The organism is Segniliparus rotundus DSM 44985 (assembly GCF_000092825.1).
In the GTDB taxonomy this organism is placed as follows: Bacteria; Actinomycetota; Actinomycetes; order Mycobacteriales; family Mycobacteriaceae; genus Segniliparus; species Segniliparus rotundus.
Genome location: NC_014168.1, coordinates 2,531,827 through 2,589,497 on the forward strand (window position 1 = coordinate 2,531,827; position 57,671 = coordinate 2,589,497).

Annotated in this window: 51 protein-coding genes, 1 tRNA gene and 2 pseudogenes (2 of these 54 only partly in view); 26 read left to right on the plus strand and 28 right to left on the minus strand. The window is 64.2% G+C overall.

Annotated features, from left to right (window positions below; genetic code table 11):
- The 3 genes and pseudogenes from SROT_RS12390 to SROT_RS17490 all read left to right on the plus strand — a co-directional run.
- A protein-coding gene (locus SROT_RS12390) for an APC family permease (protein ID WP_013139367.1) crosses the window boundary here: on the plus strand, positions 1–729 show its end. It extends 822 nt beyond the left edge of the window; only the last 729 of its 1,551 coding nucleotides appear in the window; its start codon lies beyond the left edge, outside the window; it ends in the stop codon at positions 727–729.
- Complete coding sequence (locus SROT_RS12395) at positions 726–2,276, plus strand: GMC family oxidoreductase (RefSeq protein WP_013139368.1); 1,551 nt, start codon at positions 726–728, stop codon at positions 2,274–2,276. Before SROT_RS12390 ends, SROT_RS12395 begins: the two co-directional genes overlap by 4 nt.
- A gap of 82 nt (positions 2,277–2,358) precedes the next feature.
- Positions 2,359–2,574, plus strand: a pseudogene (locus SROT_RS17490) (transposase); the annotation flags it as partial.
- Positions 2,575–2,650: 76 nt separating this feature from the next.
- On the opposite strand, the gene hutH reads toward SROT_RS17490, so the two are convergent.
- The gene (hutH, locus tag SROT_RS12405; RefSeq protein ID WP_013139370.1) at positions 2,651–4,219 is read right to left on the minus strand and encodes a histidine ammonia-lyase; all 1,569 of its coding nucleotides are present in this window, start codon (positions 4,217–4,219) and stop codon (positions 2,651–2,653) included.
- Between the two features lie 78 nt (positions 4,220–4,297).
- On the minus strand, positions 4,298–5,122 hold the full coding sequence (locus tag SROT_RS12410) for an IclR family transcriptional regulator (RefSeq protein ID WP_013139371.1): 825 nt from the start codon (positions 5,120–5,122) through the stop codon (positions 4,298–4,300).
- Positions 5,123–5,270: 148 nt separating this feature from the next.
- Here SROT_RS12410 and hutU point away from each other — a divergent pair, with 148 nt between their 5' ends.
- The 6 genes from hutU (at position 5,271) to SROT_RS12440 (ending at position 11,707) form a co-directional block, all read left to right on the plus strand.
- Positions 5,271–6,938, plus strand: a complete 1,668-nt coding sequence (gene hutU / locus SROT_RS12415) for a urocanate hydratase (protein WP_013139372.1) — start codon at positions 5,271–5,273, stop codon at positions 6,936–6,938.
- Entirely contained in the window at positions 6,935–8,161 is a 1,227-nt protein-coding gene (locus SROT_RS12420) for an allantoate amidohydrolase (protein WP_013139373.1), read from the plus strand. The genes hutU and SROT_RS12420 overlap by 4 nt, the downstream gene beginning before the upstream one ends.
- Positions 8,158–9,528 (plus strand): formimidoylglutamate deiminase, encoded by a 1,371-nt coding sequence (locus SROT_RS16590; protein WP_013139374.1) that lies wholly within the window; start codon positions 8,158–8,160, stop codon positions 9,526–9,528. Before SROT_RS12420 ends, SROT_RS16590 begins: the two co-directional genes overlap by 4 nt.
- Positions 9,525–10,718 (plus strand): imidazolonepropionase, encoded by a 1,194-nt coding sequence (gene hutI, locus SROT_RS12430; protein ID WP_013139375.1) that lies wholly within the window; start codon positions 9,525–9,527, stop codon positions 10,716–10,718. Before SROT_RS16590 ends, hutI begins: the two co-directional genes overlap by 4 nt.
- A gap of 217 nt (positions 10,719–10,935) precedes the next feature.
- Complete coding sequence (locus SROT_RS12435) at positions 10,936–11,241, plus strand: hypothetical protein (protein WP_013139376.1); 306 nt, start codon at positions 10,936–10,938, stop codon at positions 11,239–11,241.
- 393 nt (positions 11,242–11,634) lie between these two features.
- Positions 11,635–11,707, plus strand: a tRNA-Arg gene (locus tag SROT_RS12440).
- A gap of 15 nt (positions 11,708–11,722) precedes the next feature.
- Here SROT_RS12440 and SROT_RS12445 read toward each other — a convergent pair.
- The 12 genes and pseudogenes from SROT_RS12445 to SROT_RS12500 all read right to left on the minus strand — a co-directional run.
- A pseudogene (locus SROT_RS12445) lies at positions 11,723–12,019 on the minus strand (tyrosine-type recombinase/integrase); the annotation flags it as partial.
- Between the two features lie 170 nt (positions 12,020–12,189).
- Positions 12,190–12,810, minus strand: a complete 621-nt coding sequence (locus SROT_RS12450; protein WP_013139377.1) for a hypothetical protein — start codon at positions 12,808–12,810, stop codon at positions 12,190–12,192.
- On the minus strand, positions 12,807–13,139 hold the full coding sequence (locus SROT_RS12455) for a TNT domain-containing protein (protein WP_041407311.1): 333 nt from the start codon (positions 13,137–13,139) through the stop codon (positions 12,807–12,809). Before SROT_RS12455 ends, SROT_RS12450 begins: the two co-directional genes overlap by 4 nt.
- Positions 13,140–13,235: 96 nt before the next feature.
- Positions 13,236–13,550 carry a CD225/dispanin family protein gene (locus SROT_RS12460; RefSeq protein ID WP_013139378.1) on the minus strand — a complete coding sequence of 105 codons (315 nt, stop codon included), beginning with the start codon at positions 13,548–13,550 and terminating at the stop codon, positions 13,236–13,238.
- A gap of 94 nt (positions 13,551–13,644) precedes the next feature.
- Positions 13,645–17,697: a type VII secretion protein EccC gene (locus tag SROT_RS12465; protein WP_013139379.1), complete on the minus strand. Its 4,053-nt coding sequence runs from the start codon at positions 17,695–17,697 to the stop codon at positions 13,645–13,647.
- Positions 17,698–17,749: 52 nt separating this feature from the next.
- Entirely contained in the window at positions 17,750–19,423 is a 1,674-nt protein-coding gene (gene eccB, locus SROT_RS12470; RefSeq protein WP_013139380.1) for a type VII secretion protein EccB, read from the minus strand.
- Between the two features lie 244 nt (positions 19,424–19,667).
- Positions 19,668–19,958: a WXG100 family type VII secretion target gene (locus SROT_RS12475; protein ID WP_013139381.1), complete on the minus strand. Its 291-nt coding sequence runs from the start codon at positions 19,956–19,958 to the stop codon at positions 19,668–19,670.
- A 96-nt stretch (positions 19,959–20,054) separates the two neighbouring features.
- Complete coding sequence (locus SROT_RS12480) at positions 20,055–20,354, minus strand: WXG100 family type VII secretion target (RefSeq protein WP_013139382.1); 300 nt, start codon at positions 20,352–20,354, stop codon at positions 20,055–20,057.
- 271 nt (positions 20,355–20,625) lie between these two features.
- Positions 20,626–22,089 carry a PPE domain-containing protein gene (locus SROT_RS12485; RefSeq protein WP_013139383.1) on the minus strand — a complete coding sequence of 488 codons (1,464 nt, stop codon included), beginning with the start codon at positions 22,087–22,089 and terminating at the stop codon, positions 20,626–20,628.
- A 45-nt stretch (positions 22,090–22,134) separates the two neighbouring features.
- Positions 22,135–22,491 (minus strand): PE family protein, encoded by a 357-nt coding sequence (locus SROT_RS12490; protein WP_342626117.1) that lies wholly within the window; start codon positions 22,489–22,491, stop codon positions 22,135–22,137.
- 392 nt (positions 22,492–22,883) lie between these two features.
- Positions 22,884–24,428 carry a hypothetical protein gene (locus SROT_RS12495; protein ID WP_013139385.1) on the minus strand — a complete coding sequence of 515 codons (1,545 nt, stop codon included), beginning with the start codon at positions 24,426–24,428 and terminating at the stop codon, positions 22,884–22,886.
- Positions 24,429–24,440: 12 nt separating this feature from the next.
- On the minus strand, positions 24,441–24,740 hold the full coding sequence (locus tag SROT_RS12500) for a type VII secretion target (RefSeq protein WP_245535298.1): 300 nt from the start codon (positions 24,738–24,740) through the stop codon (positions 24,441–24,443).
- A 349-nt stretch (positions 24,741–25,089) separates the two neighbouring features.
- On the opposite strand from SROT_RS12500, the gene SROT_RS12505 reads away from it, so the two are divergent.
- Positions 25,090–26,991, plus strand: a complete 1,902-nt coding sequence (locus SROT_RS12505) for a hypothetical protein (RefSeq protein ID WP_013139387.1) — start codon at positions 25,090–25,092, stop codon at positions 26,989–26,991.
- A 42-nt stretch (positions 26,992–27,033) separates the two neighbouring features.
- On the opposite strand, the gene SROT_RS17175 is transcribed toward SROT_RS12505, so the two are convergent.
- On the minus strand, positions 27,034–28,689 hold the full coding sequence (locus SROT_RS17175; RefSeq protein WP_013139388.1) for a MinD/ParA family ATP-binding protein: 1,656 nt from the start codon (positions 28,687–28,689) through the stop codon (positions 27,034–27,036).
- A gap of 532 nt (positions 28,690–29,221) precedes the next feature.
- Here SROT_RS17175 and SROT_RS12515 point away from each other — a divergent pair.
- Complete coding sequence (locus SROT_RS12515) at positions 29,222–29,479, plus strand: hypothetical protein (protein WP_425358199.1); 258 nt, start codon at positions 29,222–29,224, stop codon at positions 29,477–29,479.
- Positions 29,476–29,883: a YbaB/EbfC family nucleoid-associated protein gene (locus SROT_RS12520; protein WP_013139390.1), complete on the plus strand. Its 408-nt coding sequence runs from the start codon at positions 29,476–29,478 to the stop codon at positions 29,881–29,883. The genes SROT_RS12515 and SROT_RS12520 overlap by 4 nt, the downstream gene beginning before the upstream one ends.
- Here SROT_RS12520 and truA read toward each other — a convergent pair.
- From truA to infA, 8 genes are all read right to left on the minus strand, one after another.
- Positions 29,880–30,716, minus strand: a complete 837-nt coding sequence (gene truA, locus SROT_RS12525; protein ID WP_013139391.1) for a tRNA pseudouridine(38-40) synthase TruA — start codon at positions 30,714–30,716, stop codon at positions 29,880–29,882. The two genes, SROT_RS12520 and truA, sit on opposite strands and share 4 nt — an antisense overlap.
- A 64-nt stretch (positions 30,717–30,780) precedes the next feature.
- Positions 30,781–31,272: a 50S ribosomal protein L17 gene (gene rplQ / locus SROT_RS12530; protein WP_013139392.1), complete on the minus strand. Its 492-nt coding sequence runs from the start codon at positions 31,270–31,272 to the stop codon at positions 30,781–30,783.
- A 14-nt stretch (positions 31,273–31,286) separates the two neighbouring features.
- Positions 31,287–32,339: a DNA-directed RNA polymerase subunit alpha gene (locus SROT_RS12535; RefSeq protein WP_013139393.1), complete on the minus strand. Its 1,053-nt coding sequence runs from the start codon at positions 32,337–32,339 to the stop codon at positions 31,287–31,289.
- Between the two features lie 74 nt (positions 32,340–32,413).
- Complete coding sequence (rpsD, locus tag SROT_RS12540; RefSeq protein ID WP_013139394.1) at positions 32,414–33,019, minus strand: 30S ribosomal protein S4; 606 nt, start codon at positions 33,017–33,019, stop codon at positions 32,414–32,416.
- 17 nt (positions 33,020–33,036) lie between these two features.
- Positions 33,037–33,441 (minus strand): 30S ribosomal protein S11, encoded by a 405-nt coding sequence (gene rpsK, locus SROT_RS12545; protein ID WP_013139395.1) that lies wholly within the window; start codon positions 33,439–33,441, stop codon positions 33,037–33,039.
- A 3-nt stretch (positions 33,442–33,444) separates the two neighbouring features.
- A complete protein-coding gene (gene rpsM / locus SROT_RS12550) occupies positions 33,445–33,819 on the minus strand; it encodes a 30S ribosomal protein S13 (RefSeq protein WP_013139396.1) in 375 nt (124 codons plus the stop codon).
- Between the two features lie 210 nt (positions 33,820–34,029).
- A complete protein-coding gene (gene rpmJ, locus SROT_RS16600) occupies positions 34,030–34,143 on the minus strand; it encodes a 50S ribosomal protein L36 (protein WP_007466645.1) in 114 nt (37 codons plus the stop codon).
- Positions 34,144–34,167: 24 nt separating this feature from the next.
- Positions 34,168–34,389, minus strand: coding sequence for a translation initiation factor IF-1 (gene infA / locus SROT_RS16605; RefSeq protein WP_013139397.1), 222 nt, complete (start codon positions 34,387–34,389; stop codon positions 34,168–34,170).
- 324 nt (positions 34,390–34,713) lie between these two features.
- Between infA and SROT_RS12565 the strand changes: the two genes are divergently transcribed.
- The 4 genes from SROT_RS12565 (at position 34,714) to SROT_RS12580 (ending at position 39,814) form a co-directional block, all read left to right on the plus strand.
- Positions 34,714–35,454 carry an MgtC/SapB family protein gene (locus SROT_RS12565; RefSeq protein ID WP_041407314.1) on the plus strand — a complete coding sequence of 247 codons (741 nt, stop codon included), beginning with the start codon at positions 34,714–34,716 and terminating at the stop codon, positions 35,452–35,454.
- Positions 35,455–35,675: 221 nt separating this feature from the next.
- The gene (locus SROT_RS12570) at positions 35,676–36,086 is read left to right on the plus strand and encodes an MmpS family transport accessory protein (RefSeq protein ID WP_049773446.1); all 411 of its coding nucleotides are present in this window, start codon (positions 35,676–35,678) and stop codon (positions 36,084–36,086) included.
- 57 nt (positions 36,087–36,143) lie between these two features.
- Positions 36,144–39,026, plus strand: a complete 2,883-nt coding sequence (locus SROT_RS12575; RefSeq protein WP_013139400.1) for an MMPL/RND family transporter — start codon at positions 36,144–36,146, stop codon at positions 39,024–39,026.
- A 71-nt stretch (positions 39,027–39,097) separates the two neighbouring features.
- Positions 39,098–39,814 carry a hypothetical protein gene (locus tag SROT_RS12580; protein ID WP_013139401.1) on the plus strand — a complete coding sequence of 239 codons (717 nt, stop codon included), beginning with the start codon at positions 39,098–39,100 and terminating at the stop codon, positions 39,812–39,814.
- A 33-nt stretch (positions 39,815–39,847) separates the two neighbouring features.
- On the opposite strand, the gene SROT_RS12585 is transcribed toward SROT_RS12580, so the two are convergent.
- Complete coding sequence (locus SROT_RS12585; protein WP_013139402.1) at positions 39,848–40,783, minus strand: alpha/beta hydrolase; 936 nt, start codon at positions 40,781–40,783, stop codon at positions 39,848–39,850.
- Positions 40,784–40,906: 123 nt separating this feature from the next.
- On the opposite strand from SROT_RS12585, the gene SROT_RS12590 reads away from it, so the two are divergent.
- From SROT_RS12590 to SROT_RS12620, 7 genes are all read left to right on the plus strand, one after another.
- Positions 40,907–43,015 (plus strand): SDR family oxidoreductase, encoded by a 2,109-nt coding sequence (locus SROT_RS12590; RefSeq protein ID WP_013139403.1) that lies wholly within the window; start codon positions 40,907–40,909, stop codon positions 43,013–43,015.
- Between the two features lie 13 nt (positions 43,016–43,028).
- Positions 43,029–43,784: a pirin family protein gene (locus tag SROT_RS12595; protein ID WP_013139404.1), complete on the plus strand. Its 756-nt coding sequence runs from the start codon at positions 43,029–43,031 to the stop codon at positions 43,782–43,784.
- 188 nt (positions 43,785–43,972) lie between these two features.
- Positions 43,973–45,004, plus strand: a complete 1,032-nt coding sequence (locus SROT_RS12600) for a VWA domain-containing protein (protein ID WP_013139405.1) — start codon at positions 43,973–43,975, stop codon at positions 45,002–45,004.
- A gap of 146 nt (positions 45,005–45,150) precedes the next feature.
- Positions 45,151–45,876, plus strand: a complete 726-nt coding sequence (fabG1, locus tag SROT_RS12605; RefSeq protein WP_013139406.1) for a 3-oxoacyl-ACP reductase FabG1 — start codon at positions 45,151–45,153, stop codon at positions 45,874–45,876.
- A gap of 30 nt (positions 45,877–45,906) precedes the next feature.
- The gene (gene inhA / locus SROT_RS12610; RefSeq protein WP_013139407.1) at positions 45,907–46,698 is read left to right on the plus strand and encodes an NADH-dependent enoyl-ACP reductase InhA; all 792 of its coding nucleotides are present in this window, start codon (positions 45,907–45,909) and stop codon (positions 46,696–46,698) included.
- A 4-nt stretch (positions 46,699–46,702) separates the two neighbouring features.
- Entirely contained in the window at positions 46,703–47,725 is a 1,023-nt protein-coding gene (locus tag SROT_RS12615) for a ferrochelatase (RefSeq protein WP_013139408.1), read from the plus strand.
- 53 nt (positions 47,726–47,778) lie between these two features.
- Entirely contained in the window at positions 47,779–48,639 is an 861-nt protein-coding gene (locus SROT_RS12620; RefSeq protein ID WP_013139409.1) for a 3-hydroxyacyl-CoA dehydrogenase family protein, read from the plus strand.
- A gap of 97 nt (positions 48,640–48,736) precedes the next feature.
- Here the strand turns inward: SROT_RS12620 and SROT_RS15795 are convergent, their stop codons facing one another.
- Positions 48,737–50,122 carry a glycosyltransferase gene (locus SROT_RS15795; protein WP_148223441.1) on the minus strand — a complete coding sequence of 462 codons (1,386 nt, stop codon included), beginning with the start codon at positions 50,120–50,122 and terminating at the stop codon, positions 48,737–48,739.
- A 181-nt stretch (positions 50,123–50,303) separates the two neighbouring features.
- Between SROT_RS15795 and SROT_RS12630 the strand changes: the two genes are divergently transcribed.
- Positions 50,304–50,615, plus strand: coding sequence for an RNA polymerase subunit sigma-70 (locus tag SROT_RS12630; RefSeq protein WP_148223618.1), 312 nt, complete (start codon positions 50,304–50,306; stop codon positions 50,613–50,615).
- 73 nt (positions 50,616–50,688) lie between these two features.
- Positions 50,689–51,186: a DUF5078 domain-containing protein gene (locus SROT_RS12635; protein ID WP_013139412.1), complete on the plus strand. Its 498-nt coding sequence runs from the start codon at positions 50,689–50,691 to the stop codon at positions 51,184–51,186.
- 203 nt (positions 51,187–51,389) lie between these two features.
- Here SROT_RS12635 and SROT_RS12640 read toward each other — a convergent pair whose 3' ends face one another.
- The 3 genes from SROT_RS12640 to SROT_RS12650 form a co-directional block, all read right to left on the minus strand.
- Complete coding sequence (locus tag SROT_RS12640; protein ID WP_013139413.1) at positions 51,390–54,227, minus strand: MMPL/RND family transporter; 2,838 nt, start codon at positions 54,225–54,227, stop codon at positions 51,390–51,392.
- Positions 54,224–54,673, minus strand: a complete 450-nt coding sequence (locus SROT_RS12645) for an MmpS family transport accessory protein (protein WP_013139414.1) — start codon at positions 54,671–54,673, stop codon at positions 54,224–54,226. Before SROT_RS12645 ends, SROT_RS12640 begins: the two co-directional genes overlap by 4 nt.
- Before the next feature lie 308 nt (positions 54,674–54,981).
- Positions 54,982–56,070 carry an alpha/beta hydrolase gene (locus SROT_RS12650; protein ID WP_049773366.1) on the minus strand — a complete coding sequence of 363 codons (1,089 nt, stop codon included), beginning with the start codon at positions 56,068–56,070 and terminating at the stop codon, positions 54,982–54,984.
- Positions 56,071–56,502: 432 nt separating this feature from the next.
- Here SROT_RS12650 and SROT_RS12655 point away from each other — a divergent pair, with 432 nt between their 5' ends.
- Positions 56,503–57,671 carry the 5' portion of a phthiocerol/phthiodiolone dimycocerosyl transferase family protein gene (locus SROT_RS12655; protein WP_083777882.1) on the plus strand. The gene runs 142 nt beyond the window's last position, so the window shows 1,169 of its 1,311 coding nt (coding positions 1–1,169); its start codon is at positions 56,503–56,505; its stop codon lies beyond the right edge, outside the window.

The following is a 57,671-nucleotide window of genomic DNA, read 5'->3' on the forward strand; positions in this document are numbered from 1 at the left end:
CTGGCCTCCTTTGTGATCGGCGGCGGGATACTGGTGTTCGCGATCATGGCCGCGCCCCGGTTGGACGACCCGCTCCTCGGGAGCCCCGACGGGGGCCTGCACTACCTCGTCGGGCAGGTGTTGCAGGGCCCCTTGGGCAAAGCGTTCCTGTGCAGCGTCGTGCTCGCCGTGTTCGTCTGCGCATTGGCCGTGCACACGGCGGGCATCCGGACGGCCTTCGCGATGGCCCGGGACAACGCGCTCCCGTTCGGGGAAAAGCTCGCCGTGGTCCATCCACGCTGGGGCACCCCCGTGGTCCCCGCCCTCGTCATCGGCGTCGTCGCCGCCTTGATCCTGCTCGTCAATATCGGGCAGCCGCAGATCTTCACAGTGGTGACCTCGATCGCGGTGCTCATGATCTATCTCGCCTATCTGCTGGTCACCGCGCCGATGCTGGTCCAACGCCTGCGCGGGCAATGGCCCAAGCAGCAGAACCGGAAAAAATACTTCCATATGGGCCGATGGGGGCTCGTGGTGAACATCCTCGCAGTGCTCTGGGGCGTGGGCATGGCCGTGAACCTGGCCTGGCCCAGGGAAGAGGTCTACGGCGCCAGTTGGTACAACACGTGGGGCGCGTTCCTCTACATCGGCGTGATCCTCGGTTCCGGCCTCGTCTGGCTCTACGGATGGGGCCGTCGCCACATCGGCGTCATCGCCGCGCACTCGGAGCCGAAACGGGTGCCTGCATGAGCTTCGACTATGTGATCGTCGGCGGCGGCAGCGCGGGCTGCGTGCTGGCCGCGAGGCTCAGCGAAGACCCCGCCGTGACGGTGTGCCTGCTCGAAGCCGGGCCGTCCGACGTCGGCAACTGCGAGATCCTGGAGCTCTCGCAGTGGATGCGCCTGTTGGACTCCGGGTACGACTGGGACTATCCGGTGGAGCCGCAGGAGAAGGGCAACAGTTTCCTGCGGCACGCGAGAGCCAAAGTGCTCGGCGGCTGTTCCTCGCACAACTCCTGCATCGCGTTCTGGCCTCCTGGGGAGGGCTTGGACGAATGGGCGGCGATGGGGGCCGAGGGCTGGGGAGCGGACACGCTGCTTGCGTACGTGGCCCGTCTGGAGAACAACACGGCGCCCGGCGAGCACCACGGGCGCAGCGGACCGGTTCGGATCAGAGACATCCCCCCTGCCGACCCGTGCGGTGTCGACCTGCTCACAGCGGCTGCCGCAGTCGGCCTCCCCACAGTGGCCTTCAACAGAGGAACCACTGTGCGCAACGGCGCAGGCTGGTTCCAGATCAACGCCACCGAAGACGGCGCCCGGATGTCCTCCTCGCGCGCCTACCTCCACAACATTCTTGGGTCACGCCCGAACCTGCAGGTGCGCACGGGATGCCGGGTCAGCGAGCTGCTCATGGACGAGACGCTGAGCGCGACCGGCGCGCGGTGCCTGCGCCCAGATCTGAGCGGGTACGACGAGGTCCTCGCGAGCCGCGAGGTGATCCTCGCAGCAGGCGCGATCGACACCCCGAAGCTGCTCATGCTTTCCGGGGTCGGTCCGGCCGATCACCTGCGGGAGACGGGCATTCCCGTGCGCGTGGACGCCCCAGGCGTGGGCGCGAACCTCGACGACCACGTCGAGGGCCTCGTCTTCTGGGAGGCCGCGCGCCCCATGACCCGCACCTCCACCCAGTGGTGGGAGATCGGCCTGTTCGCCACCACCGACGACTCGCTCCCCCTGCCCGACCTCATGATGCATTACGGCAGCGTGCCGTTCGACATGAACACGGTGCGCTGGGGATATCCGACGACGGAGAACGGCTTCTGTCTCACCCCGAACGTCACCCAAGGCCGCTCCCGTGGCACTGTTCGGCTGCGCTCGAAAGATTTCCGGGACCGGCCGAAAGTCGACCCACGATACTTCACCGACCCCGAAGGGCACGATGAGCGGGTGATGCTCGCCGGGATCCGGCTGGCCCGCACAATCGCAGCCACCGAGCCGCTCCGGGGCTGGGTCGAACGCGAGCTCGCCCCTGGCCTCGACGCGTCCACCGACGACGAGCTCTTGGACTACATCCACAAGACGCACAACACCGTCTACCATCCGGCGGGAACCGCCCGCATGGGGGCAGCAGACGACCCCATGGCGGTGCTCGACCCGCAACTTCGCGTCAAAGGGACACAACGGTTGCGCGTGGTCGACGCCTCTGCAATGCCGAAACTGCCAGCGGTCAACCCGAATATCACCGTCATGATGATGGCCGAACGATGCGCAGACCTCATCAGAAAACACCAGTGAACTGGCCTGTTCCCGTCACCTTGGACGGGGTGGCATTCGGATCATGCCGCACTCGCCGCGATGGCGGGCAGGGTCTCATAGCCACGAGTCGGAGTGGGCTGCGATCCGCGAGGTCGCGGCGAAGCTGGGGGTGAACTCGGAGACGCTGCGCAAATGGGTCTGATCCGGGTCTCGGCCTGGGGCGGCCCGTGCGGCGCAGGAGGAGATCCGCCGGTTGCGCAAAGAGAACGCGGAGTTGCGGCGGGCGAACGAGATCCTGCAGTCCGCCTCGGCGTTTTTCGCCGCTCGGCTCGACCGGACCGCGACGAGATGATCCGCTCTCTCGACGAGCAGGACGAAGGGCGGGGACTGGTCAGAGCGCGACGCCCATCGGGTCACGCCAACGGGCCGATGACGCTCTCGGCGCGACGCACGAGCGCGCCAGAACGGGCGAGTTCGACCGCCGCCTCCAGCTCGGGCGAGAGGTATCGGTCTGAGCCGGGGCCGTCGACCCGCTCGCGGATGGCGGCGATGACCGCCATGGTGGCAGGCGACGGCTCGAGAGGCTTGCGCAGGTCGACGCCGCGCGCGGCGGTGAGCGCCTCGATCGCCAGCACGCGGGTCAGCCCGTCGATCGCGCGGCGGAGCTTGCGCGCCGCGGACCATCCCATGGACACGTGGTCCTCCTGCATCGCGGACGACGGGATCGAGTCCACGCTCGCCGGGTTGGCGAGCCGTTTGAGCTCGGAGACGATCGAGGCTTGCGTGTATTGCGCGATCATATGGCCGCTGTCGACGCCGGGATCGTCGGCGAGGAACGGGTTGAGCCCGTGGTTGCGGGCGATGTCGAGGAAGCGGTCTGTCCGGCGCTCGCTGATGCTGGCGAGGTCGGCCACGACGATGGCGAGGAAGTCGAGCGCATAGGCGACGGGCGCCCCGTGGAAGTTGCCGTTCGACTCGATCCGGCCGTCGAGCGTGACGACGGGATTGTCGACAGCGCTGTTCAGCTCGCGCTCGGCCACCGCCTGGGCATGGGCCATGGTGTCGCGGACAGCGCCTGCGACTTGGGGGGCGCACCGCAATGAGTAGGCGTCTTGCACACGGGCGCAGTCGCCGGTGCGATGGCTGGCCACGATCCCGGAGCCTGCAAGGAGACGGGTCATGTTGGCGGCTGCGGCGGCTTGGCCGGGGTGGGGGCGCAGCCGCTGCAAGTCGGCGGCGAAGACTCGGTCTGTGGCGAGCAGCCCCTCGACGCTCAGCGCTGCGGCGATGTCGGCGAGTCGGACGAGTCCGCCGAGATCGCGCAGCGCGAGCACGAGCTGTCCGAGCATGCCGTCTGTGCCGTTGATGAGCGCGAGCCCTTCTTTCTCGGCTAAGACGACCGGGCGGAGCCCGTGTTCTTGCATCGCCTCGGAGGCGGGTTTGAGCACGCCGTCCTTGTCGCGCACAGAGCCTTCCCCGATCAAGGCGAGCGCCACATGCGCTAGCGGGGAAAGATCGCCGGAACAGCCGAGGCTGCCGTATTCGTGGACCACCGGCGTCAGTCCGGCCGAGATGAGGCCTGCGTACGCCAAAGCGGTCTGGGGCCTGATCCCGGTGCGGCCGGTGGCGAGGGTGGACAGACGCAGCAGCATCATCGCGCGGACGACCTCCTGCTCGACCTCGGGTCCGGACCCTGCCGCGTGCGAACGGATCAAGCGGTGCTGGAGTTGGACGCGTTGCTCGACGGGAATATGTTTCGTGGCGAGCGCGCCGAAGCCGGTCGACACGCCGTAGACGGGGGCCGGCTGCTCGGCGAGCTCTTCGACGAGGGCGCGGCTCGCGGCCATGGCCGCGAGCGCGTCCGGGGAGACGTCCGCCCTGGCGCCGTCGCGTGCGACAGCCACCACGTCGTCGAAGCTGACGGGGCCTATTCCAACGGTGACTGTCGAGAGCGTCGCGGACGCGCCGTGTGTGGCATTCATGGGTTCAGTACACCCGACCCGGCGCGGAGCCGCGTGCCCGATCAAGGGATATTGTCTAGGATCCGAGATGTGGCCCGTTCACGAGCCGTGTGCCGAGGCCCGCCGTCCTTGCGGGCTGGCGAACCATCCCTCGGGCGCCCGCCCGGACACGGCCTTCGTGAGCTGTTGCGCGCCCCTGCGCGCCGCGCTGACAAGGGTCTCGAGGGGGACGTTCGAGCGGTCCTTGCGGCGGGTGATGCTGATCGCGGCGTACGGCCTGCCCGAGTGGTCGAACGCGCATGCGGCCACCGACTGCAGGCCTTCGGCGATCATGCCGTCCTCTTCTGCCCAACCCTGCCGCTTCTCGGCCGCGATCAGGGACTGCAATTGCGATAACGTCGCGGGCCCCCGGCCCGTGCGGTCGATGAACGAGCCCGTGGCGGGGAACAGCGCGCGGACCTGCGAGAAGGGGAGGTGCGCGAGCATCGAGCGCCCGTTGGCCGTGAGATGCGCGGGAAGCCGCACGCCGACGTCGGTCACCGAGGTCACCGGAACCCGCATGAGCGGCGGCTGCTCTTTGATGAGGTACAGCGATTCCGCGCCGTGCAGCACGCCCAGATGCGTCGTCTCGCGCACGTTGGCGGCCAGTCGTTTCACGATGGGCCGCGCCAACAGTTCGAGCGGCTCGTGCCGCAGGTACGCCGACCCCACCTCGAACGCGGCCACTCCGAGGCCGTACGCGCGTTGCTCGGGCAAATGGACCACGAAGCCCCGTTCGACCATGACTTCAAGCAAGTGGTACGCCGACGAGCGGGGGATTCCCAGGTCTCGGGCCAGCACGGCTCCGGCGACCGGGCCTGGCGCGCTGGCGAAATAGAGCAGAACGTCCAACGCTCGTCCGACCGCGGGCGATGTGCTCGACACTCCGACCACCTCCGATCAGTCGACTCCTGGCCTCATTGTCTCGGATGCCAGACTATAACATGAAAATAGTCACGCGGCGACCGTGGACGACTGCTCTACTTGAGGCATTCCGACACAATCCATCGCAACGAGCAAGGATCCGACCGACATGGTTTCCGACCCCAGCCCCCGTGCTGTCCGCGCCGCCCGAGGAACCGAGCTGTCGTGCAAAGGCTGGCAGCAAGAAGCCGCCTTGCGCATGCTGATGAACAACCTCGACCCCGAGGTCGCCGAGCATCCCGAAGACCTCGTGGTCTACGGCGGGACCGGGCGCGCGGCGCGCAACTGGCCCGCGTTCGACGCGATCGTGCGCACGTTGCGAGAGCTCGAGGACGACGAGACCCTGCTCGTGCAGTCGGGCAAGCCGGTCGGAGTCTTCCGCACCAACGTCTGGGCCCCCCGAGTGCTGATCGCGAACTCCAACCTGGTCGGCGACTGGGCGAGCTGGGAGAAGTTCCGAGAGCTCGAGGCGGCGGGTTTGATGATGTACGGCCAGATGACGGCGGGATCGTGGATCTACATCGGAACCCAGGGCATCCTGCAGGGCACGTTCGAGACCTTCGGAGCCATCGCCAAGAAGAAGTTCGGCGGCTCGCTCGCGGGCACGATCACCCTGACCGGCGGCGTCGGCGGCATGGGCGGCGCGCAGCCGTTGGCGGTGACGATGAACGAGGGCGTCGCTCTCTGCGTCGACTGCGACGAGAGCCGCATCGACCGGCGTATCGAGCACCGCTACCTCGATGTCAAGGCGAAGGACGTCGACGAGGCGCTGCGCCTGGCCGTCGAGGCGCGAGACAGCAAACGGCCGTTGTCCGTCGGCCTGGTCGGCAATGCGGCGGACGTCTTCCCCGAGCTGCTCGAGCGCGACGCTCCGATTGACATCGTGACGGACCAGACCTCCGCGCACGACCCGCTCTCCTACCTGCCCAGCGGCGTCGCGTTCGAAGACATGAAGAAGCTGGCCGAGAAGGACGCCGCCTCTTTCACGGAACAAGCGCAAGGGTCGATGGCCAAACAGGTCGAGGCCATGGTCGGTTTCATGGACAAGGGCGCCGAGGTCTTCGACTACGGCAATTCCATCCGCGACGAGGCGCGCAAAGCCGGGTACGGGCGGGCTTTCGACTTCCCCGGGTTCGTGCCCGCCTACATCCGGCCGCAGTTCGAGGAGGGCCTGGGCCCGTTCCGCTGGGCGGCGCTCTCGGGCGACCCGAAGGACATCGAGGCCACCGACCGCGCCATCCTCGAGCTTTTCCCGGAGAACGAGCACCTGCGCCGCTGGATCACCATGGCAGAGGAGAAGGTCGCCTACCAGGGCCTGCCCGCGCGGATCTGCTGGCTCGGCTACGGCGAGCGGCACAAGGCTGGGCTGAAGTTCAACGAGATGGTCGCCTCCGGCGAGCTCTCCGCGCCGATCGTCATCGGACGCGACCACCTCGACTCCGGGTCGGTGGCCTCCCCGTACCGGGAGACCGAGGCCATGGCGGACGGCTCGGACGCCATCGCCGACTGGCCGTTGCTCAACGCGCTCGTCAACACGTCCTCGGGGGCTTCCTGGGTCTCCATCCATCACGGCGGCGGCGTCGGGATCGGCCGCTCGATCCACGCGGGCCAGGTGTGCGTCGCCGACGGCACCGAGCTCGCCGCGCAGAAGCTCGAACGGGTGTTGACCAACGACCCCGGCATGGGCGTCATCCGCCACGTGGACGCCGGATACCCGTACGCGGCGCAGGTCGCCGCCGAGCGCGGCGTGCGGATTCCGATGCGCGAGGGCGCATGAGCACGTTCGACTCGCTGTGGGAATCGACCCTGGACGTGGGCAAGGACCCGGCGTGCGGCGGGTACAACCGCTTCGCGTGGACCACGGAGGACCTCGTCTTGCGCGAATGGTTCGCCGGCTGCGCCGCCGACCGGGGCATGGACGTCGAGGAGGACCGCAACGGCAACGTGTGGGCGTGGTGGCGCCCCCGGCTTTGGTCGGGAGATCCCAAAGGCGCGTTCGTCACCGGATCCCACCTCGACTCGGTGCCGGGCGGAGGAGCGTTCGACGGGCCGTTGGGGATCGTGTCGGCATTCGCCGCGATCGACATCCTCAAAGCGCGCGGGGTCGAGCCGAAGGTCGCCGTCGCCGTCGTCGCGTTCGCCGACGAGGAGGGCGCGAGGTTCGGGGTCGCCTGCGTCGGCTCGAAACTCTCGACCGGGGCGCTGCCCCCGGAAAAAGCGCTGAATCTGCGCGACGGCGACGGTGTCACCTTGGCCGAGGCGATCAAGAAGGCAGGCCGCGATCCGAACCACGTCGGCCGCGACGAGGATCTGGCCGACAAGGTCGGCGTGTACGTGGAGTTGCATGTCGAGCAGGGGCGCGCTTTGGACCTGCTGGGCAGGCCGATCGGCCTCGCGTCGGCCATCTGGCCCCACGGGCGCTGGCGGTTCGATTTCTGCGGAGAGGCGAACCACGCGGGCACGACGCGGCTGGCCGACCGCCGCGATCCGATGCTGGCGTTCGCCACCGCGGTGCACGCCGCTCGTGCGCGAGCGGCCGCCCACGACGCGGTGGCGACGTTCGGCAAGGTGTTGGTGACCCCGAATGGCGCGAATGCCATCCCGTCGCAGGTCCGGGCTTGGCTCGACGCACGCGCGGCTGACGAGGCGACGCTGTTGTCGCTGGTCGAATCGATCACCGCGCATGCCGACCGTGACTGCGGGGAGAGCGGGCTCAGCGTGTCGGTGCACGCCGAGTCGGTCACCCCTGTCGTCGACTTCTCCGCGGAAGTGCGCGCGAAGGTCCAGCAGTCGCTGGCGTATTTGGGCGATGTCCCGGTGTTGTCCACCGCCGCCGGGCACGACGCGGGCGTCTTGTCGGGCACGGTGCCGACCGCGATGCTTTTCGTCCGCAACCCGAGCGGAGTGTCGCATTCTCCGTTGGAGCACGCCGAACTCAGCGACTGCCGGGTCGGCGCGGAAGCTCTGGCGGCAGTGATGGCTGATTGGACGAGCTGGTGAGCGCGACGGGCGAAGCGGTCTGGTGGTGCGAGCACGCGTTGCTCGACAGCGGCGTTGCCGACGGGGTGCTCGTCTCCACAACGGACGGGCGCATCGCTTCGGTCGAGGCCGGCGTCGCTCCGACCAGCGCCAGCGGCGTGCTGCGAGGTTTGGTCGTGCCGGGTTTGGCGAACACCCACTCGCATGCGTTCCACCGGGCGCTTCGCTCGCGCACGCAACGAGACCGAGGATCGTTCTGGACCTGGCGCGAGCTCATGTACGAAGTTGCGGCCCGCCTGACTCCGGATCTGTACCGGGATCTGGCGCGCGCGGTGTACGCCGAGATGGCCTTGGCCGGGATCACGTCCGTGGGCGAGTTCCACTATCTGCACCACGACATGGGCGGCGCCCCGTACGCCGAACCGAACGAGATGGGCCTGGCGCTGATCGCCGCAGCGTCTGAGGCGGGCGTCCGGATCACGTTGCTCGACGCCTGCTATCTCAGCTCCGCCGTCGACGGCTCGCCGCTGGCCGAAGGCACGCAGCAGCGGTTCGGCGACGGGAGCGGGGACGCATGGGCAGAACGCGTCGAAGCGCTCCACAAACAGGTCGGCGACCAACCGGGGGCGCTGGTCGGGGCGGCGTTGCACTCGGTGCGCGGCGTGCCCGTGTCGCAGATGCCAGCAGTGGTGGAGTGGGCCGCCGCGCGCCGCGCGCCGCTCCACGTCCATTGTTGCGAGCAGGTCGGCGAGGTCGAGCAATGCCTCGCCGTCCACGGGCGCACGCCGATCGCGCTCTTGCGCGATGCGGGGGCGCTCGGGCCGAGGACCACTTTGGTCCACGCCACCCATCTCGCAGCCGACGATCTGGCGGCCATCGACCAGAGCGCCACCGGGGTGTGCTTCTGCCCCACGACCGAACGCGATCTCGGCGACGGCATCGGGCCCGCTTCTGCGTTGCTCGCGGGATCCGGATCGTTCAGCCTCGGCTCGGACAGTCACGCCGTCATCGATATGTTCGAGGAGGCCCGCGCTGTCGAGCTCGACGAACGGCTCGCCCGCCAGGAGCGGGGGTTGATCACGGCGAGCCGCCTGCTCAGAGCCGCGACGATCGAGGGGCAACAGTCCCTGGGGTGGAGCGACGCGGGGCAGATCCGAGCAGGCGCCCGGGCGGATCTGGTCGCGGTGGACATGGGCTCGGCACGCACGGCGGGCGGCGGAGCCACGGTGGAGAACGTCGTCTTCGCCGCGACTGCCGGGGACGTCACCGATGTCGTCGTCGACGGGCGGTTCGTCGTGCAGGACCGGCGGCACACCGCTGTGCCAGACGTGCCACGAGCGCTCGCCGACGCGATCGGGGCGGTCATCGGCGGGGGAGGCTCTCAGTGAGCGTCGTCTACGAGAACATCGGCGAACTCGTCACCAACGACCCGGAGCAGGGCGACGGGAGCGCGCTCGGCATTCTGCATGACGCTGCGCTCGTCACCTCTGGCGGACGCGTTCTCTGGGTCGGCCCGCAGGCGTGCGCCCCCGACGCGGACCGTCGGGTCGACGTCGAAGGGGCCTGCGTTATCCCCGGCTTCGTGGACAGCCACGCCCATTTGGTTTTCGCCGGGGACCGGTCCGCGGAGTTCGCCGCCCGGATGAGCGGCGAGGAGTACGACGGCGGCGGCATCGCGACCACTGTCGCGGCCACCCGCGCAGCGGATGACTCCGTGCTGGCGGACAACGTCGACAGGCTCGCGGCGGAGCTGCACCGTGGCGGAGTCACCACGTTCGAGACCAAAAGCGGCTACGGGCTCGCCATCGAGCACGAAGTCCGGTCGCTCCGGATTGCGCGGCAGTTCACCCCCGAAACCACCTTCCTCGGCGCGCACGTCGTCCCGGCGGAACACCGGGGCGACCGCGACGGCTATGTCCGGCTCGTCGCAGGCGACATGCTCGCCGCGTGCGCGCCCCACGCGCGCTGGATCGACGTCTTCTGCGACAGGGGCGCCTTTGACATCGATGAAACCCGGTTCATCCTCGAAGCGGGAGCCCAGGCCGGGCTGCTCCCCCGGCTGCACGCCGGACAGCTCGCGCACGGGGGCGGGGTCCGGCTCGCCGTGGAGCTGCGAGCGGCTTCGGTGGACCATTGCACCCACACCAGCGACCTCGACGTCCAGGCGCTCGCCGCAGCCTCAGACACCACGGTCGCCACGCTCCTGCCCGGAGCGGAATTCTCAACGCGGGCCCCGTGGCCGGACGGTCGGAGGCTCATCGACGCAGGTGTCGTCGTCGCGCTCGCAACCGACTGCAACCCGGGCAGCTCCTACACCTCCAGCATGGCCTTCTGCATCGCCCTCGCGGTGCGCGACATGCGCCTGACTCCGGCCGAGGCTGTGTGGGCGGCCACGGCCGGGGGAGCCAAAGCGCTGCGCCGCGACGACATCGGGGGGCTCTCGCCAGGCAAGCGCGCGGACTTCGTCCAGCTCGCCGCCCCCTCTCACATCCACCTCGCGTACCGGCCGGGCGTCCCGCTCGTCCGCGACGTCGTCAAAGACGGTCGAAGCTGTCGATGTGAACCGCACCGGGTTTAGTGGAGGGCATGTTCCCCCGGAAGGTTGGGAGTCATGTCAACACAACCGAAGCGGCCTGCGCCGAAGCGGTACCGGCCCGAGTTGCGTGAGCGTGCGGCGAGCATGGCGTGGGAGGCGCACGAGGAGGAGCCAGGGCTGTCGCAGACCCAGGCCCACGCGCGGATCGGCAAACGACTGGGCGCGCTCTCCCCCGGTCCACCAAACCGCCGCCGCACGTATGCCCCTCGAACTGGTCAAAGACTGCCCGTGCGGCGGAATACACCGCCTGGAGACCACGGACAGGCAGATCTGCGAGACCCAGGTCATGGACACCAGGGAGCAGCACATCGTCCCGCTACCTGTGAAGCGACTCGTCAAACGGCGCAACCAGAGCATCCCCAAGGCGTACCGGTGGTACCAGGAGGTCGAACTCTCCTGCGGCACGACGAGGCGCGTCCGCGTCGACGCCACCGACGAGGACCAGCGCACCGGGTTTAAACGAGCCGAACGCGTTCGTCAGCACGCCCCCCGCAGTGCCGTCTAACAGAGCAACTACGGCTTCCGAGCAGAGGCCGAATCGTGGAACAACACCCTCGACCGCACCCTCTACGGCGGCAGCATGATCGCCAAGACAGCGGACCGGCAGCTCCTCGTCATGATCGGCCACATGCTGGCAAGAAACGTCCTGGCGCTCCGCGCCGCCCGACGACAGCCACAGCAGCCCAGCGCTTAACCCGCGCCGAGCCCCGGCATCACAGAAGAAGCGAGCTGAGGCTCACGGCCTCCTGTAACCGAAAAGAGAGCCCAGCTCGTGGCCCCTTCCAAGATCGGAGGGGGCCACGAGCCTTTTTGCGTTTCCGCGAGTTGAGGGAACCCCGTATACTCAAACACCGCCCGACTGGCTCCCGATTTCAGTCCACGAAACGGTCCAGTCCCCGGCCCCGTAGCTCAGTGGATAGAGCAAGGGTTTCCTAAACCCTGTGTCGGAGGTTCGATTCCTCTCGGGGTCACACTATAATAACTGTTCAAGCGGCATGTTTTTTCGGTAGGCGCGGTTTGTGGGCCTTCTGTTGACGCCCGTGGACACATTTTGGACACAGCTTGGCGGGATCCTCCGGCTCGGGGACTCCGGGGAACGCGACCACGTCGAGCCGGTCGGCCACTTGGTCGAGGTCGTCGTCGAAGAGGTCGGCGTAGCGGTCGAGGGTCTGCGATGCCTTCGCGTGGCCGAGCATCCGCTGCAGCGCCTTCACGTTCGCCCCGGCGGAGACCGCGAGGGAGGCTGCGGTGTGCCGCAGCTCGTGCGGGGCGATCTTCGGCACGGGAGCCTGACCCGGTTTTCCGGACAGTTGTCATGGCGGGCATCGCCGCAGCACTCGCCTGCGTCCCGTGGGCACCGCGAAGCCCTTGGTTCCTCGCCGGGGCTGTCGTCTTCGCCGCATCGCTCCTGGCCTCGGGAAAGCGCGCCCGAAATCAGCTGCCCGCTGGACGGTTAACTCGCCGGAACCGCCCCGGCGTCCGCCGCCGCCTCGGAGAATGCCTGCGGGGGAATCCGAGCGTGCAGATGTTGGTGCAGCTCGTCAAGGCCGAGCTGCAGAACATGGCTGAAGGGGATCGCAGCCGCGAGGCCGAGCAGCGCTCTCGGCTGCGGGTCGTCTTCCAAGTACAAACGGACAAGGCGCGAGTTGTCCGGGTCGACGGCTTCTGCCCGAATGCCGACCTGCCATCCGACTTCGTAGAACACAGCGGACAGCGGCCTGAGGCCGTACTCCCGGCGCACCATGTCGCCGATCCGCCAGATGAAGAATTTCTCCACATCGTAGAAGTCGCTGATTTCCGCCCATGGGCTGCGGTCGCCTCGGTCCTGGACGTCGATCCGATAGCCGTTCGGAGTCTGCGCGAGGATGTACACGATCTGCGGGGTGAAGAGGCCGAACTCCCCCGTGGGAGACATGCGGGGCCCGGTGGGCATCGTGGCGGCCGGCACTGCCCTGCCGGTCTGAGCGATGGCCTCGACCCGCGCGCTGCGGGCCGCTGCGGCGACCTGCTCCCAGTAATCCCAGTACGCGACGATCTGACGCAATGGCTCAGGAAAGAAATTCGGATTCGTCATTTCCAGCTCCCCGGCTCGAGAACTCCCATGAGCACAAGGCTCTCCACGCAGGGCAACTCGCCCGGCGGCGCGACGATTTGGTATTGGACCCCGCCGCCGGGCTGGCCGAACCACGGGACGGCACGGGACTCCTCAAGCCACCATCCGGGCAACAAGTCCTCGCCGGTCGCGGTGTACGTCTGATACGGTTCGAGCAGGCTCTCCGGGGGAAGGGAGCGCGCCGCGAACGACACTCCTTTGGGGTACAGCCACCTGCCGGTCTCCGGGCCAAAGTGGTCGAACTCCTCCCCTGCGGGAATGCTGGTCAACTGCGACACCAGCTCTGTCATGCTCGCCGCCCTCCTTTGAAAAAACTTTCGCCCGCCCAGCATAGCTCCCTGGCGCGCGCAGCGCGAAGGGGGCGGACCGACCGGAAGAACAGCCTCTTACCGGGCCTTCACCAGGTGCAAAACGAGCCACAGCAAAAGGAAGAGCAACGTCGAGACGACACACGCGCCGATGGAGAACCAGCCCCAGAACTTCGCCTTGCCCGAAGCCTCCTGCGCGCCCTGCTGATCGCCCTGCGCCCAGAGCGGGAAGACGTTGAGCGCGTGCGTGAAAGCGACGAAAGCGAACGGGAAGAAGCACACCACCGAAGCGACCGCCCAGCCGACGTTCGAAGGAGGCGGACCAGCCTGGCGAGGCGGTTGAGGCTGACCCGGCTGGGCGTATGCGATGTGCTGTTCGGGGGCTTGGGTCATAGGTGTTTCCGTTCCAGTTCGGCGGTCTGGGCTCGCCCAGGCCGCAGGGGCGCGAATTTCGCGCAACTCTACCCCGCGCGCGTGGGCAACCGGGTTAAATCGGCGGCAGATACGCGATCTGAATGAGCTGGTTGCCGCCCGCGCGGGTGATGTACGTGCCTCGTCCAGGCGGCATGGCGGACATCTTGATGCCAGCGAGCACCGCGCCTTCGTCTTTGTTGCCGCTCATGAGCAAAGCGTCGGTGGTGAGATCCTTGAGCCGGCCGAGGACCGGGTCGTAGATGGCCCGGCCGACGCCGCCGGAGCGGCGAGTGACGATCAGGTGCAGGCCGACGTCTTTGCCTTGGCCGAGGTAGTCGACCAAGGGAAGCAACGGGTTCGGGTTCGTGGCCACCAAGTCGTAATCGTCCACGATGATGTAGTACTCCGCGCCGCTCCACCATGAGCGGTCGCGCAGCTGTTGCTGGGTGACGCCGACGCCAGGCAGGCGCTCCTTCAACTTGTTCGCCATCGCGCCAACGACTGCTTTGGTCTGGTCGATGCTCGAACAGTATGTGATGAGGTACTCGTCGGAGACGACTCCCAGCATGGTGCGGCGATAGTCCAGAAGAAGGATCTTCGCCTGGTCCGGAGTGTTGTTCTCCATGATGCTGGCGACGATGTTGCGCAGCAGTGTCGTTTTGCCGCACTCGGGGTCGGCGAATGCCATGAAATGCTGCTGGCTGTTGAAATCGATGAAGACGGGGGCCAACTCGTTCTCGTTGATGCCGATGAGCGCTTTCGTCGGCGTGCGGTCTGCGGCCGGGATCTGCCCGAGCAGGCTGTCGCGATGGACCTGTTCTGGAAGCATGCGCACTTCCGGCGCAAAGGCGCCCGGCTTGCTCACAGCTTTGATCTCCTCCACGGAGGAGCGCACCGCCTCAGAGATGTTCTCGTCGGTCGTCTGCGAGTCCATCCGGGGCAGCCCGATGAGCATGTGCAGTTGTTCGACGTTCACCCCTCGTCCCGGTTTGTTCTTCGGGACCACCTTCGCGACCTGTTTGCCCATCTCGGACTCCATCGGGTCGCCGAGGCGGAGCTCGACGCGGGTGCCGATGGCGTCTTTGATCGCGGCGCGGATGTCCGCCCACCGGTTGGTGGCGAGGATGAGGTGCACACCGTAGGACAGGCCCTGCGTCGCCAAGGACTGGACTTTCGGCTGGAGGCTTTCGTCCTCGTCTTTCGCGGCGGCCCAACCATCAATGATGAGGAAGACATCGCCGAACTTGTCATCGGCAAGCGGGTCGGGCGTGCCCGGGGGCGCAGCCAACGCCGCAGTTTTGCGGCGGCGGAATTCGCGCATGGAGTCGATGCCGAGCGCGCGGAAACGTTCCTCGCGCTGTCGGATCAGCGTGAGCATTTCCGCGATGGTGCGCCGGACCCTGTCCGGCTCGAGGCGGGTCGCGACCGAGCCGACATGCGGCAAATTCGCAAGACCTGAGAGCTTGCCGCCGCCGAAGTCGAGGCAGTAGAACTGCACTTGCTCCGGGGTGTGCAGGACCGAAGCCGACATAATCAGGGTTTGCAGGGCGTTCGACTTGCCGCTCTGGGGGCCGCCGACGATCGCGACGTTTCCGGCCGCGCCGGACACATCGATGTACAGGTTGTCGCGGCGCTGGTCGTAGGGACGGTCGACTGTCCCGATGGGGATGACCAGATTCCCGAAGCGTTTGCTGTCGTCCCGCCAATCGAAGTCCTGCGGGAGCAACATGTCCACGGTGGGCGACTCGTTGAGCGGGGGCAGCCACACCTCGTGGGCCAGGCTGCCGTGGCCCACCAAACGGCTGACGCACATCTCCAACAGGGTGATCCGCTTGCCGTCCTTCATCAGGTGCGACTCGTCGACCGTTTCGTCCTCGGGCTCTTCCAGCTCGAGGACTTCCGGCTCGGGGGGCAGCTCGACAGGGACCTCTGCGGCGGTGAACATTTTCGGGCGCACGTCGCCGTAGACGCTCTTGGCGACTTCGACCGTTTTCGGGCCGCCGCGTTTGGGCACGTACGGGCCAGAGACGTAGGAGGCGTTGAACCTCCTCGGCTCATCCGAGTCGCATTTGAGGAAGCCGGAGCCAGGGATCGCCGGAAGGTGGTACGCGTCAGGCACGCCAAGAACGGTCCTGGACTCCGCGGCGGAGAAGGTCTTCAAACCGATCCGGTACGATAAGTGGCTGTCGAGGCCCTTGAGTTTGCCCTCTTCCAGCCTCTGGCTGGCCAAGAGCAAGTGGACTCGCAAGCTTCGGCCAAGACGGCCGACCATGACGAACAGGTCCGCGAAGTCCGGGCGCTGGCTCAGGAGCTCGGAGAACTCGTCCACCACGATGAACAGGGCGGGGAACGGGTCGAGCGGCAGCCCGGTCTGGGCGTTGGTGGCTCCGTTCATACGGGCGGCCTCGTAGAACGCGACGTTCACGAAGTTGCCCGCAGAACGCAACAGCTCCTGACGGCGGTTCATCTCGCCCTTGATGGCGTCGCCCATGCGGTCGACCAGGTCGCCCTCTTCTTCAAGGTTCGTGATGACCGCCGCGACCTGGGGCGCGGTGTCCAGGCCGAGGAAGGTCGCACCACCTTTGAAGTCCACGAGGACGAGGTTCAAGGAGTCTGCCGAGTGCGTGATAATCATGGACAGCACCAGGGTGCGGAGGAATTCCGACTTGCCGGAACCAGTCGCGCCGATGCACAGCCCATGCGGGCCCATGCCGAACTCTGCTGCCTCTTTGATGTCGATCTCCAGCGGCGAGCCGTCTGCGGCCAGTCCGATGGGGACCCGCAAACGTTCGCGCGAGGAACGCGGCCGCCATGTGACATTGGGGTCCAAGCTGCCAGCGTCGTGGATGCCGAGCAGCGGCATCAACCCGGGATCGGAGACTGTGGTGGTCTCTTGCTCCAAGCTCAGCATCTGCGCCGCCGTCGCGGTGCGGTAGCGCGACATGCGGCGGGCGAACACTTCGGCCTCGGCCACGGAGGCGTTGTCCGCCTTCGCGAATTCCTCAAGGCCGTTCGCGGCCTGCGCGCCCACGGCGCCGTTCTCGACCGCGAGCTGCAGGCCGCGGCGGGACAAGCTGTTGCTTCCTGGGCAGACGTCGATCACGGTCACGGAATCAAGACCAGCGTCGGAGACGCACTTCTCGTCGCCGGAGACATAGCCGTCGTCCAAGACCAGGAGGATCTGTTGCCGGCCAGCCATCACGGGGGCGCTCCGGGCGAAACGGCCCCGCTCGCTGAGGTCCGGCATCGAAGTCTCGAAGTCGTGCAGCGAGTCGTAGATCATCCGCACTGGACCGAGCCCGTCGCGCTCAGTCGGATGCTGGCAGTGGGGCAGCCACTTGGCCCAGGACCATGCCTCGCCCTCGACGTCTGAGGTGATGATCGCGACGAGCACATGGTCTGGACCGTGGAAAGTGCAGATCTGCATGATTAAAGAGCGGATCAGGGACCGCACTTCACTGCGGTCGCCGTCGAACCCGATGCAGGGGAAACCGCGCAGCGACACGGCCGTCGGCATATCGTGCACCACGGAGTGTGTGCGCACAAACCGGCGCAAAGCGACAGAGGTGACCGGCTCAAGGTCTTCGAGGGGGGCGGTCTGGGGAGCCATCAACCGGGAGGCGAGCCGCTGGCTGCCCAGGCCAAGGCGCACATGGCAGAAGTCGGCGTCGTTGGTCCGGCGCTCCCACATACGGCGCGTGCCGATCAGGGTGATAAGCCGTGACGGGTCGGGCTGCGACCAGGTCGTGGACTTGCGCTGGGCAATCGCGGTTTCGTGCACTTCGTCGCGGGTCTGGACGAGGTAGCGCAAGTAGTCTTTGCGCTCTTCGTTGAGCTCCGCCGATTTCGAAGCCCGCCCGCCGCCGTGGACCGACATGCCCGCCATGGACATGAGCATCATCAAAGGGAAGATGAACATTTGCGGCGAGAGCTGCCTGCGGCCGGTGGCGACCATCATGGACATCATGCCGATCATGGCGACGACCATGACCACAGGCATGAGCTTCTGCATCAGTCCGCCAGGAATGCTGCGAGAGACTTCCGGCGGCGGTTGGAGGTTGATCTCTCCGCCGGGCATGCGAGGCTGCGCGATCCGCGCTTTTCGGATAAACCCTTCCGTGGTCATTTCTTTTTCCTCGCTTCTCGCATTCGTCTGCAACCCTCACACATCGGCGTTGTCATCCGCCTTGTTTCGGGCTTTGCTGCGGCACGAACAGGGGGGCTGGGTAGTTTCCGGGCGCGGCGGAGTCGAGTTCGACGAGCGCGTCCCCCCGGGACAGGGTCGGCCCCTGGGGCAGCTTGCCAAGGATGCTCCAGGGGACGGGCAGGCCCACCGAGCCGTCTCCGGCGCTTGACGCGGGCAGGCCGAGCGCAGACGCGTCGGAGAGGTTCTGGATGCCGAACCGAACACCCGTGTCCGCGACGTAGAAGATGCTGCCGTGTTTCTCGTTGTTGGGCGCGACCCCGACTCCCTGCGCGAAAAAGCCCGTGCCGGGTTGCAGGTAGACCTTGTCGATGCCGTTGTTGTGGTGCACCCCTTGGGAGTCGACTGTCTCGCCGCCGTCCGCCGAGGCCAGCTCAACGGGATCGCCGTTCGCCGGAACCGGGACTTTGGTGCCGAGGAACAGGCGCGCCTTGCTCTGCGCGTCGCCCTTGGACTTCGACCAGTTGTAGCAGATCACCTGGGAAGATTTCGGGTCGAGGATCTTCGGAGGAACCGGCGGGTACCAGTCGATGTCGAGCTCGTGGGCGGTTTGCAGGCGGTTCAGCTCACTGGGCTGCAACACTTTGATGTCGGTGCCGATTTGATCGCTGGAGTTCCGAATGAGGTCGGCCATCGCCTTGGTGATCGACTGGTAGCCAGTGGACTCGATGACGTAGAACTGTTCCTCGCCGTTGGTGCCCCTGGACTTCACCACTGTGCCCACCAAAATATTACTGACTCCCAGCGCGGCAGGCGGGGGGTCGCCACGGTGTGGAATGGCCGGAGGGACGATCGGGGGCAGCTCTTCCAGGGAGTTGAACAGCCCGTCGCTGATCTGTCTCGGGAAACGCTTTTGCTTCGTGACGTCCTGTTTGCGGTATTCGGTCAGCTGATACGCGGACATGACCGCGTTGTTCGCCGCCACCTGCGGGTCCAGATCGATCTCAGCTCGCTTGCCATCCCCGTAGACCAGATAGTTCTTGTTGTTGTAGGCCACTAAGAAGGCCGAGTCTGCTGGCAAAACCGAACCCCGCGCCGCGCCCTCGACGATCGAGAGCTCGATGCTTCCTTCCGGGTACTCAGGGATTTTCGTGGACCTCGGGGGGTTTTCCTGCTGCGCCCTCGACCCGATGCCCACCATCGTGGTGTCGCAGACCGACCACTCGGACTTCGTCGGCGGACTGGGCATGACCGAGTCCGGGGCCCCCACGATGCCGACCAGAGGCCCTCGGGAGAACTTGCCGAGCTCAGTCTCTTTCACCGACACCGGCGGCGTCTTCTTCCCGATGATTAACCACGCGGACACTGCGTTGAGCACTGGGTGCAGCTTCCCGTTGACCATGACGTACCGGGCCCCGGAGTCGTGCCCGAAAATAAACGTGTCCTGTTCCTGCTTGATGAGTCGGTTCGGGCTGAAATACGCCCATATGCCGCAACCTGCGAGAACAAGGATGCCGAAGACGAGGCCGACGAGCAGAGACCGGTACTGGGACCGCATCGGATCGTGGAGCATGCGGATGTCGCGCCGGACGATGGCATGGTCCATACGGCTGAGCAGAAAGCGGTAACCATTGACCTGGCTTCGAGTCGTGAGATTTCGCGCGTAACTGCGAATCCCGCCCGAAGTGGATCCCTCTTCGTCCGCCACTCCCTCAGCCTTCTTTCTACCTTGATCTTCGCTGGCGCCCGAAGTTCGCCCCGCCGATCTTTTCTACTTGGTCTTTGCAGACTCCGGTCGCCCGACCCCACTGCCGTCACAGAGTGTCCTGCGCGTGTGCCCATCGTACCCAATCCCTTATCCCGGTCAAGAGGGGAGGCATCGTCACGAGCCCTGGAAACGAGTGTGCCCCGTCCCGCATTGCGGGACGGGGCACACTCGGCCTTGCGAGCAATTACATCGAGAACTTGCTGGTGATCGAAGACTCGGCGTGCTGCATGGACTCGCCAGCCTGGCCGACCTTCGAGCTGAGGTCGTGCAGGGTGGTCTTGAGGTCGTCAGCTTCCTGGTTCCACTTGGTCTGAAGCGCGTGCCAGGTCTCCTGGGCCTCGCCTTCCCAGCCAGCGGCCAGCTTGGCGACTTCGCTGCTCAGTTCGCCCAAGAGGCTCTCGATCTGCTGCGAAACGCTCTGGATCTGCGTGGAGAGCTCCTGAATGTGAGCGAAGTCGTAAGAAATGTCACCCATTTTTATTTTCCCAATCTACTTAAATGCCTGTGTTGAATAGTGAACTGTTTATTGAAAACTGTGTTTGCGAGTACCCGTTTTTACGAGGAACCGAGGTCACAGGTTCAGGTTGAGGGCGGCGGCTTGCTCTTCCTCAACACGGTTGTAGTCCACGCCAGAGCTGTGCAGGTTCTCCTGGATGTCGTTCAGGATCTGGGCGATGGCCTGGCTGGCCTCATGCCAACGGGTGGCGGACTGGGCGAACGAAGCCGCGGCCTGGCCGCGCCACTGGCCCTGCGCGTCGCTCACGAGGCCATCGAGCTGGCTGTTCAACGCGTTGTATTGCTGGTGATGCTCCTCGAAAGAAGAAGCCGCTGCGCTCAGGATCGACGCGTCCTGCAGATTCACTGCTGCCATTTTTGTTTCCTCCAAATAATTCGGAAATAAAAGGTCGGGATGCTCTCCGCCGGATTAGCTTCAAGCCTGACCGTCTTGTATTCTCTTTGTGTCCTGTAGTTATGAGCACTGAATCTCATTGGTACCCCCGATTTTAAGATCGGGACACATTGTCGCACCATTCTGTATACCCTTTTGCGCCGGTTTTAATTTTCGGCGTATCTGTTGAAAAACGGTTAGCAAATTGCATCGATTTCGTCAACAGAAATCTCTCTTTATTTCTCTGCTCCGACTAGGCTCTCGCCTTTTCAGAGGCGCCGATCACCGGAGGGGTGACGACACGTCCATCGGCAAACTGATCAGGAATTTGATATTGACGATCTTGTTCTTCGTCAAGTTCTTCCTGAGTTTGTTTCCGCGCGGCGGCTTGAGCGACGCCTTGCACGCCGCCGCCCATACCGCTGCCAGAACCGCCGCCGCTGAGGCTGCTGCCAGCAGCTGCCTGAGTGGAAAGAGCTCCACGCGTTGAACCAGCGTCCAATTTCATGCCAGTCATGGCAGGAGCGCCGAGGCCGAGGGAGGGGGCGGAACCGCCCCAACCCGAAGGAACTCGGATGCCCGACGCGGACCCAGAGCCCATCGGAGAGGTCATCGCCCCACCGAAACCGCTGGAGTAACCGCTCGCGTATTGACCGGTCAACGCAGGGTTCGCAAAACTCGAAGCAGCGTGGCCGCCGCCGTGCTGGCTGGCCATTTGCATGATTTGCTGACCGATCTGCTGGCCCTGCTGCACGCCCTGCTGCACGACCTGGCCGCCTTGCTGGACGGCCTGCTGGCCCATTTGCTGCATCTGCTGAACACCCTGCATCACGCCTTGGCCCACCTGTTGGCCGATCTGCATGACCTGCTGGCCCATGTTCATCCCGTCGTGGCCTTTGGCTTCGGCCTTCTTCTCCTGCGAATGCGCGAGATCCTGGTGAATCCGCTCACTGAGGCCCGCGTGCTCGTTGCCCTGCGCCATGTTGAGCAAACCCATTGCGTCAGCCGCGAAAGGGGTTATCATCCGCACCGGAGTCATGGCCAATTCCGCCGCTGCTTGAGCGGTCGCCTCCGCCAGAATCGCATCGACCACGGCCTGCGACGCGACACCAGCCGCAGCTCGCGCCATCGTTTCAGCCATCGAGGCGGCGAACATCGCTTCGCTCTGGAATCCGATGGAGGTGATGAGCGGCGACGGGGTGAAGTCGAACTGCACCGAAGTGCCCTGGGTGGCGGCGTCGTACGCGGAAAACCCCGACATGGTCTGGAATGTGCAGCGCTCCATCTCCTCCTCGCACGCGGCGACCAACCCGGAGAGCATGCCCCAAGCGGCCGCGTTCGCAGCGTAAGAGTTCAAAAGGGCCGTGCGGGTCGCGACGATTTCTTCGAGCTGCGGGATGTCGCCATCGCCAGTCTCGTAGTTCACCGCCTGCGTCCCGGCCATCAGGCCGTTCGCCGCGCACTCCATACCCGCTGTGGCCATCCACAACGCGTAGGGCATGGACTTGGTGACCGCCGCCATTGCCGCAGTTCCTTGCCAAGCCGATTCGAGGAAGGACAGCACGGAAATGAACTCTGCGCTCATTTCTTCGAGCTGCTCGCCCATTTGGACCCAAGCCATGCTTGCGGTCGTCATAGGGACACTTTTCGCATAGTTGCCGTCGAACAACGCGCGGAGCCATTCTGGCAGAAGGCCGGTTGCATCCATAAGAGCCATTTACGTCACCTCCTCACTTCTTGATATCCGTTTCTCCCATGCAGCTCAAACGCCGAAGACAGCAGCGTTGCCAGCGTCCTGCGCAGTGTATTCCATGGCGTGCTCGTTCAGGGCGATGATGAGCCGCTGAAGCTCGAGGATGGACTGCTCGGCCATCATCAGGAAGTTGTCCGAGTTGAACATGTGCTGCGCGGACGCGAAGACGGAGACGTCCTCGTAGCCAGCGGGAGGGATCATCTGGAGAGCAGGCGACGCTGCCGCGACCATTGCCTGGAGTTTCATGCTAAGGCCTTCAAGAGTGGCGGCAGCTGCGGAGATTGCCTCGGGTTCGACGTTCACGAACATAAGTTGGTGCCTTTCAATGGTTGCGGCAGTCTGAGCCTCCACGGGCGCAGAAAGCATATTTAGCTATCACTTTCGCGGTGACACCATTGTCGCTCGCGCTGTGTTCAACTGTCAGTGCGGATCCGGCTGCCGCGATCTGTCGCTTGAGCCGGATCGGGTCTCGTTGCTCACGAGCGTCCCTGTCGGTCGTCGCCCTTCGGCTGGCCCTCTGACCTTGCCCTCTTGGCGTTCTCCTTCAGTTAGACGCACGCCGGGCTTCGTTGGTTCCCTATCATCCAAAAAAAATTTAGAAATATTTTTGAACCCCGTGAACCGCTTGCCTCGCCCTAGTCTGAACTGGCAGAATGCTCACCAGCGAGCACCCCACGAACTGTGTAGTTATCCTTGGACGGGGGAAACCCCCGGCCTCAAGGTTCATAGTAACACTTTCTGCCCACCGCGCGCCGGGTTTAACCGTGGACAGCTTCCCCGTCGCCCTCATGCGGAGCTCCGAGGACCGACGGGGAGACTTGCGGTATGTCGCCGATCTGGTTCTGCCCCATGACAGAGCCCTTGAGGTAGTCCGGCACCTTGGAGCCGCCCTTGCTCTCGCCCCCGCCTTGATGGGCGGGCATCATGCCCATGCCGCCGCCGGAACCGCCCATGCCAGCGGGACGCGTGCTGAGCGAAGGCCCGCCGGAGCTGCTCGAACCGCCGCCGACACCGCCCAGAGCGCTGCCGGAACTGGTTGCTCCGCCGCTGTTGGCGCTGCCTGGGGCGGCCGAAAGCGTCCGCTCGTGACCTCCTGCGCCACCGCCGCCAAGTCCTGCCCCGCCACCGCCGAGCCCGCCGATGTTCGCGGTCGAGTCGATGGCGCCTTCCAGTTTGCCGCCGTCTTTGAGCGCGTCGCCGAGCTCTGCTCCTGCGGGACCGCCCGCGCCGCCCTTTCCGGCCATTTGCGCGAATCCCTGCATCATCTGCATGCCTTGCTGCATCATCTGCTGTGGCATTTGGCCAAGGCCCTGCAGCATTTGCGGCGCCTGCTGAAGCATTTGCATCGGCATTTGCATCATGCTTTGCAGCGGACCCAGGAGTTTGCTGATGTCCGGCGGCTCCTTTGGCATGGCTTTTTCGGAGGCTTTTGCAGCAAGCGAAGTCATATCGCTGGTATGCTTCGCCAAGTTGGCGGTACCTTCGCCCGTCGCATCGGTCACCTTCCCCACGCCATGCACCATTTGCGCCGGGTTCATGTTCTGCGCGCCTTCTTGCGCCTGCTTGTTGCCCTCCTGGCCCTTTTGCATCGCCTCTTGCTGCTTTTTGATCGCCTCTTCAGAACTCTGCGCCGCCTCGCCTGCGGTCTGGCTGAGTTCAGCGACGTCCTGACCGTTCGACTGAGCGGTTTCGGACAGCTTCCCCATGTGGCCCATCGCCGAGTCGGCGGCGGAACCCTGCCATCCCTGCCCGGTCTGGCCCATGAGCGACTGCATCTGCTGCGGGAGCTGCTGCATCATCTGCTGCATGGGCTGCATCATCTGCTGCATGGGCTGCATCATCTGCTGCGGGGCCTGGCCGAACATCTGCCCGATCTGCATCAATGGCTGGAGCAGTCCCATCGGGTCGAAATTCGACGCGGGAGGAGCGCCGACCGCGTTGTTGATGTCCGAGACCGGAGCGTCGGCTTCTTTCTTTTCGTCCTTCTCATCACCGGCGCCGGCGCCGTCTCTCGTCCGGTCGCCGTGCAGACCGCTCATGACGTCGCCGACCTTCTCGGCCGAGCTCGAGGCATTGGCCCCGATGTCCGCCGCGCTGGAAGCGGGGTCGCCAGCGACAGGAACGGCTTCATGGCTTTGCTGCGGCTCTGCGCCGATCACATCGGGCGGCGCGGACAAATGGGCCGGACCGGCAGCACTGCTGCCGGTGTCATTCCAAGGGCTGTACTCCTCGTCGCCAAGGAGGTCGTCAGGTCCAGACCCGATGACCCCGCCGTCGAAAAAGGAGTGATTCGAATTCACCATGGGTCAAGCGCCTCAGATCACGCTGTCGAAGGCGTCCGAACTATCGCCTTCGGTGTCGGAATAGGCTTGCGAGGACGCCTGCACCGCGGCGCCGTGGGCCTCGAGCGCGGCGACCTGCTCGGCAGCGTTGGCAACGTGATTCGTCAATGCAGCCATGAACGAGGCGGCGAACGGAGCCCCGACCGGGCCGAGGCCCGCCATCATCGGCGCCTGGAACATGGACGGGTCGAACGCGCTGACCCCGGCGAGCTGCGCGGCCATGGCCTGGGTCTGCACCGCGTGCTGGACCATGGTGTCCGCGCTGGAACTCATTTTTCCTGACATTAAGGAATGCCCCCTTCTACTGATAGGCTGTACCCCTGCGTTAACGCTTCGAGAAGATGGGCTGAACGCCTTGCTCTTCAGTCAACGCTGACTGTCTTAATTACCTGTCCTTAATTATGACTCGCGCTGGCCTCACGACCCGCTGAGCAACACTGTATACGGTTCGCTCCTCGCACGCAACCAAATACTCGCAAGCATTTTTGAGCGCCCCGGTTTGAGCCGGTGAAACAGGGGTGACATGCTACGATGCAGCGAGGACGAGCATTGGAATCCGAAAAACGCCGACCACGAACCGGCGCGACCGCGCCGAGGGGCCGACGAATCAGGGAGGAGCGGCATGAACGCATCTCGAGCAAACGCCGCGCGTGGCGGCGGGACGCCCCCTGGCGACGTGGTCCTCATCGATCTCACCGAGAGCGTCGTGCGGGCGGTGCAGGGCGGCTCAGTGGTCGAATGGCCGACAGCTGTCGGCTATTTGGACGCGAGCAGCTGCGACCCGAACCAGATCGTCGCGGGCGAGCCGATCGCCCGGTCATTGAGCGCGAATCCGCTCGCCGGGGTGCGGCTGCTCCCGACCTTGGTCGATGCGCCGCACATCCTGCTGAACAACCGTCCCCACGCGGTCGGCGACTTGCTGACAAGATTGCTGGCTCCGGCGTTGCCCGCCAAAGTCGTCCATGACGACCCCGAGGTCCTGGTCGGACATCCAAGCGCTTGGGGGAGCCCGCGCACCGAATTCCTGCGGTCATGCGCTGAACGGCTCGGCGCACGATGCTCCCTGCTCCCCCGCTCGGTCGCCCTCGCCAGATCATTGGCGGAGCCCTCTGGACGGGTTGTCGCCGTTATCGAGGCCCAGGCGAGCTCGGTGGACATCTCCTTGTTGCAGAACCAGGCCGGAATCTGGACACAGTTGGAGAGTCGCAGACTCTCCGCGCAGATGGGGGTCTCGCTGACCGAGATGGGGATCGAAGTCGCCGGGGAACTCTCCGACGTCCTTCAAGGAAACACCGGGAAAAGCGATTGCTCCAAAGCTTTGGAGAGCTTGATCACCGACGCCCCGCCCCGGCTCGCGGAAGCGATTGTCGCGCAGATCCACGAGAACGACCCGGCTTTCGACCGAATCGTCGTGGCGCCTCGCGACGCTGTGCTCCGCGGCCTGGCAACGGCAGTCTCCGCCCCTACGGCCGGAGAGTCGGCGCAGCAGCCAGCCACGCGCATCGCAGCCGCGCCCGCGATCGCGCCAGCCTCCTTGACGAGACCTCAGACCCCGCCGTCGGCGCCGGGGGCCAAGCCCGGCGGCCCGCCCCCCTCGCCTTCCGCGCAATCGGGACCTCTGCCGCACCAACCGCTCGCGGTCCCGCCGCGGATCACGCAGCCGCAGTACAGCAAGGCCCCGTACATCCCGCCACTGCCCCCTGCGGCAGAACAGCAAAACCCGGAGCCTGGTGGTTTGCCATTGACGAAACCGCTGCCGCCGAGGGAGCAGGGCTCCTCGACGCCTCACTTGCCAGTCGGCTCCGCGCCGCTTGACTCCGCGTTCTCCGAGCCAGCGCGCGCGCTGCGACCAGCCGTGTGGATCGGCGCCGCCGCAGGGCTCGTCCTCGTCCTCGTCATTGGCGCAGCCGCTTGGTTCTTCAGCGCCAGCGGATCCGTGCAGCAAGCGCAAAACGGCCAAGCGCAGAAGCCCGCAGAGGCGGGCAAGGCCATCACGCCGAGCGCCGCAAGCACACCCATGCCTGCGCGGGGCGGCGCTCAGGACGCAACCGAGCAGGTGGACGTTCCAGACCCCGGCTCGAACGGCGCGGTCCTGTTGAGCTTTCAGCTGCCCGCAGGTTGGGCGCAAACGAACGCCAGCGCCTGCTCTCCGCCCAGACAGGGCTCCGCAGAAGGCCGCGCGTTCCGTTCCGCCCCGCTTTTCTTCCACAGCGCAAACGATCCGTGCACGGAGATCGCCGTCAGCTACGAGGCCGTCGACCCCCAGGCCACGCTGCAATCCGTTGGCGAAAACTTGCAGCCGCAAATAGCCCAGAGCTCCGGCCAGTTCACGAACCTGCAGTTCGGGGTGGCGCACGGCAAGAATTTTTTCAACTCGTACGACCAACCTGAGCGCAACGCGAGCTGGTTTCTATACGTCGCAGCGCATCACGACAGCAAACTGCTGGTCTCAATCGGGTGTCGCAACAATGCGAGGGGCGCAGACTGCGAGACGGCGCTGCAGACGCTCACCGTGCGGCCATGACACGAACACCCTGAGCTCGCCGACGGGGCGAACCGTGGAAAGTCAGTATTGGCTTCTTTGCTGCCGGCTCATCGCCATCGGGAAATCATCAGCGATGAGCGCCGCGAGTTCGACGAAGGATCGGCGAGTGCTTCGGTGCAGCTGGTCGAGTTCGACTTCGGCCCCCTCGGACAAGTGGTCGTCGAACGGAATGATCTGCACTGCGCGGCAACGAACCAGGAAGTGCTGGCGAAGCTGATTGAGATCCAGCGTTGGAGAACCCGGTCGTGACGAGCTGACCACCACCACGGTGCGGGCCACGAGCTGGTCATAGCCGTGGTGGAGCAGCCAGTCCAACGTGGCCCCTGCGCTGCGGGCTCCGTCGAGCGCCGGCGAGGTCACCAGCACAAGCGAATGGGCGAGGTCGAGGACTCCCTTCATCGCCGAGTGCATGAGGCCGGTGCCGCAGTCGGTCAGAATGACGTTGTAGAAACGCTGGAGAATTTTAATCACGCCGCGGTAGTCCCGCTCGCTGAAGGCCTCAGAGATCGCAGGATCGCGCTCGCTGGCCAAAACCTCCAGCCGGCTCGACGATTGCGAAGTGTGCGCGCGAACGTCCGAATACCGATAGATCGAGGTGTCGACGAGCAAGTCTCGCACTGTCGAGTTGCTCTGGCGAGGAATTCGAGAGCCCAAAGTGCCAAGGTCGGGGTTCGCGTCCACGGCGATGACACGGTCGCCTCGGAGCGAAGCGAAGGTGGAGCCGAGGCCCACCGTGGTCGTCGTCTTGCCCACTCCGCCCTTCAGGGAAAGGATCGCAATCCGGTAGTCGCCTTGGATCGGCTGGTTGATGCGATTGACAAGTGTGCGGTATTGCAGGTCATCGCGCGGCCCTTGCCTGCCTAAAGCATCCCGAAGCCGCCGGCCGATGCCAGGGCCCCGGTTGCTCGGCGAACTCATCAAGTTCAGATTGTCGACAGAAGGCGACATGGGATCGAAGTCGTCGTGCTGCCAGACACCCGTGTTGAACTCCGGCCCGAACCCTCCGCCTTGTTCGAAGCCCTGGAATTCACCGCCTTGGGGAGCGGCCTGCTGTTCCCAACCGCCTTGCTGCGCGGGGTCGTATCCGTGCTGTTCCCAACCGCCCTGCTGGGCCGGGTCGTAGCCGTGCTGCTCCCAGCCGCCCTGCTGCGGGTACCCCTGGCCCAAGTCGTGGCCCTGCTGCGGGTAACCCTGCGGATGATAGCCCTGCTGCGCCGGGTCGTAGCCGTGCTGCTCCCAGCCGCCCTGCTGCGGGTACCCCTGGCCCAAGTCGTGGCCCTGCTGCGGGTAACCCTGCGGATGATAGCCCTGCTGCGCCGGGTCGTGAGCCGGCTGCGGCTGACCAGGAAACGCATACGGCGAGGGCTGCGGGGCCTGAGCGGGAACCGCGGTCGGGCCTTGTCCCCATGCCGCCGGTGCTTGCTGCTCTGGAGACGGCCAAGCCCCTGCCGACGGGGCAGCGGGCCACGCTTGCCCGGCTCCAGGCTGGGGATGCGCCGGCGTCTCCGCTTGCGCAGGTCCCGGCTGCTCGTGGCCGGGGTCCTGCCACGCCGGTTGTTGCCCGGCCTGCGGCCACGCCGCCTGAGCGGCGTCCGGCCAGGCGGCCTGCCCATCCTGCGGCCACTGTGAAGCCCCAGGCCATTGCTGGCCGTCCTTGTCTGGCTTGCTCTCAGTCAACTACTCGCCCCCAAACGCTTCTCGACTGCAGGAGGAAGAACGCTGCTCCGCACGGGCTGGCGCTGCTGGCCAGCGTTGCGCCCCATCGGGCGAATCCGCCTGGAACAGCGAACCAGCCGGATTTCCCGCCAGTAGCATTCCGTTTCCATTCTTTACTACGTCCTCAGTTTTCCGCCTTCGGAGCGGCGCCCGTTGCGCCCGGCCGAACCAGGCGCGCGAAGGCCGCCGCCTATACTACCCGCTCCACGGGGGCGGTTGAGACAGGAGCGCAGTTGCGGGAGCAATGACCGGCCGCAAGCGCGTTCCCACGGCAAAAGGGCTCCCCCGATTCGTGCTCTTCCTCGTCCGATTTGGTGTTATGCTCACGAGAGAAACAACGCTCGCCACAACGACGTGCACTGCAAGCTTGTAGCGCGAAGAGGGATGCAAAGAGGATCATGAGACAACTGAAAAGGAGGGCACGTTGTCCTTAGCTTCATCGCTCAACGGGGCAATTTCAGTCAGGTCGTCAGTGTCAGGCCTGCCCTTGTCCGTGCACATCGAGACCAGCGAAATCAAACGGCTCAGCCCTGACGCCTTGGCCCAAGAGATCATGCGCTTGAACCATCTCGCCACCCGGAGGGCGCAACACCAGTACCGCTCGATCCTTGAAGCCGAACAATCCGACACTTGGTCCAAACGGGACTTGGACGAGCTCGGCTACCCGACGAAAGACCAGCTGGCCCGAGAGGAGGCCATCCTGAGCTTCGACGAGGAAGAGGTCCCCGAGACGTGGTTGAGAAAAGTATGACCGAGCCGCAGAAACCTCCTGCGCCTCAGCCACGCAAATGGGCGACCCCGGAAGACTTCATGCCCCAGTTCGGCGTCGACGTCAATGAGGTCATCCGTCTGGCGAAGGCTCGGCTTGAGAAAATGTACGCCACAGAGTCAGAGCTGAAGAGCATTCGCGTCAAGCACACCTCGGAGGACGAGGCGTGCACTGCGGAGGTGGACGGCATGGGCAAGCTCCTCTCCCTTTCGCTCAACCATAAGATCTCCAACTTGTCCGGCCCCGAAGTCGGCGCGCTTGTCGCGAAGACATGCGCTGACGCGGCTCGCGCGGCGCTCATCAAATTCAACGACATCGTGGACGAGTTCAACGCCACGATCCATGACGACAGCAACTTCTCTCGCGAGAAATACCCGGACGTTTAGGAAGAATCCGAGGTCCGAATATCGCGGGTCTGCTCGTTCCTGATCCCCCATGCCGACTCTTCGGGGTAATCGACGCCCACCAGACAAAGCCCATGCGCTGGTGCGACTGTGATCTCGCTGGCACGGGAGGAAGCCGTGAGCAGGCTCCTGATCCAGGCGAGGTCTCGCCTGCCCTCCGCGACCGCGGTCACCGCCCCCACGAGAGAACGGCACATCGACCAACAGAACGCGTCAGCAGTGATCGAGGCGGTGATGAGCACACCTGACTCGGCCCATTCGAATCGCTGGAGCTCGCGGATTGTTGTGGCCCCAGGGCGTGGTCGGCAGAACGCCGCGAAGTCGTGGAGTCCGACGAGGGCCGAAGACGCCGCGTTCAACACATCGAAGTCGAGCGGCCTGGCCCATGGCACAACCTCACGGGCGCGCAGCGGGTCAGCGCCGTACACCGACCGGGTGATGTGATACCGGTAGTGCCTGCGCAGCGCCGAGAATCGAGCGTCGAACTGCGCTGACACTTTTTGCGCCGACAGCACGCGCACGTCGGTCGGGAGCATACGGGCGAGTTTGCGCACAAGCTTTTCCGGTGGCAGGCGCCCTGAAACGAGATCAGCGCGCACATCCACATGGGCGACTTGGCCCGTGGCGTGCACGCCGGCGTCCGTCCGTCCCGCGACTGTGAGCTGAGCCGAGCTCTGCAAAAGCGTGCTCAAAGCTTCTTCGATCACCCCGGCCACGGTGCGCCTGCCCGGCTGACGCGCCCACCCCGAGAACTCCGTCCCGTCATAGGCCACGTCGAGGCGCAACCGAAGCGTGTCCCGAGAACTCGGGCTCATAGAAAAGTCCCGTTGCGCGTCATAGTTGACGCGCAACGGGACTTCTCGTGGAAAACTACCCAGTTCAGCCAGCCTGCTCGGCTTCTGCCGCAGTCTCTTCAGCCGGAGCCTCAGCTTTCGGCTCCTCAGCTTTCGGCTTCTCAGCGCTCGGCTTCGAGGAAGAAACACGGCGGGCCCGGTCGGCCTCACTGGTTGCTGTCTTCTCGCGAAGCAACTCGATGACCGCCATCGGAGCGTTGTCGCCCTTGCGCGGCTCGGTCTTCACGATCCGCGTGTAACCGCCCTCGCGGTCGCTGTAGAACGGACCGATCTCGGCGAAGAGCTGATGGACAACGCCCTTGTCGCGGATGACCTTGAGCACCTCGCGGCGATGGGCCAACGTGCCATGTTTGGCATGGGTCACGATCTTTTCCGCGAACGGGCGCAGCCGCCGCGCGCGCGCTTCGGTCGTTGTGATGCGACCGTGGGCGAAGAGAGCAGTGGCAAGGTTGGCCAGTATCGACTTCTCGTGTGAAGCGGACCCGCCAAGGCGCGGGCCGCGAGCTGGTTTTGGCATGGTGTGCGCGTCCTTTACAGGTCTTCCGTCTCGGCGAAGTCCTCGCCGTCCAGATCTTCGGTGTCTTGGTCATCGTCCCCGTCCCATGCGCCGTCTTCGTCGAAGTCGATATTGGAGGGGTCGAAGTTCGCGGGGCTGTCTTTCAGAGCGAGCCCGAGGGTGTAGAGCTTGAGTTTGACCTCGTCAATGGACTTCTGGCCGAAGTTACGGATGTCCAAGAGGTCGGACTCAGAGCGGGCCACAAGTTCGCCGATGGTGTGCACGCCTTCACGCTTCAAGCAGTTGTACGAGCGCACCGTGAGATGCAGGTCCTCGATCGGCAGCCCGAGCGAGGCGATGTTATTCGTGGCAGCGGCGACCGAGCCGATCTCGATCCCCTCGGCAGCGAGGTTCAGCTCCCGAGCGAGGCCGAACAACTCCACCAGCGTCTTGCCAGCAGAGGCGACGGCATCGCGGGGGGTGATGGAACTCTTTGTCTCCACGTCCAGGATGAGCCGGTCGAAGTCTGTGCGCTGCTCGACACGAGTGGCCTCCACTTGGTAAGTCACCTTGAGCACGGGGGAGTAGATCGAGTCCACAGGAATCCGGCCGATCTCGGCGCCGGAGTCCTTGTTCTGCACGGCCGGAACGTAGCCTCGGCCACGTTCGACGACGAGCTCCATCTCCAACTTGCCCTTGTCGTTGAGCGTCGCGATGTGCGTCTCGGGTTTGGTGATCGTCACACCAGCAGGCGCCACGATGTCAGCGGCGGTCACGGGGCCGGGGCCCTGCTTGCGCAGGTAGAGCGTCGCGGGCTCGTCCTCGACGGAGGAGACCTCAAGCCCCTTCACGTTCAGAACGATCTCGGTCACGTCTTCTTTCACACCGGCGATGGTGGTGAACTCGTGCAGCACGCCGTCAATGCGGATGCTGGTCACAGCCGCTCCCGGAATTGACGACAGCAGAGTGCGCCGCAGGGAGTTGCCGAGCGTGTAGCCGAAGCCGGGCTCTAACGGCTCGATGACGAACCGGGACCGGTACTCGCCCACCACTTCCTCGGTGAGCACAGGGCGCTGAGAAATCAGCATGGTTACTTTCCTCCTTCATGGCGACCGCTATATGACGCCAAGTGGGGTTGCGTTTGGGAGAACACTTCTTAGGATTACTTCGAGTAGAACTCGACGATGAGCTGCTCTTGCAGCGGCACGTCGATCTGCTCGCGAACGGGTTCGGCGTGGACGAAGATCCGCAAGGAGCCCTCGACCACCTGCAACCAGCCGGGAACCGGGCGGTCGCCGTAGTATTCGCGGGCGATCTCGAAAGGATCAGCGTGGGCTGACTGCTCGCGCACATCGATGATGTCGTACTGGCTCACCCGGTAGCTGGGCACGTCGACCCGCTTCTGGTTGACCAGGAAGTGGCCGTGGGTGACGAGCTGACGGGCGTGACGGCGGGTGCGGGCGAGGCCGGCGCGGTAAATCACGTTGTCCAACCGGGTCTCAAGGATGCGCAGCAGGTTCTCGCCAGTTTTGCCGGGACGGCGGTGCGCCTCGCGGTAGTAGTTCTGGAACTGGCGCTCCATGACGCCGTACGTGAACCGCGCCTTCTGCTTCTCTTGGAGCTGGGTGAGGTATTCGCTCTCCTTAATGCGGGAGCGGCCATGCTGGCCGGGCGGGTAGGAGCGGCGCTCGAACGCCTTGTCCCCGCCGACCAAGTCCACGCGCAAACGGCGGGAACGACGAGTGATGGGTCCTGTGTAACGAGCCATAATTCTGTACCTTTCCCCTAGACCCTGCGACGCTTCGGCGGGCGGCAGCCGTTGTGCGGCTGCGGCGTGACGTCAGAAATGTTGCCGACCTCAAGACCAGCGGCCTGGAGGGAGCGGATCGCGGTCTCCCGGCCAGAACCGGGGCCCTTGACGAAGACGTCGACTTTCTTAAGACCGTGCTCCTGCGCCTTGCGGGCCGCGTTCTCGGCGGCGAGCTGCGCGGCGAAGGGAGTGGACTTGCGGGAGCCTTTGAAGCCGACGTGTCCGGACGAGGCCCACGCGATGACATTGCCCTCGGGGTCGGTGATCGAGACGATCGTGTTGTTGAACGTGGACTTGATGTGGGCGGCCCCGTTCGGGATGTTCTTCTTTTCCCGACGACGGACTTTCTTCACGCCTGCGGCGCGGTTCTTCGGTGGCATGGTTTACCTGGCCTTCTTCTTGCCGGCGATAGTCTTCTTGGGCCCCTTGCGGGTACGTGCGTTCGTCTTGGTGCGCTGGCCGCGGACCGGAAGGCCGCGACGGTGGCGCAGACCTTGGTAGCAGCCGATCTCAACCTTGCGGCGAATGTCGGCCTGCACCTCGCGGCGCAGGTCGCCCTCCACTTTCAGGGAGTTCTCGATGTACTCGCGCAGCTGGGCGACGTTGGCGTCGGTCAGGTCCTTCGTCCGAAGGTCCGGCGAGAGGCCGGTCGCAGCCAAGATTTCTTTCGACTTGGTGCGGCCGATGCCATAGATGTAAGTGAGCGCGATCTCCAGGCGCTTGTCGCGCGGGAGGTCGACCCCTGCCAAACGAGCCATTCGGCTCTGTCCTTTCACTCGTCGAAGGTCTGCTCCTCGACCGTCCCCGCAGGCGGTGCGGGGCCCCGGCCTTCGATCCGGGGGCGACCTCAGCAGAAGCCGAGGAGGCGCGAGGAGAATATTTTCTGTGCTTTTGGGCCGCATTGACGGATGCTGGAAAGCCTCGTCCCGCGTTCCCTATGCGGTCGGTCTACGCCGCATGCGGTGTCGTCACCCCTGACGCTGCTTGTGGCGCAGGTTCTCGCAAATCACCATGACCCGGCCGTGTCGCCGAATCACTTTGCACTTGTCGCAGATCCGCTTGACGCTCGGTTGCACCTTCACGTTTGGATCTCCTGATTTGTTGCTTTACTTGTACCGGTACACAATCCGGCCTCGGGACAGGTCGTACGGGGAAAGCTCGACGACGACCCGGTCCTCCGGCAGAATGCGGATGTAGTGTTGCCGCATCTTGCCACTGATATGGGCGAGCACTTTATGGCCGTTGTCCAGCTCAACGCGAAATGTCGCGTTGGGCAGTGGTTCGACCACTCGGCCTTCGACCTCGATGGCGCCGTCTTTTTTAGCCATAACCTCCACGATCCGTGCCATTTGGTTCAGATTGCACTGCGCCAGCCCTGTCGGCCTTGGCCAAACAGAGGAAAGCGCAGAGAGCGCAGGAGGCGCACCGGCCGTGTGACGAAACCGGATGAGAGCCGCGCACAACAACACGGCGCGCCGAGCGCACCGTTGGTCCACATTACGCGAGACGAGCGCAAGTTTCAAGTCGCGAGAGCGGCAGGCTCGCGACGAGGCACGTCCAGTATATCGGAACGGGCGCGATCGCGGGCGTCAGGCCTTCGGCGCGGCAACGCCGCGCTTCCGGGAGGGGGCCGAGTCCTTTAGAGTCGATTCGTGACCGAATGGGAAATGCTGTTACGCGTGGCCACCGGGGTCGGCCTCGGCACAGTGATCGGCATTGAGCGGCAGTACCGGTCCAGGCGCGCGGGGCTCCGGACCAACGCGTTGGTCGCGGTTGGATCGACCTTGTTCGTCTTGCTCTCCGCCCACGGCTTCGGTCCGGGCTCGGTCGGCACGCCCGACCCGACCCGAGTCGCGGCGCAGATCGTGTCCGGCATTGGATTTCTCGGCGGCGGCGTCATCCTGCGCGACGGATTCTCTGTGCGAGGTTTGAACACGGCCGCGACGCTCTGGTGCACCGCGGCGGTCGGGGCGCTCGCCGGCGCGGGCCTGTACTCGACCGCCGTCGTCGGAACGGCGGCGGTCGTCGTCGTCAATGTCCTCCTGCGTCTTTTCGCCCGCCAGATCGACCGCTTCCCGGCGTCTGAGCAAGCCGAGTCCGAAGACCCGGCTGTCATCTACGAAGTCGTCGCCGTGGTCAAAACGAAGGCCGCCGTCCGGGTCCGGGCGCAGTTGCTTCAGACTCTTGGCCGCTCTGATTTCCAGCTCATCTCCATGACCAGCACCGAAACGGACCACGACGGCCTCGTCGAGGTCCGGGCGGAATTCTCGGCCGAACACCGCGAAGACCGTCAATTAGAAGTGGTCACCACCCCCCTGGGCCTTGAGCCATCGGTGAGCAGCGTGCGATGGGGAGTCCGTCCCGAAAACGATGAGCACGAAGAACAGAAATAAAGATTTGATTACATCTTGGATTCTTTTCACAAATACGCCTGTTCACGCTCCGGAGATCTCTTTTGGACGCAGTTTCGACAGGCAGGTTGCTGATGTATATTCCCGGGATGGCTGATGTCAATGTGGACATACAACGCCCCGCGGCGCGGCCGAAGCGAACACTTCGGCAATCCAGGAGCAAGCAATACGCCCTGATCAGACCCCAAGACTGGGCCTATCTCATGATCGCCGTGCTCTGGATCGCCGCAGGAACCTATGTCCTCACCTCGAAAGACGTGGCCCTCCCCGCAGGAAACAAAGAGCCGAAACAACCACCACTCGCCAGCCTCAGTCTTTCTTTGAATCCGAAGAATGTCGCTTATGAGGCGTTGGCTCCAGCAGGACAAGAAGTGACTGTCTCGTATTTGGATGAAAAAGCAAAGACTCAGCTTTTCATCGGTCCCGCTCCTTGGCGGAGCATTGTGACCACTCGGGACATCGGCTTCGTGGCCGGAGTGACCGTTTTGACGCAAAACGGCCCGGTGACGTGTCGGATCAGTGTTGACGGCCAAGTCATCGACGAGAAAACCGGCACCGGGGAAAACCCATCGGTCAGCTGCAATTTGGTCGGTTTCCAAAAACTCCCCATGTAAATCTGAAAATCAAAACAGAGGCAGAACGTGACACGAGAAGGACCGAGGCCAGACCCCATGGGCACTTCTGGGCCTGACACGCTTTCAGCCCAACACGACACCGGAAGCGCGCCTCGAAAAACCGGCTGGAAAACCCCAACGATCCGTATTTCTTCCCTCATCGCGAAATTCGCCCTGCCCATCGTGGCGGTCTGGGTGTTCGCGGCGGCCGCTCTCAACCTTTTCGCCCCGCCGTTCGAAAGCCTGCTCAAAAACCACGACCGCCCGCTTTTCCCCACCAACACCGAATCCGCCGCCGCGCTCATGCGCATGGGCAAAGCCTTCGGCGAGTCCATCACCAACAACCAGGCCGTCCTCATCGTAGAGAAAGACAGGCCTTTCGACCAAGCCGACCGGCAATACCGACTTGACCTGCTCCGTCAGCTCACCGATGACAAGGAACATGTCAAATCCGTGTTTGACATGTGGTCCGACCCGCAGCTGGCGGCAGCTGTGGAAAGCCCGGACAAGGAACTCGCGTACCTACAGATGAACCTCGCAGGCGACATCGGCTCCGCAAAGGGCTACGAGGCAGTCGAAGCGGTGCAGTCGATCGTCGATTCCCTCCCTAAACCGCCTGGCACAAATGTCTTTATCGCAGGAATGAGCCAAGCGGCCGTCGACGAGATCAACGCGGTGCTCGCCGACTCGAGCTGGTTGGCAGCTGTGTCCGCCGCGCTCATCGCGATCCTGCTCCTGGTGGTCTACCGGTCTGTGTCGGTCACGGCCCTCTCGCTTCTGAGCATCGGGCTCGTCCTCGCAGCTGCTTTCCCCATGGTGAATTTGCTCGTGGAAGCGGACGTGCTCCCGACGTCGCTCTTCACCAACGCCATCATGGGCGCCCTGCTGATCGGCGCGGCAGCCGATTACTCGATCTTCCTCATCGGCCGTTATCAAGAGGGCAGACGCAAAGGACTGAGCGTCGACGCCGCATACCGCGCCGCATATCGCGGGGTCGCGCCCGTCATCCTCGCCTCAGGGCTCACCGTCTGCGGCGGGCTCGCCTGCATGGGCTTCGCCCAGCTCGACATCCTGAAATCTATGGGCCTGCCCTGTGCCGTCGGCATGGCCGTTGCGACTCTGTGCGCGCTGACGGCCACCCCCGCGATGCTGCTCCTGGGTGCGAAATGGTTCACGCTCTTCGAACCGCGCGAGCGAGGAGAGTACACAAATATCTGGCAGCGGATCGGCACGCGCGTCGCCCGTTGGCCGAAGCCGGTCTGCGCCGTGGCCTTGGGAATCTTGACGCTCTTCATGCTGGCTGTGCCGACAGCGAACTTCAACTACGACGAAATCTCATTCATCCCGAAGAAGCTGGAAAGCGCCAAAGGAGTGCAGGCGATGCAGGAGCACTTCCCGTCGAGCCAGCTCTACCCCGAAACCGTGCTCATCCAGTCGACCCATGATCTGCGCAATTCCTCAGACATCGGCACCCTCGAGCAAGTCGCGCAAAAAATCAGCCAAATGCCGGATGTCATAGCGGTGCAATGGCTCACCCGCCCGACTGGCGTGCCGCTCACGCAGACTTCCCTCGGCTACGGCATCAGCTACGCCGGGGCGATGCTCTCGCAGAACAGCGAGCTGATCAAGAACCGCGTCGCCCAGCTGCACACACTCACCGAAAACTTGAACCAGATCATCGGCACAATTGACGGGCTGCAAGGAACACTCGACGCCGCAGGACGGCAAAGCGGCGGGCTGAAGAGCTCGTCCTCGCAGCTCACGTCGAACTTCAACAAGCTGAACAAACAGTTGCACCTGTTGCGGCAGCTCCTGCAGCCCACGATCGACACGACTGCGGCAAAAGATATCAAACAATGCCTCGGCGACCAGGAATGCATCGGGGCGGCGAAAGCGGCGCGGGGCGCGGTGTCGGGATTCGCCAGCGCGGACCAACTCGCCAAAGCCCTCCAACAGCTGCAAACCCTCACCGGTTCGCTCGGCGAGGGCATCTCGGGGGCTGCCGCGTCGGTTCCGCTGCTCACCCGCTCGCTCAGCCAATTGCGCGACACCGTCGCAGCGGTCAACACTGCCGTCGAGCCGCTCGCCAACCAACTCGGCGTCGTCGCGTACCTGATGCAGGACGTCGGCAAGAGTTCGGCGGGCAATGGTTCTTTCTTCTACTTTCCGGCGGCCCTGCTCGGCGATCCGAGGATCAAACCCTATGTGAACGCCATGTTCTCCCAGGACGGCAAAACCACGCGCATGATCGTCATGGGCAAAAGTTCGAGCTATAGCTCCGTCGGGATGGCCCGCGCCCAGGAGCTGGCGCCCACTGTGGCAGGCGCGTTGAAGCACACCCCGCTCGAAGGCAGCACGGCCAGTGTGAGCGGGGCCGCGGCCATGGTCACCGACACGCACACCGTCCTCGAGCGGGACGAAAAAGTGCTGCTCGTCGCGGCGCTCACCGTGATCTTCACTGTCGTGCTGTTCTTGCTGCGCAGTGTGATCGCCGCAGGCGTCGTCATCGCTTCGGTGGCGATCTCGTTCCTCTCCACGCTCGGGGTGAGCGTGCTGGTCTGGCAGCACATCCTCGGCGTCCAGGTGCATTGGTCGATTCCAGCGGCAGTCTTCGCTGTGCTCATCGCGGTCGGGGCGGACTACAACATGCTCGTCGTCTCACGTTTCAAGGAAGAGATGGGCGCTGGTGTCAGAACCGGCGTGATCCGCTCGATGACCGGCACCGGCGCAGTGGTGACCACAGCGGGCATGGTCTTCGCGATGACCATGTTCAGCATGCTGGGCTCCAGTCTGCTGCATCTCGCGCAGCTCGGCTTCACCATCGGCGTCGGACTCATCATCGACACTTTCGTGGTGCGCACCTTCATCGTGCCCACAGTCGCAGTCATGCTCGGGGAGAAGTTCTGGTGGCCGATACGCCTGCAAGACCTTCGCCCCTGAGGGGTTCGTGTTCGGGGACCAGGGCGTCCGCAGGCGCCGCAGGTGAGGCCTCGCGCTGGTATGGTCATGCCGTGAACACGTCCAAGACCTCCCTGCTCGCCTCGCTGTTCAGTCTCGGCCTGATCGTCTCGCCAGCCGCGAGCGCCGTCGCGGAGCCGGAAGCCGCGTATTGCCCCACGCTCGCGGCCGCGCTGCCCGACATCGACCGGACGTACGCCGACCTGAAAAAGGCCGCCGACGCGGAGGCCGCGGCCGAGGCGGCCCAAGCCGAGGACGACCAGGACAGCGGCGACGAGGACGAGGACGGCGGGGACAAGAAGGAAGGCTCCGCCACCGCCGCGAAGCCCAACACCGATGTCGACGCGGCCGCTTTGTTGCAGAAAGAAGTCGAGCTCGCCGACCGCCTGAACAGCCAGCTCAACGATTTGGCGCACCAGACGCAGGAGGACGGGCTCAAGCGCATCGCCAGAGAAGCCACAGACACCGCCGCAAGTTTCGCGACGGCCCTGCACGAAAAGCAAAACGGGGACGCCCCCGACACAACGCCGAGCGGGAAAGCAGGCGGGAGCATCCCCGAAGCGGCTCCAGCCGTGGACCCCGGCATGCTCGCAGGCTTGGCGCACCCAAATCAAGAAGGAGACGCCGGCGAGGATTGGGCCGCGAACTTCAATTTCAGCTCGAACAAGCTGCGCAACGAAATGAACGCGCTCAACCATCTCTGCCAAGCGGGCGACTCGCCCCAGCCTCCCGGCGCGGCAAACACCGGCGAACGCCGAGGCGGCAGATGACCCCCTGAGAACGCGAACGAATCCTCAGCAGGTTCAGCGACCGCTGAAGCTCTTGCCCAAGAACGCTAACTCATCGGGGACCAGGGATTTCAAAAATGCCTGTTCTTCTGAATTCCCGCTGCTCGCGATCCCGCCCTGCACTTGCGTCGGGGCGAGCTGGTTGATCAAGGCGCGCGCGCCGTCCACATACGAGCCGGACCTGCCGCTGTCAATCCGCAAAGGGATCTTCCGCAGCGTGTCGAGGTAATTGGACACCGCGTTCTTCTGATAGTCGTCAGAGCCGTCGAAAGAGCCCGACAACGGCGGATTGCGGATGCCGAGCGCAGGGGCCACCGCAACAATGCCGACCACCGAGCCGGGATGGGCCTGCTCGTAGAGCGCGCCGAGCCGCAGCGCGCCATAGCCGCCCATGACCCAACCCCAGAACGCCACTTTCGAGATGTCCAGTCCCTTGGTCGCAAGGAGCGGGATGAACTCGTCAAGAATCATTTTCCCGGAGTCGACCGTCTTCCCCTGCGCCGATCTCGCATGGTAAAAGGAGTCTGCGCCATTCGGCAGCTGCGCGTCCACAGAGCACAGCGCGAACGGGGTGACCCCGCCAGCAACAGCGGTGGAAAGCGCTTCGGAGAGCTGGAAGTCGCGGAAGGGCGAAGTGTGGTCGTCGCCCTGACGGTGCAAAAGAATGACCGGATGCAGCACGGAATGCACACCGGCCGGGCGTTGGATGCTCCATTTGGTGTCCACGCCGCCGCGCGCCGCCGAAGCGAAGCGCCCCTCTTCGGACTCCGGGTAGCTCTGCTGACGCGCGGTGGCAGATTTGGAAGCTCCGGTTTCCCCCGGAGCGGTCTTGGAATCGCCGGACGACCATAGAACGGCTCCCGCCCCGGCGGCGACGACCGCGCCCGCGCCGCCGACAAACAACGCGCGCCTGCTCAACGGCGGATTATGGCTCTTTTCGGCGAAGGTCACACATGTCAGCCTAGAGGATCGCGCAGCAGAAATGCGAAACCCGTCTCCTATGCGTGTCATCCTGCTGCGGTAGATTGCCGCACAGCACTATAACGTTGTCAACCGCCTTCCCAGGAGAGCCGCATGTCCATGACCTCCCCCGCCGCCGATCCCACTGGCGCGTCGACGACCGGGCCGACACGCTATCTGGTGACTGGCGGCACAGGTTTCATCGGTCGCCGCGTCATCGCGCGGCTGCTCGCGCGCGACCCAGAGGCGTTGGTCCACGCTTTAGTGCGCCGCGAGTCCGCCCAAAAGCTCGACGCGCTCAAAGCCGGCTGGCCCGGAGGCGAACGAGTCCGCGCGCTCGTCGGGGACATCGCTGAGCCCGGCTTCGCGGTGTCCGGCGACCTGCCGCAGGTGGACCACATCGTGCACTTGGCCGCCATCTACGATATGGCCGCCTCCGACCAAGCAAACCGGGCGGCGAACATCGACGGCACCCGCCATGCGGTCGAAGTCGCGCGGCGGCTCGGAGCCGCGCTGCACCACATCTCGTCGGTGGCGGTGGCCGGCGACTTCAAGGGCGAGTTCACCGAGGAGGACTTCGACCTCGGCCAAGGCTTCCTCAACGCGTACCAAGAGACGAAGTTCGAGGCTGAGAAGCTGGTCCGCGAGGCGATCGATCTCACTTGGCGGGTGTACCGCCCGTCTGCGGTGCTCGGCGACTCGCGCACGGGGGCGATCGACAAAATCGACGGGCCCTACTACTTCTTCCCTCTTTTGAGCCGGCTCGCGAAGCTGCCGAAATTCCTGCCGCTCGCGATTCCTGACGCGGGAGTGCAAAACTACGTCCCCGTGGACTTCGTCGCCGACGGCGTCGTCGCCCTCATCCACTCCTCCACCGCCCCTGGAGCATCAGGTCAGCGCGTCTTCCACCTCATGAGCCCGCAGTCGCACTCCTTCACGGACCTCTACCGGGCGCTGGCCCCGGCCATAGGTGGGCCGAAATGGGCTTTCCCCCTTCCGAAACAGCTGGTCAGACCGTTCTTGTCCATGCTCAAGCGCAAGCCGCTGAACCAAGTCAAAGACCTTTGGTTCCAGAACCGCCACATCCCGCCCGCCATGCTCGACTTCGCCGGACTCAGCACGACATTCACCACTGCGGAGACCGAAGCCGCGCTCGCGCCGGACGGCGTCCGATGCCCTCCCCTGGCGAGCTACGCCACGAAGATCTGGGACTACTGGTACGAGCACCTCGACCCCTGGCGTTTCGCCCGACCCCATCCGGACGGACCCCTCGTCGGCAAAGTCGTCCTCATCACGGGCGCGTCCTCGGGAATTGGCCGCGCGACTGCGATCAAGGCCGCGGAGAAAGGCGCGATCACGCTCCTCGTCGCCCGCAACGGCGAGGACTTGGACGTGGTCTCGAAACAGATCCGCGCCAAGGGCGGGGCGGCGCACCCGTACGTCTGCGACATCACCGACCAGAGCGCCGTCGACCTTCTGGTCAAAACGGTGCTCGGCGAGCACGGACATGTGGATTTCTTGGTGAACAACGCAGGCAGGTCGATCCGGCGCACAGCGGACAAGACTTTGGGGCGCTTGCACGACCTCGAGCGGACTATTGCGATCAACTACTACGGGGCCGCCCATCTCATCCTCGCGCTTCTGCCGGGCATGCGCGCCCGGCGCTCGGGGCACATCGTGAACATCACGACCATCGGCGTGCAGTTGCGGATCAGCCGCTTCTCGGCCTACATCGCCTCGAAGACCGCCCTGGAAGGTTTCAGCGACTGCGTCGCCGCCGAGGTGATCGCCGACAATGTGACGTTCACAAACATTCGGATGCCGCTCATCCGCACCCCGATGATCGCCCCGACCGACGACTACCAGAGCGTGCGGGCCGCGACGCCGGAGAAGGCGGCGGCGATGGTCATCCGGGGCCTTGTCGAACGGCCCGCCCAGATCGACACCCCGGGCGGGAGCTTCATGGAGCTGTTCCGGATCTTTTTCCCGAAGACCAACGCGCGAATCCTGCACCAGCACTTCCTCATGGAAGACGAGTCGCAGGCCGCCGCCGCCGGGGATGAGACCGGCGACGAGATCGAGCGCCGGGAACGCGAGGCTCCTTCTGCGATTCCCCGCAATGCCAACCCTGTGATGAACCGCCTGCGCCGAGGAGCCCGGCGGCTCCGGCTCGTCCACTATGGGCGCAAAGCCGCCAACCTCGCCCTCCCCGTGCACTGGTAGACGCGATCAGCAGATGGGCGTCGACGTCCGCCGCGCTGGCGACCGGCTGCGCACCGAGCTCGATTGGCTCAACTCGTGGCACAGCTTCTCTTTCGGCGACCACTACGACCCGCAGAACACGCACTTCGGCGTGCTCTTGGCGAACAACGACGACACCCTGCGGCCGTCGGGCGGGTTCGCGACCCATCCGCACCGGGACATGGAAATCGTCACCTGGGTGCTCTCCGGCGCGTTGGAGCACTGGGACTCGGCCGGCCACCGCGGCGTGATCACTCCTGGCGTCGCGCAGCGGATGACCGCTGGCCGAGGTGTTCGGCATGCAGAACGGAACGGCGGCTCCGACAGCGACGTCCGGTTTGTGCAGATGTGGGTTCCGCCCGATGAGACAGGCCTCGAACCTGGCTACGCGCAGGCGGAACTCGCGGATTCGCAGCTCGCCGGACGGTTCGCGGTGATCGCCTCGGGGATGGCCAAGCACCGAGGCGAGACCGCCGTGCGGATCGCGAACTCGCGCGCCGCGCTGCATGCGGCCCGTCTCTCCCCAGGCGAGGCGGTGACATTGCCGGACGCCCCGTTCGCGCATCTCTTCATCGCGAAAGGCACGGTGGAACTGGAAGCGTGCGGGGAACTCGCTGGCGCAGACGCGGCGCGATTGGCCGCAGCAGGGGCGCGGCGGGCCACAGCGACGACGGCGGCAGAAATACTGGTCTGGGAGATGGGCATCGATATGGGGGCCATGAGGATGAGCGGGTCGCCCGCAACGGGATAGCCGGAAAACGTCGCGCAAGAAGACGCCGTGCTCAGGCCCGGACGAAGCCAAGCGCCCCGTTGGGCGCATCGCGAACGAGCTCGGCAAAGATCGGCAGAGGAGAGCGTGAGAAAAGGCTCCGGCCGATCCGGCCCGCCGACCAGTCGCCCCTGGTACCCTGGCGACATGCAATCGGGAGTCGTCCGTCGATGAATGACACCTCGAACAAGTTCGGTGACCCGTTCTCGCCCATGCACGGGGTGTGGTACCTGCTCCTGTTCGTGGTTGCCGCAGTGCTTGCGGGCTATGTCGGCGCACAGATCCTGCGCAGGCGGCGCTACCAGCGTTTCGCGAACACCGAGTTGCTCGACAGCATCGCGCCCACGCGCCCCGGGCTCACCCGGCACATCCCCGCAGCGGTCCTTTTGGCGGGCCTCGTGTTCCTCACCGTCGCGCTGGCAGGCCCCACCGCGGTGTCCCAAGTCGCGAAAAACCAGGCCACTGTGATCTTGGTGCTCGACATATCCAAATCCATGGCCGCCACTGACGTGAAACCCAGCCGGGTGGACGCCGCCCGAGCCGCCGCGATCAAATTCGTGGACGGCATGGCTCCGACGGTGCAGCTTGGCGTGGTGACCTTCGCGGGCAGCGCGCAACCGCTCGTGCGGCCGTCCACCGACCACGAGACCGCGAAAAAAGTCATCGACCAGATGATCCGCGCCGACAAGCTGGAAAAACAGACCGCGACCGGCGAGGGCATCTACACCGCGTTGCAGCAGATCGAGACCATCGCGGGCGCGCTCGGCGGCAAGAACCACACTCCACCGGCGAGGATTGTGCTGGTCTCGGACGGCAAAGAGACCGTTCCAGACGACCTGAACGCCCCGCGCGGCGCCTACGCCGCGGCCCGCACGGCGAAGGAAAAGCACATTCCCGTCTGCACTGTCGCCTTCGGCACCAAGTCAGGAAAGATCACCATCGACAACCAAGTGGACGAAGTGCCGGTGGATCTGGACTCGCTCAAAAAAATATCCGACCTCTCCAACAGCCCCGGCAACAGCTGCCGGTTCTTCCCAGCCGAGTCCCAGGCCGAACTCGCGCAGATCTACCAGTCGCTCAACGAGGACATCGGTTACGAGAACGTCCGCTCGGAGTCCAGCCGGATTTGGGCGCTGTGGGGCACCGTCCTCATCGCAGGCGCGGCGGGCGCAAGCTTCTTCTTGAACCGAGGTTTGCCGTGACGAAGAAATCTGCGCGGCGGAGCCCGGCGAAGTTTTTCGCCCGAACAGCCGAGACCCGTTCCCCATGCGCGAGGGCGACGGCCCCCCGACGGAGCCTATGGCGTGGCGGTTTGCCTCGGCATAGCCTGGCGCGTTAGGTTTTCCGCATGACAGATGCTGCCCCGAGTCGTTCAGTCCTGGTCACCGGAGGGAACCGAGGCATCGGCCTCGCCATAGCCAAACGCCTGAAAGCGGACGGCCACCGTGTCGCGGTCACGCACCGCAGCTCCGGGCCGCCCGAGGGTTCCGGCCTCTTCGGCGTCGAATGCGACGTGACGAGCACCGAGTCCGTCGACCAGGCGTTCACCAAGGTTGAAGAGCACCAGGGCCCCGTCGAGGTGGTGGTCTCCAATGCGGGCATCGTCGCCAACATGCTCATCATCAAGCTCGCCGACGAACAGTTCGAGAAGGTGCTCAACGCGAACCTGATGGGCGCCTACCGGGTCGCCAAGCGCGCCTCGCGCGGGATGATCAAGAACAAGTGGGGACGGCTCGTCTTCATCGGCTCGATCGTCGGCTCCTCCGGTGTGCAGGGCCAGACGAACTACGCAGCTTCCAAAGCCGGCCTCGTCGGCCTCGCGCGGTCCCTCACCTGGGAGCTCAGCTCGCGCAACATCACCTCCAACGTCGTCGCCCCCGGCTTCATCGACACCGACATGACCAACGATCTCGACCCGAAGGTCCTCGAAGTCGCGTTGCCGCGCATCCCGATGGCCAGGATCGGCCAGCCGGAGGAAGTCGCCGCCGTGGTGAGCTTTCTCGCCGGAGAAGACTCCTCCTTCGTCACAGGAGCCGTCATTCCGGTGGACGGCGGCCAAGGCATGGGCCACTGACCGCTCACAAGCAGAGAAAAGGAAAACGACATGGGACTTCTTGACGGCAAAACGATTCTGGTCTCCGGCATCATCCACGACTCGTCGATCGCCTTCTCCATCGCGAAGAAAGCGCAGGAAGAGGGCGCGAAGCTTGTGCTGACAGGTTTCGGCAGGCTCCGGCTCGTGGAGGCGATCGCCAAACGGCTTCCCGAGCCCGCGCCGCTCATCGAGTTGGACGTGCAGAACCGGGAGCATCTCGACGGCCTGGCCGACAAGGTGCGCGAGCACGCCCCGGACGGGCTTGACGGCGCAGTGCATTCCATCGCTTTCGCGCCCCGCCCCACGTTCGAAAGCTTCCTCGGCGCCACCTGGAACGATGTCGGCCCGGCGCTGGAAATCTCCGCGTATTCCTACGCCGCCCTCGCCCAGGCCCTCTTGCCCGTGCTCAACGAGCAGTCCTCGCTCATCGGCCTTGACTTCGACTGCTCGCGCGCGGTGCCGTTCTACAACTGGATGGGCGTGGCGAAGCGCGCTTTGGAGTCCGTGAACGAGTACGTCGCCTACAACGTCGGGCACCAGAAGAAAATCCGCTCGAACCTTGTCTGCGCCGGACCGATCTCCACCATCGCGATGAAGGCGATCGGCAGCGCGGAAGAGAACCTCGGCAAGGGCGTGAAGGATCTCAACGAGGGCTGGAACAACCGCGCGCCGATCGGCTGGGACGTCGAGGACCGCACACCGGTCGCGAAGACCGCCGTCGCCTTGCTCTCCGACTGGCTGCCCGGCACCACGGGGTCGATCATCTACGTTGACGGCGGTGTGCACTCTGTCGCAGGGTAGCAGGGTGTCGGACGAGGAATTCACGCCCGACGCCCTGCTCCTGCTCTCTTTCGGCGGGCCAGAAGGCCCGGATGACGTGATGCCGTTTCTGCGACGAGTCACCAAGGGGCGCAATGTGCCCGACTCGCGCCTCGAACAGGTCGCCGAGCATTATCGGCACCTCGGCGGCGTTTCGCCGATCAATGCGCTCAACCGAGAAATCATCGCGAACCTGGAGCAGGAACTCGCCGCGCAGGGATGGGATCTGCCGGTGTATTTCGGCAATCGAAACTGGTATCCCCTCGTCGAGGACACCGTCGCGCAGATGGCGCGGGACGGTGTGCGCCATGCGCTCGTGTTCGCGACCTCGGCTTGGGGCGGCTACTCGGGCTGCATGCAGTACCGCGAGGACATCGCGCGGGCGCGCGCCTCTGTTGGCGAGAGCGCTCCGGAGCTGGTGAAACTTCCCTTCTTCTTCGACCATCCGCTCTTCGTCGAGGCGTTCGCCGACTCGTTGCGCACTGCGTTCGAAGAGATTCCGGAGAGCATGCGGGAGCAGGCCCGGCTCGTCTTCACCGCGCATTCTGTGCCTTTGGCGAGCGGTGGTCGGACGATCTACGAAGGGCAGGTGCGCCAAGCCGCCGCGCTCGTCGCCCACGCGGCCGAAGCACGATCGTACGACGTGGTGTGGCAATCCCGCTCGGGAGCCCCGTCGACGCCCTGGCTGGAGCCTGATGTCTGCGACCATATCGAAAAGCTCGCGGACAAGGGCGCGAACGCCGTCGTGATCTGTCCGATCGGCTTCGTGTCCGATCATGTGGAGGTCGTCTGGGACCTCGACCACGAGGCGAGAGAACTCGCCGACGCGCTCGGCGTGAAGCTGGCCCGGGCGAAGACGCCCGGACATGATCCTCGGTTCGCCAAAATGATCCTGGCCTTGGCGCAAGGCGAGAAACAACGCGGCGTGGCTTCGTGTTCGCCTGGGTGTTGCGCAACAGCGCGAAGAGAGCCCCCCGCAGAGGCCGCGCAGTCGCGTGAGGGAGCATAACAGACCCCGTCCTTTTATGGTGACCTATAACACTTTATAGTATTTTGTGTTATATGGAACGCAATATCCCCACACGAATCAGCCAACGGCCGATGACTGTCATCGGCGGGGGGACGCTCGGCAGGGCGATCGCCTTCGCCCATGCGGTGAAAGGCACCCGGGTGCGCATCTACGACCCGGACAAAGCCACCCGCGAATCTGCCGCCGCGTTCATTGCCGAACGGCGGCAAAGCCTCTCAGCGAGCCAGGACTCGTCATTTGGCGAAGTGAGCACGACGAGCGAGCTCGACGAGGCGCTTCGGGAAGCCTGGTTCGTCGTGGAAGCGGTTCCGGAACGTCGAGATCTGAAGATCGACGTGCTGGGGGATCTGGACGAGGAAGCGGAGCCCGACGCCATTATCGGCACCAATTCCACAACGCTGCCGAGCCGTATGCTGATCGAAAAAGTGCGGAACCCAGAGCGCTTGCTCAACATCCATTACTACCGCCCGCCCGAGTGCCCGGCAGTGGACCTCATGTCGTGCGGGCGCACGCATCGGTCCGTGATCGACTTCTTGTTGAAGATCCTCCCCCGGTACGGGCTGCGCCCGTTCGAGACGAAAGCGGACAGCAGCGCTTTCATCCCCGTTCGGCTTTGGACCGCGGTGAAGCGCGAGGCCATGTCCATCCTCGCGGAAGGGCTCGCAACACCGGCTGAAATCGACGAGATGACCTATGCGGCAGGTTACGCACCACGAGGAAAAGGCATCTTCCGAAGAATGGACCGCAACGGGCTCGACGTGGCGTTGGACATCGAGAACCAGGCGCTCGAGCGAGACCCCTCGCTGCCTACCGCGGCACGCGATGTGTTGCGGCGCTACGTCAAGGCCGGCAAGCTCGGCAAGAAGAGCGGCGAAGGGTTCTACAAATACTGACGGTCACTCTGTCGCGCGCGTTGCCGACGCGGCACGCCGGGGCCCCTTGTCCGCCCGTGGGCCCAGTTCGCATTGGCGAGCAGCATGAGGACGCTCTTCAAGGAACAGCAGGCTGGGCCGGCTCAGCAGACTCGACCGGCGCGGCGGGCTGGGCCGGAACAGCCGATTCTATTGCCTGCGCGGCCCGCTGAGCGACCTGCGCGCCCGGAATCAACGCCTGGGCGATCGTTTGGGCGCGTTCCACCGTTTTCGCGCTGAGCAGCACACGGAGCGCGTCTTCCAGTTTTTTCTCGGTCAGCTGTTGCACAGGCACATGCGCCCCCACGCCAAGAGCCTGGATCCGCCGGCCCCAGAATGGCTGATCAGCGAGCACAGAGCAAATCAACGAAGGAAGTCCTGCGCGCAGGCAAGCGGCCGTGGTGCCCGCTCCGCCGTGATGCACAGCAGCTTTGCACAGCGGCAAGACTGTCGCGTGCTCAACCGACTCGACCACTTTCACATGGTCTCCGAGGTCGCGGTCCGCGAGGTCGCTCCATCCTGCGACGATCAATCCGCGCTGACCATTGCGACGGCAAACGTCTGCGAACATTCGGGCCAACCCATCAGGGTCGCTGACTCTGATGCTGCCGAACCCCCAGTAGATCGGCGGCTCTCCCGCGCGCATCCACGTCCGCACATCTTCAGCAGCCCGTTCCTGCTCCTCATTGCGCTGCCACGACTTGGGCGCCACTTGCAGGAAGCCGAGCATCGGTTTATCGGCGCCGAATTCCGAGGAAAGTTCTGGAACCAAAGCCTGGTCGTAGAATTGGATGTCAGGGATATTCGCTGTTTCCCGGCTCATATCACGGAAAGACCTGTGCGGTGGCAGGCCCAGGGCGTTCCGATGATAGTTGAGCACCCATCGAATATGCTGCCAGGTGATGTACTCCCCCACGCGCCATGTTGCGCGTTTGACGAATCCCGGAGCGGACTCCAGAATTTGTTGCGCCCAGCCGGCCGGGGTGTATTGCGTCACCGGATACGCGCTGTTCATGGTTCCGGGGAAAAAACGGTACCCCATCACCTTCCCGCCTGTTTTGCTGGTGGTCGCGACGACCAGGTTCAATGCGTCAGAATGCGCGAGCACGATGTCCGCTCCCTCGCACACCACGTTCAACTCGCGTGAAACTTTCGGGAACGTTGCTTTCATGTAATCGCGCCACGCGCGGACACGAGATATCGGATTGTGAAGAGATTTTTGATATCCCTCATCATGGTCGGGCAGAGTGTGTATGAGCTCATGCGCGCGCAGGCCCGCGGATTGGACAAGGGCGACCAGCCCGGCCCCCATGCAAGCTATGACGACATCATGGCCCCGCTCGCGCAATGCGGCGCCTAAAGCTATGACAGGCTGAACGTCCCCCCGGCTGCCTAACGTTATGAAACATACTTTCATGACTGCGCCAACCAACCTTCCGAAGGACTGCCCGTAGCCAAGACTCAAACAAGGCTGGCCTCAATGGTATGGGGTCGCCTGAATGTTTCGCTAGGCGTAGCGTCAAGCATATCGCAAATATCACAATAGACAAGCCGGAGCAAGTTGCGCCACTATGGTTCGGGGCTTTTTGAGAACGCGCCTCGCCCCGCGCGAAGCACGTCATAGGTTTAATATGGAAAACGTGCGTATGCTCTGGCCGCTTCTCGCGGCAACGACAACTTTGACGATGTTCGGCGCCTGCCCCACAGCAGCGGCGGAATCCTGTTTCCACGGGATCTACCTCGACGCGGTGGATGGCAAGGCCTACGCTTGCCCCTGGGGCGGCGGCATGGTCCACACAACACACGGCGACGTCTACGTCGATGTGGGCGGGATCGTCCTGCCGGACTCGGCGTACGCGTTCGGGCTGCCGGACGACGGAGCCGACGACCCAGACGGGGCCGATGATGGGGCCAAAGACGGCGACCACGGGGCCGACGACGGCGACAGTGGCGAATGAGACCGCGTTTTCGCAGGCAGGGCACAGCAAACATGCCTAGACGAGAACGCTGTCATTCGGCATAATGTCTGCCATGACCAAAAAGCCGCGCCGCGCCTTCCAGCTTCGATCCGCTCTCGCATTGCTCCTCGCGGGCGGGCTGACGCAAGCCGGAGCCGCCGCCGCGGACCCCAATGACGATTGGTCGGACGGGTACTTCCACTCCACAGAGGAATATCCGGTCCCAAAGGTGATGCTCCTGACCACCTGCACACCGGACCAGATGCTGGCCGTCGTGAAAAGGACCGACCCTCGTGAGTTCGCCCGCTGGATGACGGAGTACAAAGTCCACAGTCAAGAAATACAATTGTCCGCACAAGTTTGGGCCAGGGCGTTCTTCTCCATGGAACCGGGGGTGCGCGGGCCGCGCAGGGACGTTTCAGAAAGAATCGCGGGCACGTTCGGCGATCCCACCGATCTCATGTACGCAGACCACGCGAAAATATTTTTCAGCAACCACGCCATCGCCCGGCGAATGACCGAACAGTGCAAGGACTACCCGAAAGATGATCCGTCCGTCTGGGATTGGTGAGGCTGGGGGGTATTTTTCATCAGCCCGCTCGGCTCTCCTGAGAGGGATACTTCCTGTGTAACATCTGTTGTACGCGGCGGTTCATTAGCGTACAACGAGCGGGAACGTACCAATCTTCGCTGTGGGCGAGAACCCTTGTGTCGGGCTCGAAAGGAAAGGGCGATGCTTCTGCGCGCTTATCTCTGCCCGGTCTTTCTTAGCCCTTAGCGAGAGAGTTTCACGCGCGGCGGACGAGACCGCACATTCAATGGCCACCAGAACCAACGTCCGAGGAAGGCGGCAATAGACGGGGTCATGAACGCACGCACGATAAACGCGTCGAACAAAATACCGAGACAAATAGATCCGCCGAGTTGCGCAAGGCTCAGCAAATCATTAATCACCAAAGCCCCCATGGTCAGGGCGAAGACAAGGCCTGCGGCGGTCTCCATGCTCCCGGTCGCGCCCATAGCGCGTATGATCCCCGTTTTGATCCCGGCGGGCATTTCCTCTCTGAGCCGCGAGACGAAGAGCAGGTTGTAGTCGGAGCCCACCGCCAACATGATGATCACCGCGACCACGAGCACAGACCAATGCAGCGGAATCCCCAAGATGTCCTGCCAGATGAGCACAGAGATACCAAAGGACGCTCCCAGCGAGATCGCGACTGTTCCAACGATGACGATCGACGCGATCAGACTCCGCATCAAGATCAGCATGACGACCAGAATCAAGCTCAAGGAGGAGATGACTGCGATCATCAGGTCGAACGTCGCGCCGTCCCGCATGTCTTTCACCATGCTGGCCGCACCGGTGATGAAGAGCTTCGACCCCTCCAGGGGGGTTCCCTTGATAGCGTCGTGCGCGGTGGAGAGAATGACGGGAATTTGCGCTATTCCCTCGGGGGACATGGGGTCCCCGTCGTGGGTGATGTAGAAGCGCGCGGCTTTCCCGTCCGGGGAGAGGAATGTTTTGAGCGCCTTTTGGAAGTCCGGGTTCTTGAACGTGTCTGGGCCGAGATAGAAGGAGTCGTCGATATGCGCGGTGTCGAAGGCCTTGCCCATGGCGCCAGGATTCTGCAGTGAAAGCACCTTCTGCCGCAGCTGGTCCAACTGCGTGCTGTATTGGGCTTGCTGGAGCTTTCGCTGGTCTTTAGCCTGAGCGATCATTTTCGGCGTGATCTTGAGCATCTCCAAAGTGAGCGCATAGGTCTTCTTCAACCGCTCTATGGAGGTTTCCAACTGGTCGACAGAAGAGGAAATGCTGTCCATCGAGTCCATGGAGTTGCGCACAGCCCAACACCACGACCAGTCGTAGCAGTCGCTGCCGATCCAATGGAACAAGTTGCGCGCTATGCGGATGTAGTCTTCGGTGACGGAGACTTTTTCTTCCGCGTCCTTCGCCGACTTCAACGACGCGGGCATGTCTTCCTCAAGGGTGATCCGAGACACCTCGGCCATCTGCTGTTGGATCTTGTACTGGAGCTCCATGTTGTCGATCTGCACGTCGAGCATGTCGAGCATCCTCTTCGAGTCGGCTAAGCGCTCTTTCTGGAAATCAAGGCCTTCGACTTGCACGGGGTCTTGGATGCTGAGCCCGTACGGGAGCGAGGTGTGCGCCAGGGGCGTCGTCCCGCCTGGCCGGGTGATGCCTTGGGTTCGAGCGATGCCGGGAAGGTGGTAGATGCTTTTCGCGATCCGCTCCAGCACAAGCATGTCCGCGGGGTTGCGCATGTCGTGGTTTGTTTCCACCATCAGCGTCTCCGGGCTCATTCGGCTGATGGAGAAATGCTGGTCGGCGACATGGTAGCCGACGTTCGCGGCCGTGTCCTGCGGGATGTAGCTGCGGTCGTCATAGCTGGGACGGTAATTGACCAATGCGAGCAGGCCGACGAGAGCGATCACACTCGCCCCGGCGAGGACCGGCACCGGCCAACGGGTCACCACAGTGCCCACGCGCCGCCATCCCCTGGTGCTCGCGGTGCCTTTCGGCTCGAAGGCCCCGAATCGGCTGCCGCCAGCGATCACGGCCGGGCCCAGAAGCAGCGAGCCCATGACCGCGACAAGCACAGACACAGCACATGGTGCGGCGATGGCGTTGAACACCGGCAGACGCGCGAAACTGAGACAGTAGATCGAGCCGGCGACCGTGAGACCCGAACCGAGGATCACATGGGCGACGCTCCGGATCATCGTGTAGTAGGCGCTTTCGCGGTCTTCTCCCGCCCTGCGCGCTGTTTGATATCGGCCGATGAGGAATATCGCGTAATCCGTCCCCACGGCGATGGTCAGCGCGGTGACCATCTTCGTGGCGGTCGGGGAAAGCCCGAGGAGTTGGTAGTGGCCGAGGCAGGCGACAACTCCCTCGGCGCCCGCCAAGGTGCACCCGACCATCACGAACAGGAGCACAAGGACGCTGAACGACCGATAGGTGATGAGCAGGATGGTGACCAGCACGGCGACAGTAACCAGATCGATCTTCGTCGCGCCCGCGTTCGCGGCGATGTTCCCGTCCTCGGCGAGCGCCGCGCCGCCAGTGAGATAGCCGTGCACGTAGGGGGGGTGCTTGACGTTTTCCAGCACTTGGCGCACGGCCTGGACGGACTGGTTCGCAAGCGCCTCGCCTTGGTTTCCCGCGAGCACGACCTCAACGAACGCGGCCTTGTCGTCGTCGCTCTGCGCGCCGTCCGCCATCAGCGGATCGCTCCAGAAGTCCCGGATGTTCTGGATGTGCTTTTTGTCCTCGCGCAATGCTTTCAGCACTTCGTCGTAGTACTTGTGCGCGGCGTCGCCAGGTTGGAACGGCTTGTCGGACTCCACGATAATCATGACCGAGCTGTTCGAGTTGGACTCGTGGAACACATTGCCGATATGTTTTGCCGCGATCAACGCGGGCGCGTCATCCGGGGACAGGGACACGGCGCGCTCATTGCCCACCTCCTCGAGAGACGGGGCGGCGAAGTGGGCCACTGCGATCAACAGAATCCACAGCAGGATGACCAACGGCCAAAAGCCCCGGATGGCCCGAGCCCACAAAGGACGGGCAGCGCCTTTATCGCTCATGATGCGGATTTGTCCTCGCAATAGGTTTGGGCGAACGGCAGTCTCGCCACATACTCGTCTTTCAGCTCGTCGTTGACGCTGATTCGGCAACCGAGATAGTCGCTGTCGCCCTGGGCCATGATGTTCAAAACGGAGGTTTGTTGCGTCATCGTGAACTCAACGGACCACGGCAAAGATTTCACCACAGCCAGTTGCGCATTGGCGTTCTGGTCCATGTAGCTGATCCTGACCGTCGTCCCCGACGGGCCGAAGATCTCATAACGCACATGCTTGGGGTGCAGATTCCTTGGCTCCTCCAGTGGAGGCCCTCCGTTGGAGAACCTGTGGTCTGACCCGAACACCCCGTGCAGACGGTAGTCGATAGTGCCTGTGATACAGACGATGGCCACGATCACGAAAAAGACCCACGTCTTCCTCGCCAGCTTACCCGTGAAGGTTGCAGCCACCGACGCTCCTCAAAACATGCCTCTCTTCTTTAGAGGACCCGCATTGGCCGAGCGGACTTCTGCGGTCCTAGAGCTCTCATCTCACGACGCGACCTGACGGTCTTCTTCCGCACAACTCCCAGGAGGGCCTACCCTCAAGTTCTGACTGGCCGATCATGACACACCTTATCCTAATAGGAAGAAGACCGCATCCGCGAGCCACGCCGAGTGTGACGTTTTCCTGATTCTCCCCGCGGCAACCGCGGCCCCGGCGCGTCGGACGACATCCGATCCGACACGTCAAAGACGTTGGAAACGGGGTTCTCGGCTCATATCTCCCTGGCTGCGAGATCCGCGCGGCCAACGACAACACACGCCAGGTTGTGTCCGGACATGTGCAGCCGGTCGGGGACGCCATCGCCATCGCTGTCGTAGCTTGTCGGGTAATCGGCGTGGGTCGGCGGCGCCGCGTGGTGCACGCCGTCCCCCGGCCCGATCCCGCTGCCCGTGGGCAATGAGACAACCCACGGCATTGCTGTCGGCTCCACGCCGTAGATCACGCGGCGGAGCAAGGGGAACCAGTCGCGGATCTCGTCATCGTCGGACATCATGGCATAGACGTGCCCGTCCGCCATGTGCAATTGCGCTGCGCCCTCCCCAGAATTCTCCGGGATGCCGGGCGAGCCGCAGAACACGACGTCCGAGACCATGCCCGGCGGCGTGAGCCGCAACGCGAGCGCGGTGAGCAGCGAGCCGTAGGAGTGGCCGATCGCGACCAGGTGCGGAGCCGGATCACGGACGGCGAGCCCCTGGTAGAAGGTGCTCAGCGCGCCCGCCCCGGCACGAGCGCGCCGCGTCGCGTACACGCCGTACCGGCCGCTCAGCCTCGCTCGATGATTCGGCCCATCGGGGTTCGGGCTTTGGTAGCCGAGCCAGATGATGGTCGCCACTGCCGCGCCTTGCGCGCCACAACGTCGGGCGACCTGTTCGGCGTTCTCTTTCAGCGCCCTGGCCTCGTCGATGAACTTCGGCAGGTTCCAGACGACTTCCGAGAACGGAGCAGCAGCCGAAGAGACTGCGGCGTTCGCCCCCGGCGTGGTGACAGCGATATGGCGCGCAGCGTCCGGATCCCCTAAAGCGATGGCTGTCATGGTCCGAGGCTCCGAGCGCACGTCGAGAAAAAGGAGTTTCGCATCCGGGTTTTCGGCGAGGGTCCGCGCGATCACGGCAAGGTCGGCGAGCTTGCGCTCTGTGCGCCAAAGTCGAGAAGACTGCCCAAGAAGCTTGGCCCGCGACCGGTCGCGTTCGGCGAGAAGCCGCTCGCGTTCCGCTGCCATGAGATCCCGGTTGGCCTGATCGCGTTCCGCCGCGCTGCACCAGTTCACAACCGTGCAGTTCGTCACGCGGCGCGCCACCATAGCCATGATTTTATACCGCGAGCCGCTCCGTTTGATGAATGCCGATGTTCACGAGGCTCCTGCCAGGCATGGTCTTGCCGCCCAGCCCGGGTGCTACCAATCCACACCTGCCCTTCGATAGACGAGTTCGACCAGGCTTCTTCTATGCAACGCCTTCCTGTCCACGCCGAGATCCTTCAGGAGGGAGGCGGCCTGGGCCCTGTGGCGGAGCTCCTCCTGGTACACAACTAGGTATCAGGGGCTCTTTTCCACTGGCACCGACCATCGTGACGTCAACGTTCGGTTCCGGAGAACCGAGCAGGTTCTGTCTCCGGATCGTCGCCATGCGCCGCAGGTCGCGTCTAGTCCTGAAAGAGCAGCCCTGTTGTGTTCGAGATATCGCATGTTCCAAAGCGGTTGCGCACGAATAGCTTCTGTGAATAAATAGAAGCCATGGGCGATGTTTCGTTGACAGCGCGAGAAACGCGCCGACGGTTGAGCTTCAGCGAAGACAGTTTTGCTCGTTTTCCCAGGATGACAGCCTGTCTAGAGTTCTTGTACGAGGGGCTCCTGGACACAGGCCTGCTCTGGGAGGCTTTCTCCCTCCTTCGCCAGGAGTTCCCTGCGCTCACTGGCAGAGTAGAGACTGCGGCGGGTGGCTTGGAGTTCGTGGTCGACGGACACGAGGTTGCGCGGGAGGAGGTTTTCCGAGTCCGCGCGGTCTCGGGCGGGAAGCCAGACCCGACACCCCTGGAGATCGATATCGCCAAAGCGCTCGCCATGATCGAAGTTGTCTCCGGGGATTGCTGGCATCGAGTGATGTTTGCGATGAGCCATGCTCTTGCGGACGGCACCCATATCATCGCGATGTATGCCCGGCTTTGGGAAAAGTACACCAGCCTTGTTGAATCCGCGCAGGCCGAGATTGCTCCGTCCCAGTCATTTCCGCTGTCGCCGCAAGCGGTACTGGAGTCGAGAGGGATTCGCAAAGGTCCGTCCACCGGATCAGAGCGGGTGTCGCGCGTAGCCTGGAGCGGAGAGATGCCCTCGGCAGAGGATCTGATAGACGGCAAAATGCGCGCTGTCTACCAGAAACTGAGCTTAGATCCAGAATTGACCGCCATGTTGCAGACCAAGGCGAAATCGGAAGGCATGTCTCTCTATAGTGCGCTTGTCGGAGCGATCCTGCTGGCCGAGCGAGACGCGTTTGGCGAAGCAACAGCGGAGGATGAGCTGACGCTCGGCCTGATGTCCTTAGTGGATGGGCGGAGGAGATTAAGCCCGCCAGTGGGAGATTTCGAGGTGACGAATTTCGTCGGAGCCTCGTATATAGCTATGGATGTCAGCCGGAAGAGCGATCCGATCGACCTTGGAAAAAGGATGCACGAGCAGATACGGCAGGATATTGCATCCGGGTTATACTTACAGCCGATGCTGACACAAATAGATATCCGCGAGCCCCGAGAGCCTTCTATTGTTTGCAGCAACTTGGGCGTGATTCCAGATTTATCTTTGCCGACCAAGCTTACGCTACAAGATTTCACCCCTTACATCTATTACGAGATTCTAGGCGAAGATTTCAACTTATCAGATCGTGTAAGAAAAATTCGGGCTCCTTCTTT

Excerpts from the sequence above, each read along its gene's own strand:
- SROT_RS12420 (WP_013139373.1), top strand. The coding sequence starts at position 6,935 with ATGAGCACGTTCGACTCGCTGTGGGAATCGACCCTGGACGTGGGCAAG.
- hutU (WP_013139372.1), top strand. The coding sequence starts at position 5,271 with ATGGTTTCCGACCCCAGCCCCCGTGCTGTCCGCGCCGCCCGAGGAACC.
- SROT_RS12630 (WP_148223618.1), top strand. The coding sequence starts at position 50,304 with ATGCTCTGGCCGCTTCTCGCGGCAACGACAACTTTGACGATGTTCGGC.
- SROT_RS12480 (WP_013139382.1), bottom strand. The coding sequence starts at position 20,354 with ATGGCAGCAGTGAATCTGCAGGACGCGTCGATCCTGAGCGCAGCGGCT.
- SROT_RS12650 (WP_049773366.1), bottom strand. The coding sequence starts at position 56,070 with ATGGTGGCGCGCCGCGTGACGAACTGCACGGTTGTGAACTGGTGCAGC.
- SROT_RS12575 (WP_013139400.1), top strand. The coding sequence starts at position 36,144 with ATGGGCACTTCTGGGCCTGACACGCTTTCAGCCCAACACGACACCGGA.
- SROT_RS12505 (WP_013139387.1), top strand. The coding sequence starts at position 25,090 with ATGAACGCATCTCGAGCAAACGCCGCGCGTGGCGGCGGGACGCCCCCT.
- rpsD (WP_013139394.1), bottom strand. The coding sequence starts at position 33,019 with ATGGCTCGTTACACAGGACCCATCACTCGTCGTTCCCGCCGTTTGCGC.
- SROT_RS12490 (WP_342626117.1), bottom strand. The coding sequence starts at position 22,491 with ATGCTTTCTGCGCCCGTGGAGGCTCAGACTGCCGCAACCATTGAAAGG.
- SROT_RS12620 (WP_013139409.1), top strand. The coding sequence starts at position 47,779 with ATGGAACGCAATATCCCCACACGAATCAGCCAACGGCCGATGACTGTC.
- inhA (WP_013139407.1), top strand. The coding sequence starts at position 45,907 with ATGGGACTTCTTGACGGCAAAACGATTCTGGTCTCCGGCATCATCCAC.
- SROT_RS12500 (WP_245535298.1), bottom strand. The coding sequence starts at position 24,740 with ATGAGTTCCAGCGCGGACACCATGGTCCAGCACGCGGTGCAGACCCAG.
- SROT_RS12595 (WP_013139404.1), top strand. The coding sequence starts at position 43,029 with ATGGGCGTCGACGTCCGCCGCGCTGGCGACCGGCTGCGCACCGAGCTC.
- rplQ (WP_013139392.1), bottom strand. The coding sequence starts at position 31,272 with ATGCCAAAACCAGCTCGCGGCCCGCGCCTTGGCGGGTCCGCTTCACAC.
- rpsK (WP_013139395.1), bottom strand. The coding sequence starts at position 33,441 with ATGCCACCGAAGAACCGCGCCGCAGGCGTGAAGAAAGTCCGTCGTCGG.
- SROT_RS12520 (WP_013139390.1), top strand. The coding sequence starts at position 29,476 with ATGACCGAGCCGCAGAAACCTCCTGCGCCTCAGCCACGCAAATGGGCG.
- rpsM (WP_013139396.1), bottom strand. The coding sequence starts at position 33,819 with ATGGCTCGTTTGGCAGGGGTCGACCTCCCGCGCGACAAGCGCCTGGAG.
- SROT_RS12455 (WP_041407311.1), bottom strand. The coding sequence starts at position 13,139 with ATGACAGAGCTGGTGTCGCAGTTGACCAGCATTCCCGCAGGGGAGGAG.
- SROT_RS12570 (WP_049773446.1), top strand. The coding sequence starts at position 35,676 with ATGATCGCCGTGCTCTGGATCGCCGCAGGAACCTATGTCCTCACCTCG.
- SROT_RS12475 (WP_013139381.1), bottom strand. The coding sequence starts at position 19,958 with ATGGGTGACATTTCTTACGACTTCGCTCACATTCAGGAGCTCTCCACG.
- SROT_RS12635 (WP_013139412.1), top strand. The coding sequence starts at position 50,689 with ATGACCAAAAAGCCGCGCCGCGCCTTCCAGCTTCGATCCGCTCTCGCA.
- SROT_RS12485 (WP_013139383.1), bottom strand. The coding sequence starts at position 22,089 with ATGGCTCTTATGGATGCAACCGGCCTTCTGCCAGAATGGCTCCGCGCG.
- infA (WP_013139397.1), bottom strand. The coding sequence starts at position 34,389 with ATGGCTAAAAAAGACGGCGCCATCGAGGTCGAAGGCCGAGTGGTCGAA.
- SROT_RS12435 (WP_013139376.1), top strand. The coding sequence starts at position 10,936 with ATGCCCCTCGAACTGGTCAAAGACTGCCCGTGCGGCGGAATACACCGC.
- SROT_RS12495 (WP_013139385.1), bottom strand. The coding sequence starts at position 24,428 with ATGGTGAATTCGAATCACTCCTTTTTCGACGGCGGGGTCATCGGGTCT.
- SROT_RS12460 (WP_013139378.1), bottom strand. The coding sequence starts at position 13,550 with ATGACCCAAGCCCCCGAACAGCACATCGCATACGCCCAGCCGGGTCAG.
- SROT_RS12640 (WP_013139413.1), bottom strand. The coding sequence starts at position 54,227 with ATGAGCGATAAAGGCGCTGCCCGTCCTTTGTGGGCTCGGGCCATCCGG.
- SROT_RS12465 (WP_013139379.1), bottom strand. The coding sequence starts at position 17,697 with ATGACCACGGAAGGGTTTATCCGAAAAGCGCGGATCGCGCAGCCTCGC.
- truA (WP_013139391.1), bottom strand. The coding sequence starts at position 30,716 with ATGAGCCCGAGTTCTCGGGACACGCTTCGGTTGCGCCTCGACGTGGCC.
- SROT_RS12535 (WP_013139393.1), bottom strand. The coding sequence starts at position 32,339 with ATGCTGATTTCTCAGCGCCCTGTGCTCACCGAGGAAGTGGTGGGCGAG.
- SROT_RS12590 (WP_013139403.1), top strand. The coding sequence starts at position 40,907 with ATGTCCATGACCTCCCCCGCCGCCGATCCCACTGGCGCGTCGACGACC.
- SROT_RS12395 (WP_013139368.1), top strand. The coding sequence starts at position 726 with ATGAGCTTCGACTATGTGATCGTCGGCGGCGGCAGCGCGGGCTGCGTG.
- SROT_RS12600 (WP_013139405.1), top strand. The coding sequence starts at position 43,973 with ATGAATGACACCTCGAACAAGTTCGGTGACCCGTTCTCGCCCATGCAC.
- hutH (WP_013139370.1), bottom strand. The coding sequence starts at position 4,219 with ATGAATGCCACACACGGCGCGTCCGCGACGCTCTCGACAGTCACCGTT.
- SROT_RS12450 (WP_013139377.1), bottom strand. The coding sequence starts at position 12,810 with ATGACGAATCCGAATTTCTTTCCTGAGCCATTGCGTCAGATCGTCGCG.
- fabG1 (WP_013139406.1), top strand. The coding sequence starts at position 45,151 with ATGACAGATGCTGCCCCGAGTCGTTCAGTCCTGGTCACCGGAGGGAAC.